This window comes from Homoserinimonas aerilata (genome assembly GCF_006716125.1).
GTDB lineage: Bacteria > Actinomycetota > Actinomycetes > Actinomycetales > Microbacteriaceae > Homoserinimonas > Homoserinimonas aerilata.
In genome coordinates, this window is sequence record NZ_VFOM01000004.1 from 57,672 (window position 1) to 114,361 (window position 56,690).

Genomic DNA, 56,690 nt, shown 5'->3' on the forward strand with positions numbered 1-56,690 from the left:
TGATGACCACCAGAATGCCCAGCCCAAGCAGCAGCCTGCGCCGCCAATACACCTGAGGCGACTGCGGGCCGACGGGATTCCTGAACGTCGACATGCGTTCAGGATAGCTAGAGAGACTTCAGCATCCGCGTATTGCCGAGCGTGTTCGGCTTAACTCGTGAAAGATCCAGGAACTCGGCGACACCCTCATCGGTCGACCGCAGCAACTCCTGGTAGATGACCGGATCGAACGGCTCCTCCGACATCGGCGCAAACCCGTGCCGCTCGAAGAACGGCACCTCGAAGGTGAGACAGAACAGACGGCTCAACCCCAGCCGACGACCCTCCACCTCGAGCGCCTCCAGAAGCGCATGCCCAACACCGCGACCCAACCAGTCGGATGCTGCGGCCAGCGTGCGCACCTCGCCCAGGTCCTCCCACATGACGTGAAGCGCACCGCAGCCGATCACGCGACCCTCAGCATCCGTCGCCACCAGGAACTCCTGGATGCTCTCAAAGAACACCACCAGATCCTTACCCAACAGGATGCGACGCTGCACGAGCGGCTCCACCAGCGCCTGGATGTGGCGCACATCACTGGTGCGGGCCGGGCGAACGGTGAACGACATCCAACCAGCCTATTGCGCGAGTGCGGCAGGATGCTGCGCGAAACCCGGGAGAGGCGGGGGCCGGGGTTTCGAGACGGCACCACTGCCTGAATCGCTACGCGATCTGTCCCATGCAATGCCGCTTCGCGCCATTGCCCCTCAACCCGCGGAGAGGGGGAGGCACTTCGTGGCCCTCAACCCGCGGGGGTCTCCAGGGACGACGAAGCCCGCCCCGGGGGTGCCGGGGCGGGCTTCGACAGGGTTGCGCTAGGAGGCGTCCGCGATGACCGCATCTGCGGCGGCTGTCGCAGCCTCGCCGGCCTCGAGGGCGTCACGACCCGGCTGGCGGCTCGTCGTGAACACGAACTCACCTTCGATGAAGTCCACGTGCACGTGGTCGCCACTGCCGAGCTCGCCCTGCAGGATGCGCTCGCTGAGGCGGTCCTCCACCTCGGACTGCATCGCCCTGCGCAGCGGGCGGGCGCCCAGCGACGGGTCGAAGCCGACCTTGATGAGCTGCTCCTTCGCGGGAACCGTCAGCTCGACGGTCATGTCGCGGTCGAGCATCCGCTCGCTCAGGCGCTTCGCGAACAGATCCACGATCTGCAGCAGCTCCTCCGGGTTCAGCTGCGGGAACACGATCGTCTCGTCGACGCGGTTGAGGAACTCCGGCTTGAAGTTCTTCTTCAGCTCCTCGACGACCTTCGACTTCATGCCCTGGTAGTCCTGCGCGGCGTCGCCCTCGATCGTGAAGCCGACCGGGCCACCCGTGATGTCCTTCGTGCCCAGGTTGGTGGTCATGATGATCACGGTGTTCTTGAAGTCGACGACGCGACCCTGGCCATCCGTCAGGCGCCCCTCCTCCAGAATCTGGAGCAGCGAGTTGAAGATGTCCGGGTGGGCCTTCTCGATCTCATCGAACAGCACCACGGAGAACGGCTTGCGGCGCACCTTCTCGGTGAGCTGGCCGCCCTCCTCGAAGCCGACGAACCCGGGAGGGGCACCGAACAGCCGCGAGACGGTGTGCTTCTCGCCGTACTCGCTCATGTCGAGCGAGATGAGCGCGTTCTCGTCATCGAACAGGAACTCGGCGAGCGCCTTCGCCAGCTCCGTCTTACCGACACCCGTCGGCCCGGCGAAGATGAACGAACCGGAGGGCCGCTTCGGGTCCTTCAGGCCGGCACGCGTGCGGCGGATCGTCTTGGCGAGAGCAGAGATGGCCTGCTCCTGACCGATGACTCGCTCGTGCAGGGCCTTCTCCATGAAGACGAGACGCGCGGTCTCCTCCTCGGTCAGCTTGAACACGGGGATGCCGGTCGCCGCAGCCAGAACCTCGGCGATGATTCCCTCGTCGACGACACCGGTGGAGCCGGCCTCGCCACTCTTCCACTGCTTCTCGAGGCGCAGCCGCTCACCGAGCAGCTTCTTCTCCTCGTCGCGCAGACTGGCGGCCTTCTCGAAGTCCTGCTCCTCGATGGCGCCCTCCTTGCGGCTGCGAACATCCGCAATCCGGTCATCGAACTCACGCAACTCGGGCGGCGACGACAGGATCGACAGGCGCAGGCGGGCGCCGGCCTCATCGATCAGGTCGATGGCCTTGTCAGGCAGGAAGCGATCCTGCACGTAGCGGTCGGCCAGGTTCGCGGCCGACACGAGCGCGCCATCCGTGATGGAGACCTTGTGGAACGACTCGTACTTGTCGCGCAGGCCCTTCAGGATGTTGATGGTGTGCGGCAGGTTCGGCTCCTCGACGCGCACCGGCTGGAAGCGACGCTCAAGGGCCGCATCCTTCTCGAAATGCTTGCGGTACTCGTCGAGCGTGGTCGCACCGATCGTCTGCAGCTCGCCGCGAGCAAGAAGCGGCTTCAGGATGCTCGCAGCATCGATCGCGCCCTCAGCGGCACCCGCACCCACCAGGGTGTGGATCTCGTCGATGAAGGTGATGATGTCGCCGCGCGTGCGGATCTCCTTGGTGACCTTCTTGAGGCGCTCCTCGAAGTCACCACGGTAACGGCTGCCGGCGATGAGGCTGCCGAGGTCGAGCGTGTACAGCTGCTTGTCCTTCAGCGTCTCAGGCACGTCGCCGCGCACGATCGCCTGTGCGAGACCCTCGACGACGGCCGTCTTGCCGACGCCCGGCTCACCGATCAGCACCGGGTTGTTCTTGGAACGGCGGGAGAGGATCTGCATGACCCGCTCCATCTCCTTCTCGCGCCCGATCACCGGGTCGAGCTTGCCGTCGCGGGCCGCCTGCGTGAGGTTGCGACCGAACTGGTCGAGAACCTGCGAACCACCCTGCGCGGCAGCCTGCTCGTTCGCGCCGACCGCGACCTGCTCCTTGCCCTGGTAGCCGGAGAGCAGCTGGATGACCTGCTGGCGCACCTTGTTCAGGTCTGCGCCCAGCTTCACCAGAACCTGCGCTGCGACACCCTCACCCTCGCGGATGAGGCCGAGCAGGATGTGCTCGGTGCCGATGTAGTTGTGGCCCAGCTGCAGCGCCTCGCGAAGCGACAGCTCGAGCACCTTCTTGGCACGCGGCGTGAACGGGATGTGGCCGGTCGGCTGCTGCTGACCCTGGCCGATGATGTCCTGCACCTGCTCGCGCACCGAATCGAGGGAGATGCCCAGCGACTCGAGCGCCTTCGCGGCGACACCCTCACCCTCATGGATCAGCCCGAGCAGGATGTGCTCTGTGCCGATGTAGTTGTGGTTGAGCATCTTGGCTTCTTCTTGCGCCAAGACAACGACCCGGCGGGCTCGGTCGGTAAATCTCTCAAACATCTATAGCTCCTCAGGCATCGGGCGGATGTGATGCCGATACAAAGAGAGTAACGAGCCGACCCCGAAGATACTGCCCCTGTTCGCCGTGGGCGTTAAGGGTTACATGCTGCCCTGTCGGTGGCGGCTGTGCTTTGTCGCGGCGGCTGTGGAATGTTCCGCCGCCATCGCGACACAACGCAGCCGTCAGCCCGGGTGGGTCGGCTACTCCGACTGCTCGGTCTGCTCCGGTGGCGTCCGCATGCACATGCCGGCCCCGCCGCCCTCGGGCAGCACCGTGCCCACATCGGCGAGCGCCGCCACGAGGGCGTGATCGTCCTTGCCTGCCTCGACAGCGCCGTTGCAGGCCCCTGTGAAGAAGCGGAACATCCGATGCCCTGTGGGGTCGTCTGCCGGGGGCGCGACCTGATACATGAACTCCAGGGGCGACACCGCAGCCGCGAGTGCCGCCGCGGCGACGACATCCGGCCAGTCGGATGCTCGGTACTCCCTCTGGCCGATCATCACGGAGATCCCCTCCGGGTCCCAGGGAGCCCGCGTGGCCCATCCCATCATGAAGCCCGAGGGGTACACGTAGTCGGCGGGCGGGTTCTCGGGGAATCGACTCGGATCTCTGATCGGCACGACCTGTCGGATGTCATCCAGCAGCGTGACCACCTCGGCCGGCGGCAGCCCTCGGGCCATGAAACCCGAGACCATCCACATGCTGGAGGCCGTCGAGTCGTCCGAAACAGCGAGGAGCCTGTCGTAATTGGTGACGAACGCCGTCAGGAGAGCATCCGCCGCATCGCCCGAATGCGTGAACTCGCGGCTGTAGCCGGGCTCCTCTGCGGCATCCGTGAGCGTGACCGAGAGCCCCACGCCGAGCGAATCACCGGCAGCGCGCCAGTAGCCGATCTCGTCGGCGAGCTGCTCGCCACCTATCCCGAAGGCGCGCTGGCTCAGCGTCGCGCCGTTCGCGTCGGTGATCATGAACAGCCGCATCAGCGGCTCCAGGTCCTCGCCCGCGAAGGTCTCGTTCGCCAGCTCTGCCGCCGCCAACAGCTGCGGCACGGTCGCGTCGTCGTCGGCGACGACCGTGATGTCAGCCTCGCCACCGTTCGGCCCTGCGCCCAGGAAACGCCAGTTCGCCTCCTCGACGCCGTCGAGCGTGCGAATCTCCTCGACGACCGCAGTCAGCGCATCCTTCTTCGCGAAATCCTCCTGCACGAAACCCCACACCCGCTCGCCATCGCCGATCAGCGAGCAGCCGCTCAGCGAGACCATGACGACCGCCGCGACCGCGAGCATCCGAATCGCCCTCATATCCCCCATGGGGCGAACGCTACCAGCCGCACCGGCGCCGCAGAAGAACAGGGGTGTGATGCGGATGCTCTTGCGCGGTTTATCGAGAGTCGTTATGTTAACGATTGTCGTTGTTATCGACAATCGATATCTTTGGAAGGACTGATCACATGGCTGTCGGACCCTGGGCCATCATAATCGTCGCCCTCCTTGCCCTGAGCGTCGCCTTGCTGGTTCTGCTCGTGCGAATCAGTCGCCGCGGAATCGCCGAGGGCACGCCAGCGGGCCGCGACTCCCTCATCCTGTTCGCCATCACCTACTGGGGTGCAATCGCCTACGCGGCGCTCATGACAATCGTCGGCGTCATCACCATCGTCACAGCACTGAGCGGCGACGTCACCCTCGACGTGCCCGTCTCCGAGTTCTGGCCCGAACTCGACCCACGCTTCACAGTGCTCGACCAACCAGATGCGACAATCGTGGGCGGCGGTTTCACCACCGCAACACTGACGCTTGCAGGGCTCGACCTGCCCACGAGGCTGCTGCTCGGTCTGCAAGCGGCACTGTCAAGCGGAATGTTCGTCACCATCTCCCTCGCAATCGCCCGCATCGCGAAGGCAGTCGAGGGCCGGCGACCCTTCACCTCCGTGCTCCCAAAGGCCACGACCGCCGCCGCGATCGCCGTCGGCATCGGCGGGTTCGGCGCACAAATCGCCGGAGGAATCGCCTCATCGATGGCCAGCGAGCAGGCCCTCGGCATCCACGGCTGGTCCGCCGAAGGCGTCACAGACGCCGAAAGCCTCGAACTGGGGCTCCCCGAGCCAACCCTGCTGGTTCAGTTCGACTTCTGGCCCCTCCTCCTCTTCATCGTGCTCTCAGCGCTGGCTGCCATCTTTGCCTACGCGGAGCGCCTCCAGCGCGACACCGAACGACTCGAACGCGACACCGAGGGGCTCGTGTGATGGCGGGGAAGGCCCACGAACTGCGGCAATGTGCGGGTTCCGGATGCGCGCACCCGCAATTCGCCGCAGTTCGCGGGGGATGTCAGGGGGAAAAGTCGTGAACGACGAGGAGACCGGCATCCACTGTCGGCTGGACGAACTGCTCGAGGAGCGCGGGATGACGCTCACCCGGCTGAGTGAAATCGTCGGCGTCTCCATCGTAAACCTGTCGGTACTGAAGAACGACCGGGCCCGCGCCATCCGCTTCTCCACCCTCGTCGCCATCTGCGACGCCCTCGACTGCGAGGTCGGCGAGCTGCTCGTGCGCGGATGACGGCAGCGGGCTATTGCCACGGCTGCAGTGGCGGCTGCGGTTTGTCGCGGCCCGGGTTGTGACGGCCCGGGTTGTGACGGCCCGGGTTGTGACGGCTGTGCTTTGTCGCGACGGCTGCGGAACGTTCTACAGCCGTCGCGACAAAGCACAGCCGTCACGAGCTTGAGTGGGGCGGATGCGAGCGGGCGGTGCGCGCGGGCAGTGGGGAGGCGAAGACGGGGGCGGGCAGCCTAGGGTGAGAGCGTGAGCAACCTTGAGACGGAGCCCGCAGAGCGGGTGTGTGAGAGCGAGCCCGACGGCGACGGCCAGATCGATGTGCTCGAGCCGCGCGACGTGCCGCTGGGCGGCATCCGTGCCATGAATGTGCGCCGCACGCTCCCGCAGCGCGAGCGGTCCCTCATCGGGGCGTGGTGCTTCGCCGACCACTACGGGCCCGACGACGTCGACGCGACCGGCGGAATGGTGGTGCCGCCGCATCCGCACACCGGCCTGCAGACGGTCAGCTGGCTGTTCGCCGGCGAGATCGAGCACCGCGACTCGACCGGCGCTCACGCCATGGTGCGCCCGGGCGAACTCAACCTGATGACCGCAGGCAGCGGCATCCAGCACTCCGAAGTGTCAACCCCAGAGACACGGATGCTGCACGGCGTTCAACTCTGGACTGCCCTGCCCGACGCCACCCGGCACACCGAGCCCATGTTCGAACGTTACGTACCGCCCGTCATCGAGCACCAGGGCGCCCGCGTGAGCGTATTCCTCGGCAGCATGCTCGGGCAGCACTCCACCGCGACAGCGTTCAGCCCGCTGCTCGGCGCGCAGATCGACCTACCCGCCAACACTGAGATCGTGCTGCCCGTCGACGCCCGCTTCGAGCACGGCGTGCTCGTCGACGACGGCGACGTGACCATGGATGATGTGGAGGTTCCCCGCAACCATCTCGGCTACCGTGCGCCCGGCGCGAGCGAACTGGCCCTCGCATCCGGTGACGCGCCCGCCCGCATCGTGCTGCTCGGCGGCGAACCGCTCGGCGAGCAGATCGTCATGTGGTGGAACTTCATCGGCCGCAGCCACGAGGAGATCGTCGCCTACCGGGATCAGTGGCAGCGCGACGTCATCGGCGGGACGGATGCAACGGGGCGCTTCGGCAGCACCCTCTACGACGGCGGTTCGCTGCCGGCACCCGAGATGCCGACCATCCGGCTCAAGCCCCGCGGCTGAGACGGCCGCGTCGCTCCGGTCGGTTGCCGAGTTGCCCACTTCCGCCCCTTTTTCGCGCGGAAATGGGGCCGAAGTGGGCAACTCGCGTAAGGAAGTCGAGCAGAGTGGGGCCGAAGTGGGCAACTCGCGTAAAAAGTCGAGCAGAGAGTGGGCTAGCGGCCGATCGGCGTGACGACGTAGAGCACCTCGGTGCCCGCGTCGACGGGCTTGAGCGTCACGACGACCGAGAACTCGCCAGAGAAGACACCATTGGCCGAGTCGGCCGTCTCCGCCGCAACATTCTCGACATTGCCGGCCGCAACGAGAGCCGCACGGATGCCCGCAAAAGTCGGCCCCACAGCATCCGGAGCGACAATCGACACCGACCAGGTCGTGCCACCGTTCGCCGACACCGAGCCACCGGCCGTCACCTCACCCGCAACGAGCGGAACGGATGCCGGAAAATCGGCAGGCACATCGGTGCCGGTCTCGACATCGACGCCCGTCGCATCCGACAGCGCATCACCGACGGCGCTGCCGATCTGATCCCGTGCGGCATCGAGGGGGTTGCCGGAGCATGCGGTCAGCGTCGGCACGATCACAAGAACCGTCGCAAACACGGCGGTCGCGAGCGCCCTACGGCGCGGCGCACCCGTCGCAGAGCGGCCCGTCACGGAGCGAGCCATCAGAGCGCGTCAGGCTTCGGCTGGCCGGCCTTCGCCCGCTCCTCCGCCTCGATCGACGCGTAGACGGTGCGCTCGGTGCGGTCGGCGCGCAGGATGGCGCGGATCACCAGCCAGAAGATCGCCCCGATCAGAATGGTCGGGGTGATCGAGAAGAGCGCGTTCGCCCAGAAGTCGTCAAGCACGGCACCAGTCTACGGTGCCGAAGCTCGACAGCGGCCGGGAGCGTCCTCGCCAGACGACTGCCCGGAACCACGGATGCTGCGGGCTCCGCTCAATTGCCGGTGAGCAGCCCGATCAGCCCCGTCGCCAAGAAGTACACGCCGATGCCGCCGGCGATGACCCACAGGCCGATGCGGGCCGGCGGAATACTCGGCTTGTCGGGCTTCTCCGCCTTGTTCGGCTTGCCTGAGTCGACCGGCTTGTCCGAGTTGATGGGCTCGTCTGGGGTGTCTGAGTTCTCGGCCATCACTTCACCAGGGGGAACAGGATCGTCTCGCGGATGCCGAGCCCCGTGATCGCCATCAGCAGGCGGTCGATGCCCATGCCCATGCCGCCCGACGGCGGCATGCCGTGCTCGAGCGCACGCAAAAACTCCTCATCCATGCGCATCGCCTCGTGGTCGCCACGGCCGGCGAGCTTCGCCTGCTCCACGAAACGCTCATGCTGGATGACCGGGTCGACGAGCTCCGAATAGCCGGTCGCCAGCTCAAACCCGCGGATGTACAGGTCCCACTTCTCGACGACACCCTCGATCGAGCGGTGGTCGCGCACGAGCGGCGAGGTGTCGACCGGAAAGTCCATGACGAACGTCGGCCGCGTGAGATCGACCTTCACGTAGTGTTCCCACAGCTCCTCCACAAGCTTGCCGTGGGTGGGGTGCTGCACCTCGATCTCGAGCGTCGCGGCGTGCGCGAGCAGCTCCTCGACCGGCGTCTGCGGGGTCACACTGAGACCGGATGCCGCATTCAGCGACTCATACATGGACACGCGGTCCCACTGGCCGCCGAGCTCGTATTCGGTGCCGTCAGCCCACGTGACCGTGTGGCTTCCGGCGACAGCGAGCGCGGCATCCTGAATCAGCTGCTGCGTCAGGTCGGCCATCTGGTTGTAGTCGCCGTACGCCTGGTACGCCTCGAGCATCGCGAACTCGGGGCTGTGCGTCGAATCGGCACCCTCGTTGCGGAAGTTGCGGTTGATCTCGAACACGCGCTCCAGCCCGCCCACGACCGCGCGCTTCAGGAACAGCTCCGGCGCGATGCGCAGGAACAACTCCGTGTCGAAAGCATTGCTGTGCGTGACAAACGGGCGAGCGGATGCGCCGCCATGCACCGTCTGCAGCATCGGCGTCTCAACCTCGAGATAGTCGTGACCAGCGAACGTAGACCGCAGCGACGCGTTCACCTTCGCGCGGGCGCGCACAACAAAGCGGGCCTGATCGCGCACGATCAGATCGAGGTAACGCTGACGCACCCGCGTCTCCTCGCTCAGCTCCGAATGCAGATTCGGCAGCGGCCGCAGCGTCTTCGCCGCAATACGCCACTCCTCGACCATGATGCTCAGCTCGCCGCGGCGGCTCGAAATGACCTCACCCGACACGAACAGGTGATCGCCGAGATCGACGACATCCTTCCACTCGGCGAGCGACTCCTCACCGACAGAAGCAAGCGACACCATCGCCTGGATGCGCGAACCATCGCCCGCCTGCAGCGACGCGAAACACAGCTTTCCCGTGTTGCGCAGGTGCACGATGCGGCCAGCCAGGCCCACCCTCTCGCCCGTCTGCGCATCCGGCTCCAGATCAGGGAACTTGGCCCGCACATCCGGAATCGACGCCGTGATCGGCAGCGACACCGGATACGCCCCAGCGCCCGAAGCGATCAGCTGCTCACGCTTCGCCAGACGCACCCGCGTCTGCTCGGCAGCCTCAGCGGCGGCAAGCTCCTCGGCGGCGGCATCCGGGACGGCAGGGGCGGAAGCAGGGGTCGTATCGGTCATGCGAAGTGTTCGTCTCCTAGGTCGCGTACAAGCCTACGGTGTGCGGGCGGGATGGGTAACGCGGGGGCCGGTCTCGAGACGGCACTCCGTGCCCCTCGACCAGCAGTAATTGCGGGAGCCGGTCTCGAGACGGCACTCCGTGCCCCTCGACCAGCGGTAATGTGCGCGGGCCGGTCTCGAGACGGCACTCCGTGCCCCTCGACCAGCGAGACGGGTCAGAGGTCTTCGAAGAGGGTGTGGGCGCGGGCTACCACCGTGAGGTGGCGGCGCTCGATCTCGGGGTAGGCCGCCTGCTCGGCCGGGTCGGGCTCGAAGCTCGCATCCGTGCGCACCATCGCGTCGATCGCCGCATCCCAGTCGGGGTGCAGGCCGGTGCCGACGGCCGCGCAGATGGCGGCTCCCATGCCGGCGGCATCCGTCAGCTCGGGCCGGCGAACGGGCACGCCGAAGACGGATGCGAGAACCCCCATGAACATGTCGGATGCGGCCCCGCCGCCGGTGACGATGAGCTCGTCGACGCCGCGCCCCCGTTCGGCCTCGAGCCGCCGCACGCTGTCGTGCATGGTGAACGCGATCGACTCCAGGATGGAGCGGAACAGCTGCGCCCGCCCCTGCGTGCCGTCGAATCCGAGGAACGCGCCCCGCCGGTGCGGCTCGTCGGCGGGCGCCAACCAGTCGAGCACGGTGACGAGCCCGCCGCTGCCGGGCGGCACTGCGGCCGCCTCCGCGCCGAGCAGTTGTTCGAGCGGCGCATCCGAGTCGGCGCCGCCGAAACCTGCGACGAGGTCGCGGAACCAGGCGACCGTCCACATGCCGCGGCGGATACCGTCGCTCTCCCACAGGTAGCCGTGCGGGGTGGACGCGAAGTTCTGCCAGCCGGTCGCGACCACCGGCCGGTGCCGAGCATCCGGAACCATCGCCGCAATGTAGGTACCGAGCGACAGCAGGGCGGTGCCGTCGCCGCGCAGCCCCGCGCCGAGAGCCTCGACGGCCTTGTCGTTCGAGGTGGCGATCACGGGGATTCCGGCGGGCAGTCCGGTCGCGGCGCTCGCCTGCTCGCTGACCAGCCCGAGCGTGTCGCCCGGCTGCACGAGCTCGAAGAGCATGTCGCGGGGCGTGCCGAAAGTCTCAGTCTCGGGCAGCCACTCCCAGCGGGCGGCGTCGATCGGCCACATGCCCTGATAGTTGCCGGCGGTGTCGCGGAACTCCCCCGTGAGTCGATGCGTGACGTAACCGGATGAGGTGGTCACGTACGCGGCATCCGGCACCTCCTGCTCGTAGGGGCGCGACAGCCGCTCGTCCATCCAGCTCATGATCGGCTGCGCGAGCGAGCCGTCGGCGCGCAGCACGGCGCGGCAGAACCGGATCGTGCACAGCCCCACCCCGGCGATCAGCGCGGGGTCACCGTCGAAGCGCGACAGTGCGAGCGAGGTGGCGGCCGCGATCGAATGCCAGATGTCGTCATCCGGATGCTCCCAGCGGCCAGGCGCGGAAGACACGTATGCCTTCAACGGCATGCGGGCTGCGGCGTGCACCCGCCCCGCACCGTCGACGATCGACACCTTCGTGCTCTGCGAGCCATTGTCGATCGCGACGACGTACGCCGCCTGCTGTTGCGCCATGATCCCCATCCTGCGGGGAAGCCTATTCTGCCGGGAAGATCGTGCCGTGGTTCATCACGCCCCGCGGGTCGAACGCCTCCTTGAGGCCGCGCAGCAGCGGGTAGGCGCTGCCGTGCTCCTCGAGCGTCCACGGTGTGCGGTACTTGCCGATGCCGTGGTGGTGCACCATCGAGCCGCCCAGGCGCAGCGCCTCCTCGACGACGATCGCGTTGATCGGCACGTGGTATTCGGTGATCTCGTCGCGCGGCTCGACCTTGATGTCGTAGTCGTAGACGAAGTAGAGGTTGGTGCCCGTCTGGTAGCTGTGCGAGGAGTGCGCGCCCAGCATGGTGAGGTCGGCCGCGCGCGGGAACTCGGTGCGCACCCGGGCGATCACCGACTCGAAGAGCTCCTTCACGCCCGACCAGTTGATCGACACCTCCGTCGTGTAACCGAGGTGGGCATCCGCCAGCATCTGTGCCTTCTCGGCGTCGATCTTGTCCTGACCCCAGTTGAGGTTGTCGAACCAGCGCTCGATGTGGGCCGGGTCGACCTTCTCGTGGGGCACGTCGGCGAGGATGCGCTCGATGCCGTCGGCCGTGGCATCCGCGACCCCCGCAGGGCCTTCGGCGACGAGCACGACGACGGCGCGACCCTTGGCGAAGTGCGCGAAGTGCTGCGCGGCGTCCTCCTCGGAGTAGGCGCGCGCGACGGAGGGCCGGTAGCCGTCCGCGATGATCTGGCGCAGCGCATCCGTGCCCGTCGGCAGGCTGTCGACAAGGTAACCGAGGAAGCGGTTGTTCTGCGGCTGGTACCTGAAGATCTTCACCGTGACCTCGGTGATGAAGCACAGCGCCCCCTCATTGCCGATGACGATGTGCCGGATGTCCGGGCCGGCGGCACGACGCGGCACGTTCTTGATGCGGCTGATCTGACCGCCCGGGAACACCGCCTCGAGGCCGACCACCATGTCTTCGATGCCGCCGTAGAGGGTCGAGAACTGGCCGATGGAGCGAGTGGCGACAAGGCCGCCCATCTGCGCGATCGGCTTCGACTGAGGCGAGTGGCCCGTCGTGAAGCCCTTCTCCCGCAGTGTGTCCTCGAGCACCTGCAGTGGCACACCACACTGCGCCGTGACCATCATGTTCTCGACGTCGATGTCGATGATCTCGTTCATGTGCGAGCCGTCGAGCACGATCGTGTCGTCGACGGTCGTCTCGAGGCCGCCCTCTGTGGCGGTGCGACCCGTGCGCGGCACCACGTTCACGAGGTTCTCGTTCGCGAAGGCGAGAACCGCGGCGACATCCGCCGTGGAGCGGGCATTCACGATCGCCGCCGGGATGGGCCCGTCGAAGATGCCGTGCACGGCCGTGTACTTCTTGAAGCGGTCGACGCTCGCCTCGCGCAGGTTCTGCTCGTCGGTGTCGACAACGGATGCGCCGAGCAGTTCGACCAGTCCTGAGATGATCTCGCTGCGGCTGAGGGAGGAGCGGGACGCTGACATGTTCTTCAACTCTTTCTTCGTGGGTCTTCTGCTCGAGGGGTGTGCGTCTCAGCGCACGAGGTAGCCGCCGTCGACCGTGAGCACGTGGCCGTTGACGTAGTCGGATGCCCGGCTCGCGAGAAACACGACGGCACCCATGAGGTCGGCGGGGTCACCCCAGCGGTCGGCGGGGATGTGGTCGAGCACCCTCTGGTTGGTCACCGGGTTCGAGCGGGTCTGCTCGGTGATCGCGGTCGCGAAATAGCCGGGCGCGATCGCGTTGACCTGGATGCCGTGCGAGCCGAGCTCGTCGGCGTAGGCCTTCGTGAAGCCGACGATGCCGTGCTTCGTCGCGGCGTAGGCGGGCGAGCCGAGCCCGCCCAGAAAGGAGAACAGCGACGCGATGTTGATGATCTTGCCGCTGCCGCGCTCGATCATGTGCGCTGCGGCCTCGTGCGCCAGCTCGAAGGCGGCGGTCAGGTTGACGGCGACCATCGGGTCCCACTCCCTGCGCCCGAATTCGGTGACGGATGCGAGCCTGCTGATTCCGGCGGAGTTCACGACCACGTCGACAGAGCCGAGGGTCTCGATGCAGCGCGCGATGACGGCCGCGGGCGTGCCCTCTTTGGTGAGGTCGGCATCCATCTGCTCGTAGCGGCGACCCTCTGCGGTGACGAGGCGCTGCGTCTCACCGCCGTCGTCGAACATCCCGGGCACGAAGACGTCGGCCCCGGCCTTCGCCAGTGCGAGCGTGAACGCCCTGCCGAGGCCGGTGTTGCCGCCCGTGACGATCGCGTTCCTGCCCCTGAGGGAGAAGAAGTCGAGGGAGAAGTCGGTGGTTTCCACGCTGATCCTTGTCTGGTGTTGGTGCGAGGCTCAGGCCGCGAACGGGTCTGCGATGCCGATGTAGCGGGTCTCGAGGTACTCGTCGATGCCCTCGAAGCCGCCCTCGCGGCCGAGGCCCGACTGCTTGACGCCGCCGAACGGTGCAGCCGGGTTGGAGACGAGGCCCGTGTTGAGGCCGAGCATTCCGGTGTCGAGGCGCTCGGCCAGGCGCAGGCCTCGGTTCAGGTCGCGAGTGTAGGCGAAGCAGACGAGTCCGTACTCGCTGGCGTTGGCCATCCGGATGGCCTCATCTTCATCGCGGAACCGCACGATGGGGGCCACCGGGCCGAAGATCTCCTCCGTGAGGATGTGCGCCGTCGGGGGCACATCGGTGAGCACGGTCGCCGGGTAGAAGTAGCCGGGGCCCGCTGCAGCCTCGCCGCCGAGCGCCACGACGGCACCCTCGGAGACGGCGCCGGCGACAAGCTCGGCGACCTTGGTGCGGGTGGCCTCGTCGACGAGCGGGCCGAGAGTCGTGCCCGGCTCGGTGCCCGCGCCCAGCTGGTATGAGCCCATGCGCTCGATCAGCTTCTCGCTGAACTCGTCGGCGACGGACTCGTGCACGAGAAAACGGTTCGCGGCGACGCACGCCTCTCCGCCGTTACGGAGCTTCGCGAGCAGCGCGCCCGAGACGGCCGCATCGATGTCGGCGTCATCGAAGACGAGGAACGGCGCATTGCCGCCCAGCTCCATCGACACACGAAGCACCTGCTCTGCGGATGCTGCGATGAGCCGCTTGCCGACCTCCGTCGAGCCCGTGAACGACAGCTTGCGCAGCCGCGCGTCCGCGATGAGCGGCCCCGTGACGGCGCCGGCGCGGGAGGTGGGGATGACGTTGACGACCCCGGCGGGAACGCCCGCATCCTCGAGCACCTGCGTGAACAGCAGCGCCGTGAGCGGGGTCAGCGCGGCCGGCTTGAGCACAGACGTGCAGCCCGCGGCGAGCGCCGGCGCGATCTTGCGCGTCGCCATCGCGAGCGGAAAGTTCCAGGGGGTGATGAACAGGCACGGCCCCACAGGGCGCCTCGCCACCAGCAGTCGGTTCGCCCCATCGGGGGCGGTCGCGTAGCGCCCGGAGACCCTCACGGCCTCCTCCGAGAACCAGCGCAGGAACTCCGCGCCGTAGGCGACCTCGGCCCGCGACTCGGCCAGCGGCTTGCCCATCTCCAGCGTCATCACGAGGGCGATCTGCTCGGTGCGCTCGACCGTGAGTTCGAAGGCTCGCCGCAGGATCTCGGCACGCGCCCGAGGCGCCGTTGCAGCCCATCCCTCCTGCGCGCGGTGTGCTGCCGCGAGCGCCGCCTCACCGTCTTCTGGGGTCGCATCCGCAACTCTGGCGATCACCTCACCGGTGGATGGGTCGACGACGTCGAATTCCTTACCCGAGGAGGCTGCCCGCCATTCGCCGTCGATGTAGAGGCGGGTGGGGGTGCCTGTGGGGAGATTGGTGCTTGTCATCGTGGTTCCCTCCTGGGTGCGGATGCGCGGTGTGATTCGCTGGGGTGGTGGGTCGTCAGACTGCCGCAGCGGTCATGGCGGGCTCAAGGCGGAGACTCGTGCCGAGGAGATCCTCGTAGAGCTTGAATGGCGTCATCTCGCCGGCACGGTCACCATAGGATGCCTTCGCCCGACGGTAGACCTGCTCGACGAGCGAGGAGAGCTCTGTTGGCACTCCGACCGAGCGGGCCAGGTCGACAGAGAGGCCCAGATCTTTGCAGGCGAGCGCGATGGCGAAGCCCTCGTCGTAGTCGCCATTCTCGAGAATGGAGAGCACGTCGCGCTCGATGAAGTTGCTGTTGGCGGGGCTCGCGATGAGGGAGTCACGCAGGACGCCCAGGTCGACCCCTGCGGCGGTTCCGACGGCAAGGACCTCGGCTGTGGCGACGAGGTGCGAGAACCAGAGCTGGTTGATCATGAGTTTGACCGCGTAGCCGGCACCGTGCCTGCCGACATGCAGGATGCGATCCGGGTCGCCCATGGCCTCGAACACGGGGCGGAGTCGGTCCACATCGTCGGCGTCGCCGCCGACGAAGATCTGCAGCATGCCGTTCGCAGCGCCGACCGACATGCCGCTGACGGGGGCGTCGAGGATGTGCAGCCCGCGGTGGGCTTCGTCGCCGCGAACACGGTCGGCGACATCGGGCACCGAGGTGGACATGTCGATCCAGGTGCCGCCGTCTGCGATGCCGGCAAGGATGCCGTCTGACCCGTGCACAACATCCGAGACATGCCGCGGTGTCGGCAGCATGGTGATCACCACATCGCTCCCGGTCGCCACCGCTGCTGCGGTGTCGGCCCAGGTGGCGCCTGCGGCCACGGCCTCGTCGGCGGACTCCCTGCGGATGTCCGTGACGACGAGTCTGTAGCCGGCCTTCTGGAGGTTGCGGACCATGCCGGAACCCATGCTGCCGAGGCCGATGAATCCGATCACCGGAAGCTCGGCACCCGGAAGCGATGTGGTGCTCATTGTTATGCGTTCTCTTTCGTGCTCGTGTAGAAGGGGTTCCACGGGTGCTCGCGGGCTGCGATCACCTCGGATGTTGCCGGCAGGTTGGCGGCGCCGTTGCCGAGGGCGGTGCGGGTCGCCTCCCGGTTGTTGCGGTAGACGGCGTCGGCGTCGTCGGCTCCCGGGTTCACCCAGACGGCGGCGATGACCACATGCGTGTCTGCCTGCTCTGCCGAGATGATTCCGTCGGCGAGGGCATCCGCGACTCCCGCCGCGACTCCGGCCTGCGCCGGACCCCAGATGTGGTTGCCGTGCTCGTCGCCAGCGGGTGCCGCCTTCGTGACGAACAACGTGAGCGGTTTCACGGGCAGCGAGGGGCGCAGCACGGCGACGAACGGCACATGCCCCTCACTGGGTGATGCGAGGGCTGTCGCCCAGGCGGTGCCCGCCGGCCCATCACGGTGCCCGAAGACGGTGTTGATGTGCGCGGCGTTCACCCCCTCGGAGATGAAGCTCTCACCGATCTGCATGGTTGTCACTAGATGAGTCCCTGATCTTCGAGCCACGCGATCGCGACATCTTCGGGGTCTTCGCCGTCGACGTCGACCTGCTGGTTGAGTGACTGCATGACCTCGGTGGTGAGGAGCGGCGACAGCTTCGCCATGACCGTTGCGATGGCCGGGTACTTGTCGAGAGTCGCCTGCTTGAGCGTGAAACCACCCTGGTAGCTGGGGAAGAAGTTCTCGTCGTCTTCCATCACCACGAGGTCGAGCGCGCTGATGCGGCCGTCGGTCTGGAACACCTCGCCGAAGTTGCAGTCATCGCCCTTCTGGGTGGCCGTGTAGATGACGCCCGTGTCGAGCATGGTCAAGCCCTTTGAGTCGTCGGCCGCAAACCCGTAGGCGGCCTTGAGCCCGGGCCATCCGTCGTCGCGTGTCGAGAATTCGCTCTCGATGCAGAAGGTCTGGTCGGCGGCGGGCAGCTTGGCCACATCGCTGAGCGTCTTCACGCCAAGCTTGTCGGCTTCACTCTTGCGGACGGCGAACGCGTAGGTGTTGTTGAACGGTGCCGCGTCGAGCCAGGCGATGTCTTTCTTCGCGTCGGCCTCCTTGACGGCATCGAACTGCTCCTGCACGCCCTTCACGGGTGCCGTGTTGCCGTTGTAGGTGACCCACGAGGTGCCCGTGTACTCCCAGTAGCCGAGGAACTGGTCGTTCTCGAGTGCCTGGCGCACGTTGGCGGAGCCGACGAGCTTAATGTTCGCCTCCACGTCGGCGCCGTTCGCGTTCAGAAGTTCCGCCGTCATGTAGGCGAGGATGTACTGCTCGGCGAAGTCCTTCGCGCCGATCTCACCTGTGAGACCGCTCAGTTCGCCGCTGCCGCCGTCGGATCCGCCGTCGGATCCGGTGGAGCATCCGGTGAGGATGAGGGCGCCGGCTGCGATGGCGGCGAATGTTCCGAGAACATGTTTCTTCATATCCGTTTACCTTTCAGGTGATTGTGATTGCAGGGGTGTTGGGGTCTTACATTCCTCGCGGCCGCACCCACTCCTCGACGAGGCCCGCAAGCCAGTCGATGAGCACGGCGATCGAGGCGACGAGCACGGCGCCCACCACGAGGACGGGGTACCGCTGAAGCTTCAGGCCGTTGATGATCATGTCGCCGAGGCCGCCCGCATTGATGAACGTGGCGACCGTGGCGACACCGACGGCGAAGACGAGGGCCGTGCGGAGGCCCGCCAGGATGACCGGCGAGGCCAGCGGCAGTTCGACGCGGCGCAGCACCTGGCCCGGGGTCATTCCCATGCCGCGTGCTGACTCTTTGACGTTCGCATCCACCTGCTCAAGGCCGGCCATGGTGTTGCGCAGAACCGGGAGGAAAGAGTAGGCGACAAGCGCGACGAGTGCCGTCGCGAAGCCCGTCTGCCACACGATGGCGAGCAGGATGACGACACCGATCGCCGGCGTCGCCTGACCGACATTCGCGATGCCGACAATGACGGCCGTGAACACTCGCGACTTCGAGCGGGTCACCGCGATACCGGCGGGGATGGCCAGGGCGGCCACCAGAAGGGACGCGGCGACGGTGAGCACCAGATGCTCGCGGATGCGCGCCACAATGTAGTCGGCGTTGAGCGTGCGCTGCTCGATCGAGTCGAGCTGAAGACTCGACACCCACGCCCACGTCGCCAACAGCACGACCACGACGATCACGAGCGGCATGAAGCGGCGGATGCGCGCCCAGGTTCGACGCGCCGGCCGAGTGTCAGTGACCGTCTTCACCACTGTGGTTGGCGATTCAACGACGGACATCATCCACGCTCCCGGATGCGCGGGGCGACTCCTCCGAGTGCCGCGGAGATGGCCGCATGGTTGATGGATCCGACGACGCGGCCGGCATCCGAAACGTCCACCCGCTCGGCCCCTGTGAGCACCAGAAGGTCGATCGCATCCCGAAGCGAGGCCGCGGCATCCACCGAGGCGGAGCCGTCGATCCCCGTCGGCTGGCCCAGTTTCGCGTCAACGACCGGGATGAGCGCCAACCGCTTCAGTGCGGCGCCCTGCCCGATGAACGACGACACATAGTCGTTGGCGGGGGCCGCCAGGATGTTCGCCGGGGTGTCGAACTGCTCGATGCGGCTGCGTTCGCTCAGCACCGCGATGCGATCGCCGAGCCGGATGGCCTCCTCGAAGTCGTGCGTGACGAAGATGATGGTTTTGCCGATCTCCGCCTGCAGCCGCAGGAACTCGGCCTGCAGTTTCTCGCGGGTGATCGGGTCGGTCGCGCCGAACGGCTCATCCATGAGCATCACGGGCGGATCAGCGGCGAGCGCGCGGGCCACACCGACGCGCTGCTGCTGACCGCCGGAGAGCTGGCGCGGGTAGCGCTTTGCGAACACGCCCGGGTCGAGTTGCACGGTTGTGAGCAGTTCCTCAACGCGCTCGGCCGTGCGCTGCTTCGACCAGCCCAGCAGCCGCGGCACGGTCGCGATGTTCTCCGCGATGGTGAGATGCGGAAACAACCCGATCTGCTGGATGACGTAGCCGATGTGACGACGAAGCTCATTGGGGTTGAGTGAGAGAACGTCGCGGCCGTCGATACGGATCGCCCCCGACGACGGCTCGATGATCCGGTTGATCATCTTCATGGTTGTCGTCTTGCCGCATCCGCTCGGCCCGACAAGCATGACAAGTTCGCCCGGCTCGATCGTCATAGAGAAACGCTCGACGGCGGGAACCGGCTGGCCGGGGTAAACCTTCGAGACCTCGTCCAGTTCGATGCCGACGGCGCCTTCGGATGCCGGCCGTGCGGAGAGACTGCCGGTTTCGGTGATTTCGGTCACTTCAACCCCTTCGAGATGGTGAGTCGTGCGATGAGCAGGAAGGCCGCGTCGAGGAGGAGAGCCAGAAGCAGTACCCCGACGGTGCCGGTGAGCGCGTAGTTGAGAGCGTTCTTGGAGCCCAGCGAGGAGAGCCCCTTGAAGATGTACTGGCCGAGCCCCGGGCCGGCCACGTAGGCGGCGATCGCTGCGATTCCGACCGTGAGCTGGGCAGCGACCCGGATGCCGGTGAGAATGACGGGCCACGCGATCGGCAGCTGCATGGTGAACAGAACCCGCAGCGGGCCCATGCCGACGCCGCGCGCCGATTCGAGAATGGGGAGTGGCACCTCGCGCAGGCCGACGACGGTGTTGCGCACTATCGGGAGCAGCGAGTAGAAGACCAGCGCGACAACTGAGGGCCCCCAGCCGAGACCCAGCAGCGGGCTCAGCAGGGCGAGCAGCGCGAGTGACGGGATGGTGAGCATCACGGCGGTTGCGGAGATCGACACCGAGCGGGCGACCGGCTTGTTCCAGACGAGCATTCCGATTCCGACGCCGATGATGAGGGCGATCGCGAGGGAGATGAGCACAACGAGCAGGTGCTCCCCGGCGAGTTCGAGGACATCGTCATAGCGGCGACCGAGGAACGTGACCAGACCTTCCCAGTCGAAGCCTGTCATCTGGTACCTCCTGTCTCGACTCTGAGTGTGCGCCGGGAACGACGACACTCTGAAGATAACCACGTAACGCCATTTTCACAACAGAGGTTGTCTATATGGCAACACATGGTTAGTGTTGCTCTCATGGCAGCAGCACCCAACGCCCCAGTGAGCCGCAAAAACTCATCCGGCCTCACCCGCGACGTCGAGATCCTCGAACTACTCGGCGACGCCGAAGCATTCCGCAACGGCGGACTCACCGTCACCCGCATCGCCGAAATCACCGGACGCGACAAAGCAGTTATCTCCCGCGCCCTCGCAACCCTCGCCGCATCCGACATCATCGAACGCGACGAAGACACCCTCAACTACCGCCTCGGCTCGCGGCTCTACGCCCTCGCCGCCCGAACATCGCAAGCCACCCTCGCCGCCCAATCACGCACCTCGCTGCGCCACATCGCCCAATCGACACGCGAAACCACCCACCTCTGCGTGCTCCGCGGCGGCAACGTCCTCACCCTCATCAGCGAACTCAGCTCCCACGAATTCCGCACCACCGGCTGGGAAGGCATCACCACCGCCGGCTGGCGCACCCCCTCCGGCCGCGTACTCATCAGCGACTGGGACGAAACATCCATCGCCCACTGGTACAACCAGCACGGGCGAGACAGAGCACTCCTCGGCCCACTCGACCCGGCGCTCGCCTCAGCCGGCTTCGCCGTGCTCGACAGCCCGCCCGCCGACAAAGCCGTCGTCACAGACCTGGCCAGCCTCATGGCCGAGATCGACCGCATCCGCACCCGCGGCTACGCCCTGCTCGACGAAGAACTCGAGATCGGCGTCGTCGGGGCATCCGCACCCGTCATCGACTTCACCGGGCGCATCGTCGCCGCCGTCAACGTGAGCGGACCCAAATCGCGCATCGGGCACCGGCTCGACGCGCTCGGCTCATTCGTCGCGCGGGCGGCGGCCGGGCTGTCGGCCTCCATCGGAGGGCCGGCGGTGCGCTGAGGGCGCGGCTTTCGCTGTCGAGTACGGCAAACGGATGCTCGGAGGCGGCCGGAACAGCCGAAAGGCGTACTCGACCCGCTGGGTAACTCTGGTGGCAGGTCTCGAGACGGCACTCCGTGCCCCTCGACCAGCGGTTACCCCGCTGGCTGAGGGGTTGCGCTCCAGCGCGACCGTCTCGAAGCCACGCCCACGAGGGCCGGTCTCGAGACGGCACTCCGTGCCCCTCGACCAGCGGTTAACCCTGCGGGTTGAGGAGGCCGCCCGCGGCCGTCTCGAAACCGGATCGTGCGAGCGTGAGGTCTCGAGACGGCACTTCGTGCCCCTCGACCAGCAGGGCGGTCAGCGGATGCGGGTGGCCCGGTTGTCGATGAGACGGGTTGCGCCGACGCGGGCCGCGATGATGGCGAGCGCCTCGCCCGCGAAGTCACCCGCGACGGGCTTGAACGTCGCCGGGTCGACGAGCTCCGCGTAGTCCAGCACGGCACCCGGCTCGGCCCGGGCCACCTCGTGGGCGGCTGCTCGCGCAGCATCCGCCCCCTGCGCCCCGGCATCTGCGGCTGCCGCGAGCGCGGTCGACAGCACGAGCGCCGCCCGCTTCTCTTCCGCGCTCAGGTAGCGGTTGCGGCTCGACAGCGCCAGCCCGCCCGGCTCGCGCACGATCGGTGCGGCGTCGATGCGCACCGGCAGGTTCAACTCGGCGACCATCCGCCGCACCAGGAACAGCTGTTGCGCGTCCTTCTGGCCGAAGACGGCGACATCCGGTTGCACGATGTTCAGCAGTTTTGCGACGACGGTGAGCATCCCGTCGAAGTGCCCCGGCCGCACGGCACCTTCGAACAGTGAGGCGACGGGGCCGGCGGTGATGCGCGTCTGCGAGGCTCCGCCCGGGTACATCTCTGCCGCATCCGGGGCGAAGACGAGCGACACCGGATGCTTCGCCAGCGCCGCGACGTCGGCATCCAGGGTGCGCGGGTAGCGGTCGAAGTCCTCCCCCTGCCCGAACTGCAGCGGGTTCACGAAGATCGACACGATGACCGTGTCGGCGAGTTCGGATGCGCGCTGCACGAGCGACACATGGCCGGCATGCAGCGCCCCCATGGTCGGCACGAGTGCGACGGTGCGCCCCTCGGCGCGCGCCCGCGCGACATGCGCCCGCACGCCGTCGATGGTGTGCTCGATGCTCGCGCTGCTCATGGTTCGTCCTCTCCGAGGGGCGGGGCGTCGAAGCTGCTCGCCGCGCCCGCCGTCAACGCGTTCTCCACCGCCGAGCGCACGAGCGGCGCCAGCACGCCCCCGGGCTCGTCCACGCCGATGCCGCGCAGCAGGCCGATCGCCTGCTCCACGATCGCCGAGGAGAAGCCTGCCGCGGTCGCGATCGCCTCCGCGTAGGCGGCCCTGTCACGCTCCTCCACGACGATGGGCTCCGCGCCCATCTCGACGACGAGCGCCTGCCCGATCGGCAGCACGGGGGCGGGGGCGGTGACGGCGCAGAATGCGTCGCGCAGCCGCACCAGGTCGACGCTCGTGCCGGTGAAAGCGAGAGCCGGGTGAATGGCCAGCGGGATCGCGCCCGCAGCGAGGGCCGGCTGCAGCACCGACACACCGAAGCCGGGCGCCGTGTGCATCACCAGCTGCCCGGGAACCCACGCCCCCGTCTCGGCGAGGCCCGCGACGAGGCCCGGCAGCTCAGCATCCGGCACCGCCAGGATGACCAGCTCGCTGCGCTCCACGATCGTCGCGACGTCGAGGATGGGCGCGCCCGGCAGCATCACCTCGGCACGGTCGCGGCTCTCCGGTGACAGCGCGGAGATGCCGACGAGCGCATGCCCGGCGCCGGCGAGTGCCGCGCCCAGAACGGGGCCGACCCGGCCTGCCCCGATGATGCCGATGCCCAGCCGGCCGCTTCGGGTTTCTGGTCGCCCCAGTTCGGGGCTGCCGAAACTCATGGCGCCTGCTCCGAAGAACCAGGCTCCGGATGCCCTGAAGCAGCATCCTGCGCATCAGCATCGCCCGCACCCCAGCGGTGGGAGTGGTCGCGCTGGGCTGCGGCGATCATCAGCGCGGCGGCGTCGCCGAAGAAGCGCACCGCGACATCCGCATCGACGGCTCCGAGCCTCGCCGTGATGGGACCGGCGACGGTGTGCAGTTGCAGGGTGACCAGGCGCAGCGCCCGCCGCAGCGGCCCCTGCTCGACGGCGAGGCTCTGCAGGCGCGGGGCCGGCACGACGACCAGTTGCCGCCAGACGGCGCCCTTGCGCAGCACGAAGGCGGCATCCGTGAGCGCGAATCCGTTGCGCCGCCACGAGAACCAGCGCAGCACTGCGGCACGGCGCGGCGAGTTCTCGAAGCCGTCACCGGGCTCGCCGCGACCGGCGAAGCCCGACGCCAGCAGCGCGGCGGCCTGCTCGTCGCGCAGCACATCGGGCAGCAGCAGCTGCAGCACGCGCAGCACGTCCCCGCGATCGCCGACGGGCAGGATGGTCGTGTTCGCCTCGCCGGCGGCGCCCTTGGCCGTCGACTGGCTGGCCCGGTTGACCCGAATCTGCCACCAGCCCGCCGGACGCCACAGCAGCGGCTGGCTGAGCTGAACCGAGTGGATGCGCCCGGGCGGCAGCGTCTCGTTGCTGGTCGAGAGCAGGCCGAAGCCCACGCGCACCCCGTCGGGCGTGGCCGCGATCGAGTACCGCAGCGACCTCGTGAACTTCGAGACGATGTACCCGCCGAGGCCCAGCATGACCGGGATCACGCCGATGAAGCCGAGGAGCTCGCCCGAGACGATCACCCCCACGATCACGCCGATGATCATGAGCAGCAGGATGATCGTGGTCTCGCTGAGCGCGATGGAGCCGGCCAGGCGACCCGCATTCAGTTTGACGACCGACTGCGGCGGTGCCGCATCCGGATCCAGCTCCGGCGCCAGAAGCTCGTGCACCCGACTCTCGATGAAGCCCTCCCCGGCGGGGACGGCCTGCGGGCTCGCGGCGGCCTGCGTGCCGGAGGCGAGACGCAGGATCTCGCGACGCAGCTCATCCGACGCCGAGGAGCCCAGATAGGCGAGCTGCACGTTCGCGTCAGCGCCCGCCTGGTTGATCTCCAGCCGGGCCGTTCCGAAGAGACGCGCGATGAACGGGCGCACGATGTTGATGCCCTGGATGCGGTCGAGTCGGGCCTTGCGGCTCGTGCGGAACAGGATGCCGGAGCGCACCTCCACCAGCTCGTCGGTGATGCGGAAGCTGTGCATGCGCCACGACACGTAGAACCCGATGATGAGCACAACCACGACGCCGAGCACCACGAGCAGCGCCCATCCGGTCAGGCCGGAGTCGATCACATAGTCGAGCGGGTCGCCCCCCTCGTTCCACTCCGGAACGAAGATCTGGATGAGCCGCTCACGCAGATTCGCGACCACGACACCCAGAATGGCGATCAGCGCGATGCCACCCTTCAGCAGTGGCGAGGCCGGGTGCATGCGATGCCATTCGCCGTCGGCGAGGCGTTTGGCGACGGCCGCCACGGGGGCACCAGGGGTGATCGGTGCACCAGGGGTAACGGGGGCACCAGGAATGCCCGGGGCAGGGGCGCCCGGATCGACCGGCACCCATCCCTCCTGCTCGGTCACAGGCCCGCCCGGCGGGTCTCTGCGAGCGCCACCAGCTCGTCGCGCAGCTGCTCGGCCTCCGCCTCCGGCAGGCCCGGGATGACGACAGCGGATGCCGCGGCGGCGGTCACGAACTTGAGCTCGCTGAGCCCGAATGCGCGCGACAGTGGCCCGCGGTTGATGTCGACCAGCTGCATCCGGCCGTACGGCACCGCCACGATGCGGTGGAACATGATGCCCTTGCGGAAGACGAGGTCGTCGCTGCGCAGCTCGTAACCGTACGCCCGCACCCGACGGAAGGTGAAGATCACGTCGAGCACGAAGATCACGGCCGCCGCGCCCAGCACCCACAGAGGCCAGTCATCCTTGAGTGCAACCGCGAGCAGGATCGCGCCGACCATGATGGCGCCCCAGAAGCTGAAACTCGCGATCAGCTCGGCGCCGATCAGCTTGCGCGAGACCCCACGCCACTGGATGCTCGGCGGATCGAGGTGCGAGGTCGAGGTCATGGTGTTACCGGCCTTCTTGCGTCATGACGGCGCGGGCACCGTCTCCTTGTCGTCATCGTCGTCGTCCGCGGGAGGAACACGGCACAGCTCCTCGGCGATGAGCCCCCCGGCGAGAAGGAGCACCGCCCCCACGGCCATTCCGATGGAGTACCCGATCGAGCCTAGTGCCGGCACCGACCGCGTGAGCAGGTACACGATGAAGCCGACACCGACACCGGCGAGGAGGCCGCCCGACAGTGCCGAGGCCTTCGCCAGCACGAGCACCCGCAGCGCGTAGAACGGGTCGACCCTGCTGCGCGCAGAACCCTTCACCGAGCGACGGATGGGCACCGCGAGCGCCACCACGATCCCGCCGATCGCGGCGAGCACGATCGCGAGCGTCACGGGCGGCACGACGCCGGGGCGACCCGCGGATGCGAGGGCCAACTGGGCGAACAGGCCCACCACGAAGCCGATCACCACCATCACGAGCAGCAGGGATGCCCGTGTGCGCTTCACGAGGCCGCCCCCTGTTTCGGGAGTTCGGCCGGCAGCAGCGGTGCGGCCGCGTAGGGCAGCACCTCGTCGGTGGCCGCCGCGCGCAGCTCGGCGACCGATCCTCGGCCGGTGAGCACCGCATCCGGCTGCAGGCGAAGCCACGGCTCGAGCACGAAGGCACGCTCGGCGGCGCGCGGATGCGGCAGCGTCAACCGCTCGGTCGCCATCGTCATGCCGTCGACGTCGATCAGGTCGAGGTCGAGCGTGCGGTCGCCCCAGTGCTCCTCGCGCGTGCGGCCGTGCTCGGCCTCGATGCCGTTCAGCGCGCCGAGCAGCTCGAGCGGCCCGAGCGCGCTGCGCACCACGACCACCGCGTTCAGATAGGCGGGCGCGTCACGGTCGACGCCCTGCGGCTTCAGGGCGGGAGACTCGACGATTGCGGATGCCGCCACAAGGGTCACGCCGTCGATCTCACCGATGCGACGCACGGCAGAGCGCAGCGTCGCCTCCCTCTCGCCCAGGTTGCTGCCCAGGGCGATCACGGCACCATGCGCGGCCGTCACTGGCGCAACCGGGTGATCGTCACCGACACGTCATCGAAGGGAACCTCGATCGGCGCCGACGGCTTGTGCAGGGTGACCCGGGTCGCCTGAACCGCCGCGAATGACAGCGCCACATCGGCCACGCGCTGCGCCACCGTCTCGATCAGGTCGACCGGCTCGGTCTCGACGGCCGCAACCGCAGCATTCGCCAGCTCGCCGTAGTGCACCGTCTGCGCCAGCTCATCGCTCGCGCCGGACACACCCAGGTCGAGCCACACCGTCACATCGATGACGAACTCCTGGCCGTCGCGGCGCTCCTCCGCGAAGACGCCGTGATGGCCCCTCGCGCGCAGCCCCGTGAGCGTTATGTGATCGCCGGAGCCGATGCGAACATCCGCCGTCACCGCGGAACCCTGAACGAGCTCCGCGCCCGGTGCGGCATCGGCGGGCGCTCCTCGCCTTCGACCGCATCCCACGCATCCAGAAGCTGACGGGTCGACGTCACATCGTGCACACGCACCGCCCAGGCGCCCGCCTCCGCGGCGAGCGCACTCGTCACGGCGGTCGCCCGGTCGCGGTCCTTCGCGCTCGCTCCCTCCGGCAGCAGCGGCGACAGGAAACGCTTGCGCGAGGTGCCGACGAGCACCCTGAAACCGAGCGAACCGAACTCGCGCAGATGGGTGAGCACCTGCCAGGAGTGCTCGCTGCGCTTGGCGAAACCGAGGCCCGGGTCGACGATGATGCGCTCCGGGGCGACACCCGTGACGATCAGCTCGGCGATGCGCTGCTCCAGCTCACCGCGCACCTCGGCGACGACGTCACCGTACACCGCCTGGCCGTCCATTCCTGAGCTCGGGCCGCGCCAGTGCATGGCGACGAAGTCGACGTCGAGGCCCGCGACGGTCGTGGCCATGGCCGGGTCGGCGAGCCCACCCGAGACATCATTGACGATCTCGACGCCCAGCTCGGCCGTCGCAGCAGCCGTCGCAGCATTCATGGTGTCGACAGAGATGCGGATGCCCTGGTCGCGCAGTTCACGGATCACCGGCAGGATGCGCCGCTGCTCCTCCTCGACGGTCACACGCTGCGCGCCCGGCCTGGTCGTCTCCCCGCCGACGTCAATCACGTCTGCACCCGCGTCGACCATCTCCACGGCGTGCGCCACAGCGGCCTCCGTGCGGGCGAAATCCCCGCCGTCGCTGAAAGAATCGGGGGTCACGTTGAGGACCCCCATGATGAGCGGACGAACAGTCATCCCCTGCTCCCATCTACTGGATCATGGGCGGCAACGCCGCCGCCCGCTGGTGAGGAGCCGATGAGCGACAGCACGGCTGCGCGCTGTGCAGGGTCATCGAGCTCACCCCTGCTGGCCACCGTCAGCGTCGAACTGTGAACCTGCCGCACGCCGCGCGAGACGACGCATCCGTGGCTCGCATCGAGAACGACGAGCACGCCGCGCGGGTCGAGACCCTCCTGCAGCGCGTCGGCGATCTCCTCGCCGAGCCGCTCCTGCAGCTGCGGCCGCGAGGCGAGCGTGTCGACGACTCGGGGCAGCCGGCCCAGCCCGACGACGCGGGTACGAGGAACGTAGGCCACATGCGCGACGCCGAGGAACGGCAACAGGTGATGCTCACAGATGGAACGGAACTCGATGCCGCGCAGCAGCACCAGCTCGCCCAGCTCATCCGGCTCCAACTCGACCGAATCGGCGAGATGCGAGACGGGGTCAACGCTGAGGCCGGAGAAGAACTCGGAGTACGCCTCCGCGACCCGCGCCGGGGTCGAGGCGAGCCCGGGCCGGGCGGTGTCTTCACCTATCGCGGCAAGCAGTTCAAGCACGGCCGCCTCGATCCGGGGTCGATCGACGCCGGATCGCGCAGGCGAGCCATCGACACCGGTGCCGCTCGCGCCAGCCATCGCGTCGCCCTACGCCGTCGCTATGCCCGGCGACTTGCGCGGGGCGCGCTTGGGCTTGGTCGGCTCAGACTCGACACCGCCGTCGACCACACCCTGATCGATGGGCGCCTTCTGCGGCACCTCCACGGGAGGCAGCTGCGAGACGGGGCGCTTGTCGCTCGACAGCCACTGGGGGCGCGGCGTCAGCTTGACGATATCGGTGAAGATCTCGGCGATCTGGTTGTGGTCGAGAGTCTCCTTCTCGAGCAGCTCCGTCGCCAGACGATCCAGGATGTCGCGGTTCTCCGTCAGGACCGACCAGGCCTCGTCGTGGGCGGCCTCGATCAGGTCACGCACCTCGCGGTCGACCTGCTCCGAGAGCTTCTCCGAATAGTCACGGCTGCTGCCCATGTCGCGGCCATAGAACTCGCCCGAACTGGAGCTCAGCTTCACCGAACCGACCGAGGCGCTCATGCCGTAGTCGGTGACCATCTTGCGCGCCGTCGCCGTCGCCTTCTCGATGTCGTTCGAGGCGCCCGTCGTCGGATCGTGGAACACGATCTCCTCCGCAACGCGGCCACCCATGGCGTAGGCGAGCTGATCGAGCAGCTCGTTGCGGCTCACCGAATAGCGGTCCTCAAGGGGCAGCACCATCGTGTAGCCGAGAGCGCGACCGCGCGGCAGGATCGTGATCTTCGTCACCGGGTCGGTGTTGTTCATGGCCGCAGCCACAAGCGCGTGCCCGCCCTCGTGATAGGCGGTGATCAGCTTCTCCTTGTCGCGCATCACACGCGTGCGGCGCTGCGGGCCGGCCATGACGCGGTCGACCGCCTCATCCAGCGCCCTGTTGTCGATGAGCTGCGCGTGCGAGCGCGCCGTGAGCAGCGCCGCCTCGTTGAGCACATTCGCGAGATCGGCACCCGTGAAGCCGGGAGTCTTGCGGGCCAGAACCTCGAGGTCGACGCCCTCGGCGAGCGGCTTGCCCTGCGAGTGCACCTGGAGGATCTTCTCGCGGCCCTTCAGATCGGGGGCGTCGACGCCGATCTGGCGGTCGAAACGGCCCGGACGCAGCAGGGCGGGGTCGAGGATGTCGGGGCGGTTCGTCGCCGCGATGAGGATGACATTCGTCTTGACGTCGAAGCCGTCCATCTCCACGAGCAGCTGGTTGAGCGTCTGCTCGCGCTCGTCGTGACCGCCGCCCATGCCGGAACCGCGGTGGCGACCGACCGCGTCGATCTCGTCGACGAAGATGATGGCCGGGGCGTTCTCCTTGGCCTCCTTGAAGAGATCGCGCACGCGGCTCGCGCCGACGCCGACGAACATCTCGACGAAGTCAGAACCCGAGATCGAGTAGAAGGGCACATTGGCCTCGCCCGCGACAGCCCGCGCCAGAAGCGTCTTGCCCGTTCCGGGAGGGCCATAGAGCAGCACGCCCTTCGGGATGCGCGCACCGACGGCCTGGAAGCGCGCCGGATCGGTCAGGAACTCCTTGATCTCGTGCAGCTCCTCGATCGCCTCATCGGCGCCGGCGACATCATCGAAGGAGACCTTCGGCGTCTCCTTCGTCATCAGCTTCGCCTTGTTCTTGCCGAACTGCATGACGCGACTGCCGCCGCCCTGCATGCTCGACAGCAGGAACCAGAAGATGAGACCGATGATGATGAACGGGATGACGAGCCCCAGCATCGAAGTCCAGAAGTTGCCGTTGTCGACCTCGTCGTCGAAGGTCTTCAGCTTCGAGTCGTTCACCGCCGTCACGACCTCTGAGCCGCGCGGGGCCGAGTAGTAGAACTGGACCTGCTTGCCGAGATCCTTCTCGTCGGCCTTCAGCACCAGGTCGACGCGCTGCTGCCCGTCGATGATGGTGGCCGAGTCGACCTTGTCCTGCGAGAGGAGCTGCAGGCCCTGCTGGGTGCTGATCTCACGGAACCCGGAGCCACCCAACAGGCTGAAGCCCACCGAGACGATGATGATCGCGACAACGATGTAGATCAGCGGGCCGCGGAGGAACTTCTTGAAATCCATAGTTCTGCAAGGGTACCGTGCGGCCCCTGAGCGCGGCCCCCGTGTTTGCTGGGGGCGTAACCGCCCCTCACCGGCTGCTGCGACTACTCACAGCCGCCGCCAGATCGGCCAACGCCAGGTCACCGTGCACCGCGCCGCCGGCCATCACCCCCGCAGCGGCTGCAGCCGTGATCATGGCCATCGAATCACTCGAGTTTCCTGCCGCCCAGACGCCGGGCACGGCAGTGGCCCCGCGTGGATCGGTGGGGATGTGTTCGCCGAACGGTGTCAGCATCCGCTCTCCCCCCAATGCCTCATACAACTCGGTGCGCGCGACAAACCGTGGCGCCACAACGACGGCGTCAACCTCGAAGGAGCCGCCGCCCTCCACCTCGACCGCGCGCACCTGCGTGCCATCGACGACCAGGCGTTCGACCCGAGGCGCCACCACGCGCACCCCCAACGCCGCGAACTGCTCCCGCTGCTCCGCCGTCGGCTCGGGCGCGTCATGGATGAAGAAGGTGACATCGTCGCTGAGCTGACGGAACAGCATCACCTGGTGGAGCGCGTTCTCGTTGCGACCCAGCACGGCGATGCGCTGATCGCGCACCTCCCAGCCGTGGCAGAACGGACAGTGCAGAACGCTGTGACCCCACGCAGCGGCAACGCCGGGCACATCGGGCAGATCATCGACGAGCCCCGTCGCCAGCACGATGCGGCGAGCGGCGACACGGACGGCACCACCGTCGACCTCGGCGGTGAAGTCGTCGAGGGCTCCGGATGCCCCGGTCACGGATCCGCTCACAATGCGCACCCCGTAACCCTCCGCCTCTGCACGGCCCCGCGCGAGCAGCTCGAGCGGCGGAACCCCCTCCTGCCCGAGCAGATTGTGCGCGCCGGCGGCCGGGGCATTGCGTGGCTCTCCGGCATCCACAAGAACAACGTTCCGCCGGGAACGGCCTAGCGCAATGGCGGCCGCCAGCCCGGCCGCGCCGCCTCCGATGACAACAACATCGGCCTGCATCTTGGTGGTCATCGCTGTGCTCCGTTCGTGTCTGGGTTGTCGGCGGTCGCCGGCCCCGGTTGTTTGTCGATGTTCGGGCGGACGGCGACCCAGACCGCTCGGCCCGAGGTGAAACTGAGCCGTGACGTGCCGTCAGCCAGTGCGGCGAGCACTTCCTGGATCGCGGCGAGATCGTGGCTGCCGAGATCGTCGGCGAGCATGTCGCGGCTGCGGGTCAACTGCAGTTCGAGGTATCGCGCGCCGGCGCTCGTGTCGGCGGATGCCCTGAATACGGTCTCGAGGCGGTCGACCGGCGCGAAGCCTGCCGCTGTGAGGTCCGCCGTCCAGTCGGCGGTGACGGGGTATCCGCGGGCCGCGAGCGCCTCGACGATACGGGGGCCGAGGTCGGCGCTGTCGGTTCCCATGTCGGCAGGGTCATAGCTTGCAGAGATCGCGAACTCGGTGACGACGAGCACACCGCCGGGGCGCAGCACGTCGAACACCTGGGCCAGCACCTGCGCCGGCTCTGTCACGTGGTGCAGCGAGAGCGCAGCCCACGCGAGGTCGACCCCTTCGGGGAGCACAGCCGGCCAGTCGCCGTCGAGGTCGACCAGGTGCGACTCGACGCGGTCGGCGACCGCAGCCTCCTGCGCCGAGGTGCGAAGGTGATCGAGCATGCCGGGCGAGACGTCGAGCGCATGGATGAGGGCGCCGGCAAAGCGGCGTGCGAGTGCGATCGTTCCGGTTCCCGTTCCTGCGCCCAGATCGACGACGATTCTCGGCACAGGCGAGAGCACAGGCGAGAGCGCAGCGGATGCGGCGTCGAGCGCCGTGGCCAAGCCTGGCGCGCCGAGCGCAGCGTCGAGGTCGAGCAGCTCGGCGAGACCGCTGTCGCCCTCCGGGGCGGGTCCGTGGCCGGCTCTCTCATGATGCGAGCCCGGCGCGGATGTGTGCGTATGCGTCATGAGGACGACGCTACCCCGATGATGCGCTGGTGGCATACAGTATTGCGTATGACGCAAGAATTGATTGACGAGGTGGTTCGCCAGCGCATCCGGAGTCTGCGTATAGCCCGCGGCTGGACCCTCGACACGCTCGCTGCCCGCTGCTTCCTCTCGGCCTCCACACTGAGCCGCATCGAGACCGGACACCGGCGCATCGCCCTCGACCAGCTCGTACCGATCGCCCAAGCACTGGGCACGACACTCGACCAACTCGTCGAACCAGAAGGAGACGACGACGTCGTCATCCGCCCCGAACCCGAGACGAGCCCCGGCTCGACCATGTGGCTTCTGTCACGCGAACGCGACCGACGAGGCGTCACGATCGCCAAGATGCGCATCACCCCCGACCGCGCCACCAACAAACCACAGGTGCACCCCGGCTACGAATGGTTCACCGTGCTCAGCGGAACAGTGCGGCTACAGCTGGGCGAACGCACAATCCTGGTGCGCGAAGGGCAGGCCGCCGAGTTCTCTACGATGACACCCCACGCAATCGAGGCGCACGAAGGGCCCGTCGAGCTGCTGACGATCTTCGACCACGACGGCGAGCGCGCACACCTGCCGGGTCACCATCACTCGCGCTGAGCGAGCGACAGGTCAGACCCTGCGCTACGCGTAGACGTGGGGGGCGAGGATGCCGATATCGCGCAGATTGCGGTACTTCTCGGCATAGTCGAGGCCGTAGCCGACGACGAACTCGTTCGGGATCTCGAACCCCACGTAGCGCACATCGACGTCGACCTTGGCGGCCTCCGGCTTGCGCAGCAGCGCGCAGATCTCGACCGAGTGGGCGCCGCGGCTCTCCAGGTTGGCGCGCAGCCACGACAGCGTCAGCCCTGAGTCGATGATGTCTTCGACGATGAGAACCTTGCGCCCCGTCAGGTCACTGTCGAGGTCCTTCAGGATGCGCACGACACCGGATGATTTGGTGCCAGACCCGTAGGACGACACCGCCATCCAATCCATGTCGATGGGCAGCTTCAGTTCGCGCGCCAGATCGGCCATGACCATGACGGCACCCTTGAGCACACCCACGAGCAGCACCTTCTCGCCCGCATAGTCGGCCTCGATGCGGCGCGACAGCTCAGCGATCTTGTCGAGGATCTGCTTCTCGGTGAGCAGCACGCTCGTGAGGTCGCCGGAGATTTCGCTCGATTCCATGTGTTTCCCTACTCTGCTGCTGGGGCTGCCGTCGGCGCGTGCGCCGGGACATCCGCCGGCACATCCGCCGCCGAGAAGACGATCAGTCGACCCTGTCGTTCAACCCTAACGCCCGGCAGCTGCAGCGGGCCCTGCCCATGCCAGTCGGTGACCAGCCTCGCCACCTCGAGGGTGTGCAGTCGGCTCAGCGACAGGCCGAACTCCGAGGAGACGGCGAGACGGATGAGACGCTGCCGCAGGGCGGGCGGGTTCGCCTCGAGCGCGCCCACCGGCAGCGAGAGCCCCGCCTCTGCGGGCTCGGCGAGCTCCTCGATCTGCTCCTGCGCGAAATGGTCGAGCGCCTCCGTGTCCTCACGCAGCTGCTCTGCGGTTCGGGCGAGTGCCTCCGCGACGCCGGGGCCGAGCTCCCGTTCGAGCAGCGGAAGCACGCCGCGGCGCACGCGCACCCGCGTGAACGACTCGTCATCATTGTGCGGGTCGCGCCAGGCGGTGAGGTCGGCATCGACGCAGGCCTGCACGGTGGTCTCGCGCCGGATGCCCAGAAGCGGTCGCAAGAACACGATCGCGCCGTGAGTTGCCTCCAAGTGCGCTTCGTTGGCTGCAGGAGCAGCACTTTGAGGCAACTCACGCACCGTCACCGGAGCCATGCCGGCGAGGCTCGTGGGGCCGCTGCCGCGGGCGAGACCCAGCAGCACCGTCTCGGCCTGGTCGTCGAGCGTGTGACCGAGCAGGATCGCCGCGGCCCCCGCATCCGTCGCCGCCGCTCCGAGAGCGCGGTAGCGGGCATCGCGAGCCGCCGCCTCGGGGCCGCCGGTGTCGCCGACCGTGACGCGCGTCACAATGACGGGGTGCAGGCCGAGCTCGCGCGCCTGTCGTGCGGCCTCAGCCGCGACATCCGCAGACGCCTCCTGCAACGCATGATCGACGATGACGACGCCCGCCCGGATGCCCGCCCGCGGCGCCTCGAACGCGGTCGCCGCAGCGAGCGCAAGCGAATCGGGGCCGCCACTCAGCGCGACAAGAACGAGCGGGCCGGATGCTTCGGCCCCGTCGCGAGCGGCCGCATCCGGGAACGCACCCGCCAGACCTTCGCGCACCGCACGGCGCACATCCGCAATGGCAGGAGAGAGTCGGGGGCGTCGAGGCTGCATCCAGTAACGTTATTGCAGCCGACGACAACCAAGGAGCACCCAGCATGGCCGCGTACGACGCCGTAATCGAAATCCCCAAGGGCAGCCGCAACAAGTACGAGATCGACCACGAGACAGGCCGCGTCTACCTCGACCGCGTGCTCTTCACCGGTTTCGTCTACCCGACCGACTACGGCTTCTTCGAGAACACGCTCGGCCTCGACGGCGACCCCGTCGACGTGCTCGTGCTGCTCGACTACCCGCTGTTCCCGGGCGTCGGCCTGTCGGTTCGCCCCGTCGGCGTCTTCAACATGACGGATGACGGCGGCAGCGACGCGAAGGTCATCGCCGTGCAGGCGAAGGACCCGCGCTGGGCGCACATCCAAGACATCGACGACGTCCCCGAGTACACGCGCAAAGAGATCGAGCACTTCTTCGAGCACTACAAGGACCTCGAGCCCGGCAAGTGGGTCAAGACCGAAGGCTGGGGCAACGCCGCAGAGGCCGAGCAGATCATCATCGACGGCATCGCGAAGCTCAAGGCCGAAGGCCACTAGGGGTGGCTCGCGGGTGAGCGGCGCAGATCTCGACGAGCTGCGGCGGTTGCGCCGCGCGCGCGACCAGATGGACCGCGACTACGCGCATCCGCTCGACGTGCCCGCCCTGGCGCGCACCGCCCTCATGTCGACCGCGCACTTCAGCCGCCGATTCCGCGAGGCCTACGGTGAGACGCCGTACTCGCACCTGATGACCCGACGCATCGAGCGGGCGCAGGCGCTTCTGCGGCGCGGCGAACTGAGCATCACCGAGGTCTGCTTCGCCGTCGGCTGTACAAGTCTCGGCTCCTTCAGCTCGCGCTTCACCGAGATCGTCGGCTGCACGCCGAGCGCCTATCGCGCCCGCGACCACGACGACAGCCAGACGGTTCCGGGATGCATGGCGATGATGCTGGGGCGAGTGCGCCGCGAGCGAGCACAGCCGAGCTGAACCATCCGATCGAGCAGGATCGGAGAAGCGACTGTCGCGGGTGCGTCCTAGCATCGTGCACATGACAATCTCACTCAGCGCCGTGCACGTCTTCACCGACGACCCCGACGCCTCCCTCGCCTTCTACCGCGACGCCCTCGGTCTCGAGCTGCGCAACGAGGTCGCCAACGACGGATTCCGCTGGCTCACCCTGTCGACGGCCGAGCAGCCGGAGGTCGAGATCGTGCTCTCGCAGCCGCACGCCGGTCGCTCCCAAGAAGACGGCGACGCCCTCGCGGCGATGCTTGCGAAGGGCGAGCTTCCGGGCCTGCTGTTCCGCGCATCCGACCTCGACGCCGCCTTCGAGAAGGTCCAGGCCTCCGGCAACGCCGAGATCCTGCAGGAGCCGACAGACCAGTTCTGGGGCGTCCGCGATGCCGCGTTCCGCGACCCGGCCGGCAACATGGTGCGCATCAGCCAGGCCTGAGTTTGCAGGCTGATGCCGTGGCAGTCATCCGGATACGCCCGGATGCGCCGCCTGCTGAATGCCGCTGCCCGCTAGATGCCGACGCCGCGGGCGCGGAGGAACGGCACCGGGTCGACCGTGGAGCCGCCGACGCGCACCTCGAAGTGCAGGTGGCATCCGGTCGAGACGCCCGTCGAGCCGACCTTCGCGATCTGCTGGCCCGCGCCCACCTGCTGGCCGACGTGCACAAGCACTCCGCCGTCGACGATGTGCGCGTAGGAGGTCTGGGTGCCGTCGCCGTGGCGCACCGAGATGTAGTTGCCGTAGCCGCCCGTCTTGGCGGCGAAGATCACGGTGCCCGAGTTGGCCGCGAAGATCGGCGCATAGCATCCGGGAGCCAGATCGACACCGGCGTGCAGAGTGCTCGCGCCGCTCGTCGGCGGAACCCGCCAGCCATAGCTGCTCGAGATGTACCCGCCCGAGGGCCGCACCCACCCTGAGGGGGCCGCCACACCTCCACCACCGCCACCACCATTGCCTGCTGCAGCCGCTGCTTCCGCAGCAGCCTTGGCGGCTGCTGCCGCCGCGGCGGCCGCCGCAGCCGCCTCAGCAGCCTTGCGGATCTCCTCACCCTTGGTGAACTCCGCCTCCGTGGCGATGCGGTTCTCGACGAGGCTCGCCAGCTGCGCCTGCAGCCTCGCCTGATTCGCAGCCTGCTCCTGCTCGGCCGCGGCAGCAGCATCCGCCGCCGCCTGCGCCTCGATCATGGCTTTCTCGGCCGCCGCCGCGAGCTCCTCGAGCGCCACCTTCTGCGCATCCGCCAGATCGGTCAACGACTGGGCCGCGTTCTGATCCTGCTTGGCCTTCGCGATGATGCCGGTCGAATGCTGACTGACCTTGGATGCGATGCCCAGTTGCGAGAGGAGCTGATCGCTCGACGAGTCAAAGAAGATGGTGGCGGTGAGGTCGCCCCCGCTGACACGCTGCGTGCGCGCCGCGATCTGGCCTGCCTGCCGCATGGACTCAACGGCGACGGCCTGCGCCTCATCGGCCTGCTGCTGCAGCTGCTGCTGCTTGTACGACGCCTCGTCGAAGGCCTGCTGGGCGGCGAGGAACTCGTCACCCTTCTCGATCGCCTTCGCGTTCGCCTCAACGACCGCAGCCTGAAGCTGAGTCAAGAGCGCCTCGATGCGTGTGACCTCGCGGGCCTTGTTGCTCTCGCTCGAGCGGGCGTTCTGCACGTCCTGCCAGCTCGGGTAGTCGGCGGCACTCGCCGAAGCACCGGCCTGGGTCACGACAAGCCCGACCGCCAGAAGTGCGGCCGCCGCAAGCATGGCGACGGCGCGGCGCGGCGCGGCGAGCGAGCGCATGGTGGCCTGCGTCATAGATCCCCGAATCTGAGTCTGATCACTCCAGTGCGACCCAGTTCTTCACTCAAGTAACACTGTTAACATCCGTCACACTAGCAATCAATGGGCGCTCTGGGTAGTCCTCGCGAGGATTGCGGATGCCATTCCCCACTCTCGGACGCGGCGGCGCCCGCGTCAGATCCGCCCGCGAGAGCGACTCGGGCACGGCAAACGGATGCTCGGGGCACGCAAGAGCGGCCGAAAGGCGTACCCGAGACCCCAGAACGCTAGATGCTGACGCCCTGGCCGCGCAGGAACCCGACAGGGTCGATCGGGCTGCCACCCTGGCGCACCTCGAAGTGCAGATGGCAGCCGGTGGAGGTTCCGGTGGTGCCGACGCGGGCGATGTTCTGGCCGGGGCCGACACCCTGGCCGACATGCACGAGAATGCCGCCGTCGACGATGTGCCCGTACGCGGTGGAGGTTCCATCGCCGTTGTTGACGAGGATGTAGTTGCCGTAGCCGCCGTTGCGGCCGGCGTAGACGACGGTGCCGCCGTGTGCCGCGAAGATGGGCGCGCCGCATCCGGGGGCCAGATCGACGCCCGCGTGCAGCGTGCTCGCGCCGCGCTTCGGCGGGACGCGCCAGCCGAATCCGCTCGAGATGTGCCCGCCGGAGGGCCGCGCCCACCCGGTGGCGCTGATCTCACCCGCACCCAGGTTCGCCCCGGCGCCCCACATCGCGCGGATGCCCTCGACGTACTCGTCCTCCGCGGCGATGCGGTTCTCGACGAGGCTCGCCAGCTGCGCCTTCAGCCTGGCCTGGTTCGCCGCCTGCTCCTCGAGAGCCGCCGTGGCAGCATCCGCCGCCGCCTGCGCCTCGATCATGGCCTGCTGCGCCGCAAGCGCGAGCTCCTCGAGAGCCGCCTTCGCCAGATTGGCCTGGTCGGTGAGGGACTGCGCGTTGTTCTGGTCCTGCTTGGCCTTCGTGAAGATTCCGGATGACTGCTGGCTGACCTTCGAGGCCATGCCCAGCTGGGTGAGCAAATCACCCGCGGAGGAGTCGCTGAAGAACAGCGTCGCAGTGAGGTCGGAACCGCCCGCCCGCTGCGTGCGGGCGGCGATCTGGCCGGCCTGCCTCATGGACTCATCGGCGGCGATGCTCGCCTCGTCGGCCTGCTCCTGCAGCTTCTGCGCCTTGAGGGCGGCCTCGTCGTACACCTGCTGGGCGGCGAAGTAGAGCTCACCCTTCTGCTCGGACACCGCCTGGGTGGCCTTCACGTTGGCCTCGAGCTGCACCAGCAGCGCCTCGAGCCGGGTGATCTCCGCCTCCTTGGCGGACTCGCTGGCGCGCGCGTTGAGCACATCGCCCCAGCTCGGGTAGTCGGCCGCGACCGCCGCCGGCGCACCGGGCTGGCCGACGACAGCGCCCGTCACGAGCACGGCCACCGCGGAGGCGAGCGCGACCCAGCGACGCAGCCGCGTGCTGCGGACCATCGGAGGAATGCCCGCAGCCTTCGCCGAGCCGTGCGTCATCTGTTCCCCGAATCCGGCGACACCCTTGGTGCCGCCCGCGCCTTGTAGCAGCCACATCAGAAGCGCCCAGACGGCATCACAGCGGATGCCGTCGGCACTCCTTGAAACGACGTTAGACCCGGGCGGCGGCGCATGGCAGCTCCCTCCCGGCGCGCCCCCGAAAATGAGCCGGATGCTCGGTTTGGTAAATCGCCCACGCATCCGTATGCTTATCTGTCGGTAGCTAAGAAGGTTGTTTTACTTCGAGGCCCCATCGTTTAGTGGCCTAGGACACCGCCCTTTCACGGCGGCAGCACGGGTTCGAATCCCGTTGGGGTCACAAAACAAACAAGTTTAATAGCTAGGCCCTGTAGCGCAGTTGGTTAGCGCGCCGCCCTGTCACGGCGGAGGTCGCCGGTTCAAGTCCGGTCAGGGTCGCAAGGCACGGTCTACTCTCGCCAGTGGCCGTGCCTTATTTACTCGGTGCCGGCACTGTCGAAGACCCGCGTAAGGCTCTGTAGCTCAGTTGGTAGAGCGTTCGACTGAAAATCGAAAGGTCACCGGATCGACGCCGGTCGGAGCCACTGGAACCCTCACCTAGCTTCTACATGGTGGGGGTTTCTTGCATTCGCCGTCGCGGGGTCGCGAGACTGCACGAAACGTACGTTTCAGCGCCGAAAACGAGCGATTTGCGTACTCTCGGGGGCTCAGCGCGCCGCCAGATGCAGCGGGAAGACGTGCTCGCTCGTGAGCGGCGCGATGGGCACGTCGAAACTCTGCGCGGCCGGGTCGAACCACCTCGCCTCGGCGATCTCCGCGGCGACCGTGACCGACGCATCCGTCACCAGGGTGAACACCTCGCAGTCGACCGACCAGCCCGGCTCGTTCGCCGCCGGAGCCTCGAACCTGCCCAGGTAGCCGAAGTCGGCCGGGTCGAGCGTCAACGTCAGCTCCTCGGCCAGCTCGCGCACGATGCACTGCAGCGCCGACTCGCCCGGCTCGATCTTTCCGCCCGGCTGCATGAACGCATCCGTGCCCCTCTTGCGCACCAGCAGCGCACGGCCCGCACTGTCGAGCACAAGGGCCGCGGCAAGCGTGAATACCCTCGGATGCACGACAGTCTCGGTCACGCGACAACGCTACCCGAGGGCGGGCGCCGCAGCGGGGGCGAGGGCCTCCACGCGCAGGCTCTGCACGCGCGGTGGCAGCTCAGGGGTCAGCTGGATGTGCACGCGCAGTCGGCCGACGGTGCCGGGTACGAACCAGCTCAGCTGCGAGGGCGCCGCGGATGAGGCATCCGTCGTCTCGCCATCGACCAGACCGCCGACCTTGTCGATCGCCGCCGCAAGGGCCGCGCGACGCTGCGCGAACGGCATGTCGAGCCCCACATTCGGCGTGAACAGCCGCTGCGCATCAGCGTCGTTCCAGGAGCGCAGCAACGCCGTCACGGCCCGCTGCGCGTCGCGCACCTCAGGCCACACGGCGAGCTCCTTCGGCTCCGGAAGCGAGCCCAGCAGCCCATCGAACGCGGCCGTCGTCGTCACCGGCACACGCGAGAACGTCGCATTCTCAAACGCGACAACGCCCACACCGCGCGCCGCCGACCAGCGCATGTGCGCCGAGAATCCGGGGTAGCCGCCCGAATGGGAGACCACCGGGCCGAACTTTGCGTAGTGATCCACGAACAGGCCGAAACCGTAACCGGCAGGATGCCCGACGTTGTGCGGCATGTCCGGCGGGATCAGGCGATGCGGCTGCTGCAACTCGCGACGCGACGCCCGGCTGAGCGGCGAACCCGGCTCGTCGGCACCATCCGCGTCGAAAGCGGATGCGAGCCAGCCGGCCCAGCGCGCCAGATCCGTGACCGTACTGAACAGGCCGCCGATCGGCGAGAACACGCCCGGGCCCGTCATGGGCAGATACTCCCAGCGCCCATCGATCACGCGCGCGCCCGCCGCCACCCGGTGCTCCTCGAAATGCTCACGCTCGAACGCGGTGCCCGTCAGCCCCAGCGGGCCGAGAAAACGCTCGCGCACCACCTCGCGGAAGCCGCGGCCCGTCACCGCCTCCACCACCTGCCCGACCAGCGCGTAGCCGAGATTCGAATACGCGAAACGGGTGCCAGGCACGCTGTCGAAACTCACGCCCGCGCGCAGCAGCGCCGCGAACTCCTCGCCCGACATCGCCTCCTGCCGGTCCGCCCACGGGTCATCCGTGGGGAACCCCGCCGACATGGTCAACAGCATCCGCACCGTCGGAACAGGCGAATCTGCCGACGGCAGCGTCACCCCTGCGAGCTCCGGAACGAAACGCGTCACCGGGTCATCGAGACCCAACAGGCCCTCATCGCGCAGGGCCAGCACCGTCGCCGCCGCGAAACTCTTCGTACAGGAGGCGATGCGGTACGCCGTGTCGGCATCCGGAATCGCGCCACCCTCCAGCCGGCCCGCCGCACCCGTGTGCACGAGACCCGAGCGGTCGAACACGCCCCACACGGCGCTCGGCGCGGCACCCCCGGCCTGCTGATCGCGGAAGACCCCATCAACGGTCTCGAGTGCTTCTGCGCTGACTGTCTCGCTCGGGATGCCCATGCATCCATTGTGGCGCGGTCAGCGGGTTTCGAGACGCTCCTCAACCAGCAGGGATCGTGCTCGAGTACGCCAAACGGATGCTCCGGGGCCGCAAGAACGACCGAAAGGCGTACCCGAGAGACAGCGTGCAGGGTGTGGGGGTGCCGAGTTTCTCGTTGGTGAGGTTTCGAGACGCTCCTTCGTCGCTCCTCAACCAGCAGGAAGGGCTGCGCGTCGGTGAGGTTTCGAGACGGCCTCGTCCCTCGGCCTCCTCAACCAGCAGGAGGGGGTTGGGTCAGAGCCGGGCGGCCGCGAAGGTGTCGCAGGCGCCCGTGCCCTGCTCGTAGCCGGCCGTGAACCAGCGCTGGCGCTGCTCGCTCGAACCGTGGCTCCACGTGTGCGGGTTCACCTCGGCGCCCGAAGCCTCCTGGATGCGGTCGTCACCGATCACGGACGCCGCGTTCAGGGCATCCGCCACCTGCGCGGCCGTGATCGGCTGCAGGAACGGCGTGCCGTTCTCGTCGACCGTCTCTGTCGCCCCGCCCGCCCAGGCGCCCGCGTAGCAGTCCGCCTGCAGTTCGAGTCGCACCGAGTCGGAGTCGGCGCCCACCTCGCCCTGCGTGACCTGCCCCATGATTCCGGTGATGTTCTGGATGTGGTGCCCCCACTCGTGCGCGACCACATACATCTGGGAGAGGCTGCCGCCGCTGGCGCCGAACTGTGTGCGCAGCGCGTCGTAGAACGCGGTGTCGAGGTAGACGGTTGAGTCGCCGGGGCAGTAGAACGGGCCGACCGCGCTTGTGGCGTTGCCGCACGCCGTCGAGACGCTGCCCTCGAAGAGCACAAGGGGCGGCATCGTGTACTTGTCGCCGAGTTCTCCCTCCCAGAAGTCGTCGAGTGACTGGGCGGTGAAGTCGACGCGGCACTGCACGTTCTCGTTCGCGTCGGCGCCCGTGTCGCAGTTCTCGACCGCCGAGTCGGGTCCGGATGCGACACCGCCGCCCGAGACGAGGCCGGTCAGGTCGACACCCAGAAGCTGGGAGATGAGCACGATCGCGATGACGCCGATGCCTCCGCCGCCGAGGGCGATTCCGGTGTTGCGCCCCCGCTTGCTGGCGCGCGGGCCCCCGCTGCGCGCCCCTTCGTTGAATGTCATGGCAGAAACGGTAGCCGAAGGATGCGCCTCCTGTGCGCCGTGACGCCTCTTTTCGTTCTGGAAGGTGAACGACGTGCAGCCGCGGAATGACCAGTCAGGGCTTAATCAGCGACCGATATCAGATTCTCGATTCATTTGCATGAATTTTACGGCGTGTCGCGACATATACCCCCGAAAGGGGGGTATCGGGATGGGTGAACTGAGCCTACCTTGAGTGCCATACCCCCTTCCGGGGGTCGAAAGCCCGAAAAGCGACTTCATATTCGCTCCAAACCCTGCGCCGTCCGACGCCCCGATCGTCGGCAGCCAGGGTTCTTGGTGTTGGCCGCCAGGTTCGACGCCGCCCCGATTCATGCCCGCTTACCCAGCATTCACAGATCATTGTGCCGTCAACTGATATATCACTATATCGGTTGGCATCCCGACCCCGGCCGTTGCCCCATCCGCGCCCACCCAGGCGCTACAGCATCAATGGCACCACCTGTAATCCCGAAATACAGGAAACCCGATGACCACCCCCGAACCGCACGTTCCGTCGTTCCCCACCGCAACCTTCGCCAGCCCGGCAGAACAGCTCCGCGCACAGCATCTCGCCCCACAGTCGACCGCCCCGCGACTGCGGCTCGTCGAGCCGAACCTGCCGTCGACGCATCCGACGCCCACCCAGGCCGCACCCGGATCCGGCACCGCCTGGACCCGCAAGTACCGCGACCGGCTGCGCCTCAGCGACAGCATCGTCGTGATCGCCGCCGTCGCCGCATCCGCCATCGTGAGCGCGCCCTCACTCGCTGCCGAGGCATCCGCCATCGCAGGACACTGGGCCATCGCGGCGCTCGTCGCAGCACTCTGGCTCGTGTCGCTCGCAGCCCTCCACACCCGCGACACCCGCGTGCTCAGCGTCGGCATCGCCGAATACAAGCGCGTCGTGAGCGCCTGCACCATGACCTTCGGCCTACTCGCGATCGCCTTCGTCATCGTTCAGGTCGACTCGGTGCGCTGGTACTTCGTGATCGCCCTCCCGATCGGCGTCGTCGCGCTCGTGCTCGGCCGGTGGATCTGGCGGCGCTGGCTGCTCTGGCAGGGGCGGCGGGGCAACGCGCTCTCGCGGGTCATCGTCGTCGGGCAGCGCGCCGACGTCGAGTACGTGGTCGCGCAGATCGCGAAGAACAGCGGCGCCGCCTACACCGTCGTCGGCGCCGTCATCGACTCCGACGGATCCGGCATCCGGCACGGCCTCCCCGACAGCCTTCCCGTCTGCTATTCGCTCGACACGGTCGCCAGCACAGCCGAGCGGCTGGGGGCGGATGCGGTGGTCGTCGCCGGCCCGCCGGTCGGGCAGGGCGACTTCATCCGTACGCTCGCGTGGGACCTCGAGGGAACCGCGACGGCCCTCATCCTCGCGACCAATCTTGCGAACATCGCAGGCCCGCGCATCCACCTGCGCCCCATCGAGGGGCTGCCACTCATCCACGTGGAGATCCCACAGTTCGAAGGCGGCAAGCATGTGCTCAAGCGGGCGTTCGACATCGTCGCCGCCGGCGCCGCCCTGCTGCTGCTGTCACCCGTCTTCGCCGCGCTCGCCCTCATCGTTCGTCTCGACAGCCCGGGCCCCGCGCTGTTCCGGCAGGAGCGGGTCGGCCGCGACGGCAACACCTTCACGATCATGAAGTTCCGCTCCATGGTCACGACGGCGACCGCCGATCTCGCCGGGCTGCTCGACAGCAACAACGGCGCAGGCCTGCTCTTCAAGATGAAGAACGACCCGCGCGTCACCCGCGCCGGCCGATACCTGCGCAAATACTCGCTCGACGAACTGCCACAGCTCTGGAACATCTTCATCGGTGACATGAGCCTCGTCGGGCCCCGGCCACCACTCGCGACCGAGGTCGCCGACTATGAGACGCATGTTCACCGGCGCCTGTACATCCGACCGGGCCTCACCGGCATGTGGCAGGTGAACGGGCGCTCCGACCTCGGCTGGGAGGAGAGCGTGCAGCTCGACCTCTACTACGTCGAGAACTGGTCGCTCATCGGCGACATCGTCATCCTGTGGCGCACCGCGCGCGTCGTACTCAAGCCGGTCGGAGCATACTGATGCAAGCCACCCAGCAGACCCCGATCGGCCTGAGCCGCCCCTGGCGCGTGGCCACCGCGATCGTCTCGCCGCTCGTTCTCACGGCCGCCCTGCTCACCGCCGGCGCGGCGCCCCTCGCCCTCGCCGACCCATGCAGCCCCGACGGCAACGCGATCAGCTGCGAGAACAGCAAGCCGGGCACGCCCGCCTCCGTGTGGGACATCGGCGGCGACGGTGACGACTCCATCCAGGGCTTCGCCACCGACATCAGCGTGAACGCGGGCAAGACGATCGATTTCAAGATCGACACGGATGCCTCGGCCTACACGATCGAGATCTACCGCACCGGCTGGTACGGCGGCGACGGTGCGAGGCTCATCGACAGCATCCTTCCCTCCGCCTCACTGCCGCAGATGCAGCCGGAGTGCATCACCGAGCTCGCCACCGAGTTCTACGACTGCGGCACCTGGGGCGTCTCCGCGTCGTGGGCGGTGCCCGCGGATGCCGTCTCCGGCGTGTACATCGCCCTGCTCGATCGCGGAGACACGCACGGCCAGAGCCACATCATCTTCGTGGTGCGCGACGACGCCAGCACGTCTGACGTGCTGTTCCAGACATCCGACCCCACCTGGCACGCCTACAACTCCTACGGCGGATCGGACTTCTACCAGGGCGGCGCCAACAACCGCGCCTACAAGATCAGCTACAACAGGCCGTTCAACACGCGTGAGGGCGTCACCCGTCGCGACTTCTACTTCAGCAGCGAATACGCCCAGGTGCGGTTCATGGAACGCAACGGCTACGACGTGACCTATGCGAGCGGCGTCGACACCGACCGCTACGGGGCACACCTGCTCAACCACCGCGTGTTCCTCTCCGTCGGTCACGACGAGTACTGGTCGGCGGCGCAGCGCGCCAACATCGAGGCGGCACGGGATGCGGGGGTCAACCTTCAATTCCTCACCGGCAACGAGGGCTACTGGCACACCCGCTACGAGCCCGCCGCATCACAGGATGCCACCTCGTACCGCACGCTCGTCTCCTACAAGGAGACCTGGAGCAACGCCAAGATCGACCCCTCGCCGGAATGGACCGGCACCTGGCGCGACCCGCGCTTCGCCTCGCCGCAGCAGGGCGCAGGCATGCCCGAGAACGCCCTCACCGGCACCATCTACATGGTCAACCACGACGACCTGCCCGTCACCGTCAGCGCGACGGAGGGCAAGAACCGTCTCTGGCGGAGCACCGGGCTGAGCTCGCTCTCGCCCGGAACCCAGGCCGAGCTCGCCCCGCACACCGTCGGCTACGAATCCAACGAAGACCTCGACAACGGCTTCCGACCGGAGGGCCTCATCAGGCTCTCCACCACGATCGGCGACGTGCCCGAATACCTTATGGACTTCGGCAACACCGTCGCCTCCGGCAGCACCACCCACCACCTCACCCTGTACCGAGCGGCGAGCGGCGCCCTCGTGTTCTCGACCGGAAGCGTGCAGTGGGCGTGGGGCCTCGACGCGACCCACGACGGCGACGGCGCACCCGCCGACGCACGGATGCAACAGGCCCAGGTGAACCTGCTGGCCGACATGGGCGCGCAGCCCGCCACCCTCATGGCCGGCCTCGCCGCAGCATCCGCAAGCACCGATTCCACGCCGCCGACGGTGACGGTGACCTCGCCGACGGCAGGCACCACCGTGCCCAACGGTGGCCTCGTGACCGTCACCGGCACGGCATCCGATGTCGGCGGCGTCGTCGCGGGCGTCGAATACTCGACCGACGGCGGCACCCGCTGGCACCCCGCGAACGGCACGACCGACTGGAGCTTCAGCTACAACCAGCGCGGCATGGGCCAGCAGCAGATCGCCGTGCGCGCGATCGACGACAGCGCCAATCACCCGGCCGCCGGCACGACGGTCGCGGTCGACGTGACCGGGCCGTACAGCGTCTTCGGTGAGCAGCTGCCCGCGGTCATCGACTCGGGTGACGGCTCTGCGGTCGAACTGGGCCTGCACTTCAGCCCCGACATCAACGGCTTCGTCTCGGGCGTGCGCTTCTACAAGTCCGCTGCCAACCAGGGCGCGCACAACGGCTCACTGTGGGATGCGGCGGGCAACCGCCTCGCCACGGTCGCCTTCTCGAGCGAGTCGACGAGCGGATGGCAGACGGCCTTCTTCTCGAGCGCCGTCCCGGTGACCGCGGGCGAAGACTACGTCGTCTCGTACACGGCACCCCGCGGCCACTACTCTGTCGAGGGCTTCCACTGGCCCTACAAGGCACGCTCGAGCGCGCCGCTCACCGTGAAGAGCGGATTCGGGCATCCGGCGCCGGGGGTCTACGGCACTCCGGGGGCCTTCCCCGCCGAGACCTTCGACTTCAGCAACTACTTCGTCGACGCCGTGTTCGACACCGTCAACACCACGCCGCTCGCCGCATTCGGCCAGTGGCCGGGGCAGGGCGCCACCGAGGTGCCGCTCGGCACGACCGTCAGCGCACGCTTCTCGAACGACGTCGACCCGGCATCCGTCACCCTCCAGCTCAGCGGCCCGGCCGGCGCCATCGCGGGCGCGGTCTCGTACGAGTCGACGACGCGCACGGCCCGCTTCACCCCGGCCGCCGCACTGCCCGCCGAGACGAGTCTCACGGCGACCGTCGGCGCGACGAGCGCAGAGGGCGGCCCGCTCGTCGCCGGAAGCACCTGGTCGTTCACGACCGCGGCGAGCACTGAGGCCGTCGTCTGCCCGTGCACACTGTTCGCCGACGGCATCGTGCCCGCCATCCTCGCCGTCGACGACAGCGGGCCGGTCACGCTCGGGGTTCGCTTCACCGCCCGCACCGACGGAGCCGTCACAGCCATCCGCTTCTACAAGTCGGCCGCGAACACCGGAACCCACACGGGGCAGCTGTGGAGCGCATCCGGCGATCTGCTCGCGACCGCGACCTTCGTCAACGAGACGGCCACCGGATGGCAGACCGTGTACTTCAGCCAGCCCGTCGCAGTGCAGGCCGGCAGCGAATACATGGCGTCATATCGCACCAACACGGGCGCGTACTCGGCCACGCTCGACGCCTTCGCCGGCCCCGGGTTCGTGCGCGGTCCGCTCGGCGTCGGCAACGCCGCGGGCGCATTCACCTACGGCACCGGATTCCCGTCGAACGCATCGACCACGAACTACTTCGTCGATCTGATCTTCAGCACGGATGCCCAGGCACCGGCGGCCGTGACGGTCACGGCGAGCACACCGGCAGCAGGGGCCACGGATGCGCCCACGGGCACGACCGTGACGGCCACGCTGTCGAGTGCGGCAGTCGCGACGGCGCCAGTGCTCTCGCTGGCCGGCCCCGCGGGAGCGGTCGCCGGCAGCAGCGCCTGGGACCCGGCGTCGGCGAAGATCGTCTTCACCCCGGCCGCCGCGCTCCAGCCGACGACGCAGTACGCGGCGACGGCGAGCATCGGCGGGGTGACGCTGCCCGGCGGCGTGTGGTCGTTCACGACGGGCGCCGCGCCCGCGAGCGGAGAGTTCTCGCTGCTCACGGGCGTGCTGCCCCAGGGCACGGCGCTCGACGACACCTCCTCCGTCGAACTGGGCATGGCCTTCACGGTGACGCAGCCCGGCTCGGTCACGGCCATCCGCTTCTACAAGGGCGACGGCAGCGGCGGAACCCACACGGGAACCCTGTGGTCGCCCGTCGGCACCGCTCTCGCGACCGTCACCTTCACGGCAGAGACGGCGAACGGATGGCAGGAGGCCGCGCTCTCGACCCCGGTCGCGCTGACCCCCGGCGAGCGCTACATCGTCTCGTATCTCGCACCGCAGGGCCGCTACGCGTACACGTCGGCCTACTTCGCGACGCCACGGCTGGTCGGGGCCATCGTCGCCGAGAGTCCGCAGAACGGCCTGTACCTGTACGGCTCGGGCGGCCTGCCCGTGCACAGCTGGAACTCGTCGAACTACTTCGTCGACGTCGTGTTCCGCACGGCCGATCTGCCGGCGCTTCCGCCGGTGACACCGCCCACCGATCCCCCCGTGGAGCCGCCGGTCGATCCCCCGGTTGATCCGCCCGTGGAGCCGCCGGTTGATCCTCCCGTTGACCCACCAGTGGATCCGCCGGTAGACCCACCCGTTGACCCGCCCGTCGACCCGCCGGTCGATCCACCAGTGGACCCGCCGGTCGACCCACCCGTTGACCCGCCAGCCGTCACCGAGTTCAGCATGTTCGCCTCTGACGCCGTGCCCGCGCACGACGCCTGGGACGACCCCGTGCCCGTTCAGGTGGGAACCCGCTTCGGCACCTCCGTCGTGGGCACCGCCACCGGCATCCGCTTCTACAAGGGAGCCACCAACACGGGCACCCACACCGGCTACCTGTGGACGGCGGCAGGCGAGAAGCTCGCCGAGATCGTCTTTACCGGCGAGACGGCGAGCGGATGGCAGACCGCCCAGCTCGTCACGCCCGTCACCCTGGTGCCGGGCACCGAATACCGCGTCACCCTGCACAGCACGAGCGGCAACTACGCGATCGATCTGGGCGGGCTCGCCGCACCGATCGCATCCGGGCCCCTCACCGCCCTCGGCGGCGCCTGGGTCTACTCGCAGGAGTTCCCGATCGGCGAGGCGACACACAACTACTGGGTGGACATCGTGTTCGCCCCGGCCGTGTGAGACAGAACAGCATCATGACCGAGACAGACACGGGGGAGAGAGCATGACACACGCACTGCGCATCGCCGTCATCGGCGCCGGCTACTGGGGGCCCAACCTGGCCCGCAACTTCAGGGCCGCACCCGACTGGGAGCTCGCCACCATCTGCGACCTCGACGCCGACCGCGCCCGCCAGGTCTCGGATCAGGTGGGCGGCGTCGCCGTGACCACAAGCCTGAGGGAGGTGCTGGCCGACCCCACCATCGACGCCGTCGCCATCGCCACCCCCGCCAGAACCCACCACGACATCGCCGTGGCCGCGCTGCGGGCCGGCAAGCATGTCGTCGTGGAGAAGCCACTCGCCGACACGAGGGCGCGGGGTTCGGCCATGGTCGACGAGGCGGCCGCGCGCGGGCTCGTACTCATGACCGATCACACCTACTGCTACACGCCCGCCGTGCTCAAGATCCGAGAGCTCATCGAGGAGGACGCCCTCGGCGACATCCTCTTCATCGACTCGGTGCGCATCAACCTGGGGCTCATCCAACCCGACGTCGACGTGTTCTGGGATCTCGCGCCGCACGACCTCTCCATCATCGACTTCATCGTTCCCGGTGGGCTCGCCCCCGCGACCGTCTCCGCGCAGGGGGCCGACCCGCTGCGCTCCGGCAAATCCTGCATCGGCTACCTCAGCATCCCGCTCGCCGGCGGGGCCATCGCCCACGTTCACGTCAACTGGCTGAGCCCCACCAAGATCAGGCAGATGGTCATCGGCGGCAGCCGCCGCACGCTCGTCTGGGATGACCTCAACCCGCAGCAGCGCCTCAGCATCTACGACCGCGGAGTCGACATCACCCAGGTCTCGGCCGCGACCCGCGCTGAGCGCACCGAGGCGACGGTGGCGTACCGGCTCGGCGACACCTGGTCGCCCGCCCTCCCCGAGCGGGAGGCGCTGTCATCGATGGCCGCCGAGTTCGCCGCCGCGATCACGGGCGAGCGCCCCGCGCGCACCGACGGCCTCTCAGGCCTGCGCGTGCTCTCCGTTCTCGAGGCGGCAAGCCGCAGCCTCACCACCGGCTCGGCCGCGAAGGTCGAGCGGGACGCGCTCATCGACATCGACACATCCGAACTCTCAGAACCCGAACTGGAGGCAATCGCATGACCGAGTTGACAGGAGCCCGCGTGCTCGTCACGGGAGGGGCCGGCACGATCGGCTCCGCCGTCGTCGACCAGCTGCTCGAGGCGGGCGTCGCCCACATCGACGTGCTCGACAATCTGGTACGCGGCAGGCGCTCCAATCTGGCGGATGCTCTTGCAACAGGCCGCGTAGAACTGGTCGAGGGAGACATCCGTGATCGCGATCTTGTGCACGATGTGACCCGGGGCAAGGATCTGGTCTTCCACCAGGCGGCGATCAGGATCACCCAGTGCGCGGAGGAGCCGCGGCTCGCCCTCGAGGTTCTCGTCGACGGCACCTTCAGCGTCTACGAGGCCGCCGCGGAGGCGAAGGTCGACAAGGTGGTGTCGGCATCCAGTGCCTCCGTCTATGGCATGGCCGAGGAGTTCCCGACGACGGAACGGCACCATCACCACAACAACGACACCTTCTACGGCGCCGCCAAGTCTTTCAACGAGGGCATGCTGCGCAGCTTCCGCGCCATGCACGGCCTCGACCATGTTCTGCTGCGCTACTTCAATGTGTACGGGCCCCGCATGGACGTGCACGGCCTCTACACCGAGGTGCTCGTGCGGTGGATGGAGCGCATCGCCGACGGGCTGCCGCCGCTGATCTTCGGCGACGGCCGGCAGACGATGGACTTCGTCTTCACCCGCGACATCGCGCGCGCCAATCTGCTCGCCGCCGGCAGCGACATCCGGGAGGGCGTCTTCAATGTGGCCAGCGGCCAGGAGACGAGCCTGCTCGAACTCGCCGAGGCGCTGCTGCTGGCCATGGGCTCGGAGCTGAGCGTCGAGTTCGGCCCCGAACGCGCCGTCAACGGGGTCGTGCGTCGGCTCGCCGACACGACCGCCGCGCGACACGACCTGGGCTTCGTCGCCGAGGTCGGCCTCGAGGAGGGCCTCGCCGAGCTGGTCGAATGGTGGGCTCCTCTGCGCGAGGAGATCGCCGCAGGCCGGGCGGTGCCGGTGTCATGAACGAGACGCAGGGGGCCGGGCGCATCAATGTGATGAAGCCGTGGATGGGGGAGGAAGAACTGCGAGCAGTCGCAGAAGTGATCGAGTCGGGGTGGGTTGCGCAGGGTCCTCGCGTGGCCCGCTTCGAAGCAGCATTCGCCGCCGCAGTCGAGGCAGACCATGCGGTCGCCACGTCGAGCTGCACGACCGCGCTGCATCTCGCCCTAGTCGTCGCCGGGATCGGGCCCGGCGACGGCGTAATCGTGCCGTCATTCTCATTCATAGCGACGGCCAACGCAGCAGGCTATGTCGGCGCACGGCCCCTGTTCGCCGACGTCGACCCCGTCACAGGAAACGTGACAGCCGAGACGATCGAGGCGGCCCTCACCCCCGACACGAGGGCTGTCATCGTCGTCGACCAGGGCGGGGTGCCGGTCGACCTCGACCCGATCCGGATGCTGTGCGACCCCCTCGGGATCGTCGTCATCGAGGATGCGGCGTGCGGTGCGGGGTCAACGTATCGCGGGCATCCGGTCGGCTCAGGTGCTGTGCTCACGGCGTGGTCGTTCCATCCACGCAAGCTGCTCACGACGGGCGAGGGCGGGATGCTCACGACCTCGGATGCCGCGTGGGCGGAGCGGGCGCGCCGGTTGCGCGAGCACGCGATGAGCGTCTCGGCGAAGGACCGCCAGGCGAGCATTCTCGCCCCGGCCGAGGAGTATCTGGAGATCGGTTTCAACTTTCGCATGACCGACCTGCAGGCGGCGATCGGGCTCGTGCAGCTCGACCGCCTGCCGGAGGTCGTGCGGCGGCGGCGCGAGCTGGCCGCCGAATATTCCGCGCGGCTCGGTGATGTGCCCGGGCTGCGCGTGGTCTCTGACCCCGACTGGGGCACGAGCAACTTCCAGTCGTTCTGGGTCGAGGCGCTGCCCGAGTGCGCGACCGACCGCGACGGGTTGCTCGAGGCCCTGGCCGGGGCCGGAGTCTCGGCCAGGCGCGGCATCATGGCCGCCCACCGGCAGCCCGCCTACCGCGGGCGCGAGACGGGGGGCGCCGCGCTTGAGGCGACGGAGCGGCTCACCGACAACACGCTCATCCTTCCGCTGTTCCACCAGATGACCGAGGCGGAGCAGCGCCGCGTCATCGAGGCGCTCGCGGGTGCCACCATCCGGCAGGAGGGTGCGGCGTGAGCGAGCTGTTGCTGCTGGGGGCGAGCGGTCTGGCGCGTGAGGCGCTGGCCGTGCTCAGGAAGCAGGGCGAGCACACCGTGCTCGGCTGCCTCGATGATGACCCGACGACCTGGGATCGCGAATACGATCGGATGCTCGTGTTCGGCGGCATCGAGCAGGTCGAGCGCTTTCCGGGTGCGAAGCTGCTGGTCTGCGTCGGCAAGGGCAGCCACAGGGCGACGCTGTCGCAGCGCCTCATCGCGCTCGGCCGCGACGACCACGATTATGCGACCGTCATCGACGAGAGTGTGTCGATCCCGGCGGGCTGTCTCGTGGGCGCGGGCAGCATCCTGCTCGCCGGTTCTGTTCTCACCACCAACGTGACAATCGGCCGCCATGTGGTCGTCATGCCCCATGTCACGCTCACGCATGACGCCTTTGTCGAGTCGTTCGCCACGCTCTGCGCCGGCGTCACCCTGGGCGGCAATGTGCTCGTCGGCGAGCGCTCCTATCTGGGCATGAACTCGAGCGTGCGCGAGGGGCTGCGGGTGGGGCGCGACGCGGTGCTGGGCATGGGCGCGGTGCTGCTCGATGAGTTGCCGCCCGGGCAGACGTGGGCCGGCGTGCCCGCGCGGCAGATTCTGAGGGCCGCGTCATGAGGGTTCCCTTTGTCGATCTCGTCTCCCAGCAGGCCGAGATCGCTGCCGAGGTTCTGCCGCTGTGGCAGCAGATCTTCGAGACGGCGGGGTTCATCGGCGGTGATCATGTCGAGTCCTTCGAGCGCGATTTCGCCTCCTTCACGGGTGTGCGGCACTGCGTCGGGGTCGCGAACGGCACGGATGCGCTCGAGTTGGCGTTGCGGGCGGTCGGGGTCGAGCCCGCCGGCGAGGTGATCATTCCGGTGAACACGTTCATCGCGACGGCGGAGGCCGCGTCGCGGATCGGCGCGGTTCCCGTCTTCGTCGACGTCGACCCGCAGCAGTTGCTCATCGACCCTGACGCGGTCGCCGCGGCCGTGACCTCGCGAACGCAGGCGATCATCCCCGTGCACCTGTACGGCCAGGTCGCGCCTGTCGGCCGGCTGCTGCCGATCGCCGCTCGCCACGGCCTTCCGATCGTCGAGGACAATGCGCAGGCGCAGGGGGCGTCGGATGCCTCGGGTCGGGCAGGCGGATTGGGCACGATCGCCGCGACAAGCTTCTATCCGGGCAAGAATCTGGGGGCCGCGGGTGACGCGGGCGCGGTGACGACGGATGACGCGGGGCTGGCGCAGATCGTGCGCGAGCTCGGCGCCCACGGCAGCGCCGTCAAATACGTGCACAAGCGCATCGGCGTGAACTCGCGGCTGGATGCCATCCAGGCCGTCGTGCTGTCGGCCAAACTGAAGCGCTTGGAGGGTTGGAATGCGCTGCGGCGCGCGGCCGCCGACCGCTACCGCGAGCTCCTCGCCGACCGTGACGATGTGCGGGCGCCCCTGTCGCGGCCGGGCTCGCTCGACGTCTGGCACCTCTACGTCGTGCAGGTGGAGGAGCGCGAGCGGATGCTCACAGCGCTCGGCGCCGCGGGCGTCGGTGCCGGCATCCACTATCCGACCCCGCTGCATCTGACGGAGGCCTACGCGGGTCTCGGCCATCGGCGCGGCGAGTTCCCGGTCGCGGAGGCTGCGGCCGGGCGTCTGCTCTCGCTGCCGATGTTCCCGCATCTCTCGGCTGAGCAGCAGGAGTATGCGGTCGATTCGATTCCGAAGGGGGCAGCGAATGTCGAGTTCTACGACGAGCAGATCGAGGTCGCGTGAGCTGTCAGGTGCCGACAAAGGCCAGCCGCCCATCGTGTCGGTCGTCATCCCCTGCTACAACTACGGACGGTTCCTGGCGAGCTGCGTTCGCAGCGTCGTCTCTCAGGAGGGCGTGCGCACGCGGGTACTCGTGATCGATGACGCCTCGAGCGATGATTCGACGACGATCGCGGCGGGGCTTGCTGACGAGCATCCGCAGGTCGAGGTTCTCGTCCACGAGGTGAACAGGGGGCACATCGCCACCTACAACGAGGGGCTGCTCGAGTGGGCGTCGGGCGACTACGTCACCCTGCTGTCGGCCGATGACGAGCTGCCCGCGGGGTCGCTCGCGCGCTCGGTGCGCCTGATGGAGGCGAACCCCGGAGTGGGCATGGTCTACGGCGGCATCGAGGAGATCAGCGACATCTCCGCGCCTGCGTCGGGCTCGAATCGGCGCGCGCGGGCGACCGTTCACTCCGGCCGAACGTGGCTGCGCAGGCGCTGCCGCGAGGCCGTGAACGTCGTGCCGACTCCCGGCACGGTGCTGCGGCTCGGGGTCCAGCAGGGCGTCGGCGGCTACGACCCGCTCCTCACGCACGCCGGCGACTTCGACATGTGGCTGCGGGTCGCCCTCGTCTCCGACATCGGCTACATCGGTGGCCCGCCACAGGGCCGCTACCGCATCCACGACTCGAGCATGAGCCACGAGGTGTACACGGAGCCCCTCGCCGACGTGCGGCAGCGCAAGCTCGTCTTCGACAGCCTCTTCGCGGGCCACGCCGACGCACTCACGCGCGCCGGGATCGACGCCGAGCCCACCTACGCGCGCCTTGCGGGGCATCCGCTCTGGTGGGCCTGCCGAGCGCACGAGAAGGGGCAGCCGGATGCGACGGCCATCGAGGAGTGGCTGGCCTTCGCCCGCGAGACGCACCCCGCCGTCGAATCGCTCCGGCCGTATCGGGCGCTGCGCCGGCGGCAGCGACTGGGTGCGGCGTTCTGCCACCGCACGCAGCTGTTCGTGGGCACGGCGATCGTGCGTCGCCTCGCCAACTCGTGGTGGTGGTTCCGGTGGAAGAGATTCGGGGGCTGAGACGATGACATCGACCACGCCTCTCGTGGCACCCGCGCGAGCGGTTCGCCATCTGAGCTCCCGGCTCGCGAAGGCGGTCTCCATCGTGCGCCGCGACGGCCCGCGCGCGTTCGCGCAGCGCTTGGCACGCCTCGCCTACATCCGGCTGGGCGCGGCGACCCTCGCCGAGCCACTGCTCGACGACGACGTCGCCGACTCCACCCAGCTCGAGCTCGCCGTACCGACGGTTCGACCCGCGCGCGGCGAGGCGCTGACGATCGGCTGGATCATGACGCCGCCGAGCGCCGGCTCCGGAGGGCACACGACGCTGTTCCGGATGGTCAGGGCCGCCGAGGAGGCCGGCCACCGTTGCGTGCTGTTCCTGTATGACCGCTATGCCGGCGACATCCGGGCTCAGGAGCGGGTCATCCGCGAATGGTGGCCCGATCTGCGTGCCGAGGTTCGCAACGCCGTCGACGGCATCGATGGTGTCGACGCGTGTGTCGCCTCGTCGTGGGAGAGCGCCCATGTGCTGGCCCGCCGCGGTTTCTCGCCCATGCGGCGGCTCTATTTCATCCAGGACTACGAACCGTTCTTCTATGCGCGCGGCGCCATGTATGCATTGGCGGAGGACTCGTACCGTTTCGGCTTCCGCTGCATCGCGCTGGGTGAGATGATCGCCGGGCTGCTGCGCAGCGAGATCGGCGTCGAGCCCGATGTGACCGAATTCGGATGCGACACCACGGTGTACCGGCTGCTGCCGGAGCGCGAACGCTCCGGCGTCGTCTTCTTCGCGCGCCCCGATTTTCCGCGCCGCGGGTACTGGCTGGCGCGCCTCGCCCTGCAGCGGTTTCACGAGCTGCACCCGGAGCAGGAGATCCACTTCTACGGCTCACGGATCGCGGGCCTGCCGTTCCCGACGACGCAGCACGGCAGGCTCAGCGCCGAGCAGCTCAACACGCTCTACAACTCCTGCATCGCCGGGCTCGTGCTGTCATTCACGAACGTGTCGCTCGTGCCGGAGGAGATGCTCGCGGCGGGGGCGATCCCCGTCATGAACGACGAGGCGCACGCGAAGCTCGTGCTGCAGAACGAGCACGCCGTGTGGGCCGCGCCGACCCCCTCCCGACTCGCGACGGCGCTCAGCGAGGTCGTCACGAGGCCCCGCATCTCGGAGACGGCGCGCGCCGCATCCGAGTCCGTGCGCGGGGTCGGATGGGCTCGGGCGCAGGCCGACATCGTGCGGATCATCGAGGACGAGGTGTACGGGCTCTGAC

54 protein-coding genes and 3 tRNA genes (1 of these 57 only partly in view) are annotated in these 56,690 nt (G+C 68.2%); 20 read left to right on the plus strand and 37 right to left on the minus strand.

Translation table 11 applies throughout. The annotated features are described in order from the left end of the window. The 4 genes from FB562_RS12555 to FB562_RS12570 all read right to left on the minus strand — a co-directional run. A protein-coding gene (locus tag FB562_RS12555; RefSeq protein WP_141881649.1) for a hypothetical protein crosses the window boundary here: on the minus strand, positions 1-94 show its beginning. The gene continues 536 nt to the left of window position 1, outside the view; 94 of the gene's 630 nt are visible here — the first part of the coding sequence; its start codon is at positions 92-94; the stop codon falls past the left edge of the window. A gap of 13 nt (positions 95-107) precedes the next feature. After that, entirely contained in the window at positions 108-608 is a 501-nt protein-coding gene (locus FB562_RS12560; RefSeq protein WP_141881650.1) for an amino-acid N-acetyltransferase, read from the minus strand. Between the two features lie 246 nt (positions 609-854). Beyond that, positions 855-3,368 carry an ATP-dependent Clp protease ATP-binding subunit gene (locus FB562_RS12565; protein ID WP_141881651.1) on the minus strand — a complete coding sequence of 838 codons (2,514 nt, stop codon included), beginning with the start codon at positions 3,366-3,368 and terminating at the stop codon, positions 855-857. A 201-nt stretch (positions 3,369-3,569) separates the two neighbouring features. Continuing rightward, positions 3,570-4,679, minus strand: coding sequence for a hypothetical protein (locus FB562_RS12570; RefSeq protein WP_141881652.1), 1,110 nt, complete (start codon positions 4,677-4,679; stop codon positions 3,570-3,572). 140 nt (positions 4,680-4,819) lie between these two features. On the opposite strand from FB562_RS12570, the gene FB562_RS12575 reads away from it, so the two are divergent. The 3 genes from FB562_RS12575 (at position 4,820) to FB562_RS12585 (ending at position 7,142) form a co-directional block, all read left to right on the plus strand. Then, a complete protein-coding gene (locus tag FB562_RS12575) occupies positions 4,820-5,611 on the plus strand; it encodes a hypothetical protein (protein WP_141881653.1) in 792 nt (263 codons plus the stop codon). A 97-nt stretch (positions 5,612-5,708) separates the two neighbouring features. Continuing rightward, a complete protein-coding gene (locus FB562_RS12580; protein ID WP_425459833.1) occupies positions 5,709-5,924 on the plus strand; it encodes a helix-turn-helix domain-containing protein in 216 nt (71 codons plus the stop codon). Between the two features lie 243 nt (positions 5,925-6,167). Further along, a complete protein-coding gene (locus tag FB562_RS12585) occupies positions 6,168-7,142 on the plus strand; it encodes a pirin family protein (protein ID WP_141881655.1) in 975 nt (324 codons plus the stop codon). Positions 7,143-7,294: 152 nt separating this feature from the next. Here FB562_RS12585 and FB562_RS12590 read toward each other — a convergent pair whose 3' ends face one another. The 14 genes from FB562_RS12590 to FB562_RS12655 all read right to left on the minus strand — a co-directional run bounded on the left by FB562_RS12590 (position 7,295) and on the right by FB562_RS12655 (position 20,219). Then, on the minus strand, positions 7,295-7,807 hold the full coding sequence (locus tag FB562_RS12590; RefSeq protein WP_141881656.1) for a hypothetical protein: 513 nt from the start codon (positions 7,805-7,807) through the stop codon (positions 7,295-7,297). After that, complete coding sequence (locus FB562_RS12595; protein WP_141881657.1) at positions 7,807-7,989, minus strand: hypothetical protein; 183 nt, start codon at positions 7,987-7,989, stop codon at positions 7,807-7,809. Before FB562_RS12595 ends, FB562_RS12590 begins: the two co-directional genes overlap by 1 nt. A gap of 89 nt (positions 7,990-8,078) precedes the next feature. After that, positions 8,079-8,273: a hypothetical protein gene (locus FB562_RS12600; RefSeq protein WP_141881658.1), complete on the minus strand. Its 195-nt coding sequence runs from the start codon at positions 8,271-8,273 to the stop codon at positions 8,079-8,081. After that, entirely contained in the window at positions 8,273-9,802 is a 1,530-nt protein-coding gene (gene lysS, locus FB562_RS12605; protein ID WP_141881659.1) for a lysine--tRNA ligase, read from the minus strand. The genes FB562_RS12600 and lysS overlap by 1 nt, the downstream gene beginning before the upstream one ends. 215 nt (positions 9,803-10,017) lie before the next feature. After that, positions 10,018-11,424: an FGGY-family carbohydrate kinase gene (locus FB562_RS12610; RefSeq protein ID WP_141881660.1), complete on the minus strand. Its 1,407-nt coding sequence runs from the start codon at positions 11,422-11,424 to the stop codon at positions 10,018-10,020. Between the two features lie 22 nt (positions 11,425-11,446). Beyond that, positions 11,447-12,907, minus strand: coding sequence for an FAD-binding oxidoreductase (locus tag FB562_RS12615; protein WP_141881661.1), 1,461 nt, complete (start codon positions 12,905-12,907; stop codon positions 11,447-11,449). Between the two features lie 48 nt (positions 12,908-12,955). Continuing rightward, positions 12,956-13,732, minus strand: coding sequence for an SDR family oxidoreductase (locus tag FB562_RS12620; protein ID WP_141881662.1), 777 nt, complete (start codon positions 13,730-13,732; stop codon positions 12,956-12,958). 30 nt (positions 13,733-13,762) lie between these two features. After that, positions 13,763-15,229, minus strand: a complete 1,467-nt coding sequence (locus tag FB562_RS12625; RefSeq protein WP_141881663.1) for an NAD-dependent succinate-semialdehyde dehydrogenase — start codon at positions 15,227-15,229, stop codon at positions 13,763-13,765. Between the two features lie 55 nt (positions 15,230-15,284). Then, positions 15,285-16,238 carry an NAD(P)-dependent oxidoreductase gene (locus FB562_RS12630; RefSeq protein ID WP_141881664.1) on the minus strand — a complete coding sequence of 318 codons (954 nt, stop codon included), beginning with the start codon at positions 16,236-16,238 and terminating at the stop codon, positions 15,285-15,287. Positions 16,239-16,240: 2 nt separating this feature from the next. Beyond that, entirely contained in the window at positions 16,241-16,747 is a 507-nt protein-coding gene (fae, locus tag FB562_RS12635; protein WP_141881716.1) for a formaldehyde-activating enzyme, read from the minus strand. 8 nt (positions 16,748-16,755) lie between these two features. Continuing rightward, a complete protein-coding gene (locus FB562_RS12640) occupies positions 16,756-17,694 on the minus strand; it encodes a glycine betaine ABC transporter substrate-binding protein (RefSeq protein ID WP_141881665.1) in 939 nt (312 codons plus the stop codon). A gap of 46 nt (positions 17,695-17,740) precedes the next feature. Continuing rightward, positions 17,741-18,499 (minus strand): ABC transporter permease, encoded by a 759-nt coding sequence (locus FB562_RS12645; RefSeq protein ID WP_246081494.1) that lies wholly within the window; start codon positions 18,497-18,499, stop codon positions 17,741-17,743. Between the two features lie 29 nt (positions 18,500-18,528). Beyond that, positions 18,529-19,551 carry an ABC transporter ATP-binding protein gene (locus FB562_RS12650; RefSeq protein WP_425459835.1) on the minus strand — a complete coding sequence of 341 codons (1,023 nt, stop codon included), beginning with the start codon at positions 19,549-19,551 and terminating at the stop codon, positions 18,529-18,531. A 5-nt stretch (positions 19,552-19,556) separates the two neighbouring features. Continuing rightward, positions 19,557-20,219 carry an ABC transporter permease gene (locus FB562_RS12655; protein WP_141881667.1) on the minus strand — a complete coding sequence of 221 codons (663 nt, stop codon included), beginning with the start codon at positions 20,217-20,219 and terminating at the stop codon, positions 19,557-19,559. Positions 20,220-20,342: 123 nt separating this feature from the next. Between FB562_RS12655 and FB562_RS12660 the strand changes: the two genes are divergently transcribed. Next, complete coding sequence (locus tag FB562_RS12660; RefSeq protein ID WP_141881668.1) at positions 20,343-21,209, plus strand: IclR family transcriptional regulator; 867 nt, start codon at positions 20,343-20,345, stop codon at positions 21,207-21,209. Between the two features lie 339 nt (positions 21,210-21,548). Here the strand turns inward: FB562_RS12660 and panC are convergent, their stop codons facing one another. The 12 genes from panC to FB562_RS12725 all read right to left on the minus strand — a co-directional run bounded on the left by panC (position 21,549) and on the right by FB562_RS12725 (position 32,203). Continuing rightward, positions 21,549-22,403 (minus strand): pantoate--beta-alanine ligase, encoded by an 855-nt coding sequence (gene panC / locus FB562_RS12665; protein ID WP_141881669.1) that lies wholly within the window; start codon positions 22,401-22,403, stop codon positions 21,549-21,551. Next, positions 22,400-23,155 carry a Rossmann-like and DUF2520 domain-containing protein gene (locus FB562_RS12670; RefSeq protein ID WP_141881670.1) on the minus strand — a complete coding sequence of 252 codons (756 nt, stop codon included), beginning with the start codon at positions 23,153-23,155 and terminating at the stop codon, positions 22,400-22,402. Before FB562_RS12670 ends, panC begins: the two co-directional genes overlap by 4 nt. Next, positions 23,152-24,807, minus strand: coding sequence for a PH domain-containing protein (locus FB562_RS12675; RefSeq protein ID WP_221625423.1), 1,656 nt, complete (start codon positions 24,805-24,807; stop codon positions 23,152-23,154). Before FB562_RS12675 ends, FB562_RS12670 begins: the two co-directional genes overlap by 4 nt. Before the next feature lie 17 nt (positions 24,808-24,824). Continuing rightward, positions 24,825-25,316, minus strand: coding sequence for a PH domain-containing protein (locus FB562_RS12685; protein ID WP_141881673.1), 492 nt, complete (start codon positions 25,314-25,316; stop codon positions 24,825-24,827). A 21-nt stretch (positions 25,317-25,337) separates the two neighbouring features. Then, positions 25,338-25,814 carry a DUF3180 domain-containing protein gene (locus tag FB562_RS12690; protein WP_141881674.1) on the minus strand — a complete coding sequence of 159 codons (477 nt, stop codon included), beginning with the start codon at positions 25,812-25,814 and terminating at the stop codon, positions 25,338-25,340. Next, positions 25,811-26,356, minus strand: coding sequence for a 2-amino-4-hydroxy-6-hydroxymethyldihydropteridine diphosphokinase (folK, locus tag FB562_RS12695; protein WP_141881675.1), 546 nt, complete (start codon positions 26,354-26,356; stop codon positions 25,811-25,813). The genes FB562_RS12690 and folK overlap by 4 nt, the downstream gene beginning before the upstream one ends. Further along, positions 26,353-26,739 carry a dihydroneopterin aldolase gene (folB, locus tag FB562_RS12700; RefSeq protein WP_246081496.1) on the minus strand — a complete coding sequence of 129 codons (387 nt, stop codon included), beginning with the start codon at positions 26,737-26,739 and terminating at the stop codon, positions 26,353-26,355. Before folB ends, folK begins: the two co-directional genes overlap by 4 nt. Continuing rightward, complete coding sequence (folP, locus tag FB562_RS12705) at positions 26,736-27,590, minus strand: dihydropteroate synthase (protein ID WP_141881676.1); 855 nt, start codon at positions 27,588-27,590, stop codon at positions 26,736-26,738. The genes folB and folP overlap by 4 nt, the downstream gene beginning before the upstream one ends. Further along, positions 27,587-28,252, minus strand: coding sequence for a GTP cyclohydrolase I (gene folE / locus FB562_RS12710; RefSeq protein WP_141881677.1), 666 nt, complete (start codon positions 28,250-28,252; stop codon positions 27,587-27,589). The genes folP and folE overlap by 4 nt, the downstream gene beginning before the upstream one ends. Positions 28,253-28,261: 9 nt before the next feature. Further along, a complete protein-coding gene (gene ftsH / locus FB562_RS12715; protein ID WP_141881678.1) occupies positions 28,262-30,256 on the minus strand; it encodes an ATP-dependent zinc metalloprotease FtsH in 1,995 nt (664 codons plus the stop codon). Between the two features lie 67 nt (positions 30,257-30,323). After that, a complete protein-coding gene (locus tag FB562_RS12720) occupies positions 30,324-31,271 on the minus strand; it encodes an NAD(P)/FAD-dependent oxidoreductase (RefSeq protein ID WP_141881679.1) in 948 nt (315 codons plus the stop codon). Beyond that, entirely contained in the window at positions 31,268-32,203 is a 936-nt protein-coding gene (locus FB562_RS12725) for a class I SAM-dependent methyltransferase (RefSeq protein WP_185740579.1), read from the minus strand. Before FB562_RS12725 ends, FB562_RS12720 begins: the two co-directional genes overlap by 4 nt. Before the next feature lie 48 nt (positions 32,204-32,251). Between FB562_RS12725 and FB562_RS12730 the strand changes: the two genes are divergently transcribed. After that, the gene (locus tag FB562_RS12730; protein ID WP_141881681.1) at positions 32,252-32,827 is read left to right on the plus strand and encodes a helix-turn-helix domain-containing protein; all 576 of its coding nucleotides are present in this window, start codon (positions 32,252-32,254) and stop codon (positions 32,825-32,827) included. A 24-nt stretch (positions 32,828-32,851) separates the two neighbouring features. Here the strand turns inward: FB562_RS12730 and hpt are convergent, their stop codons facing one another. Both hpt and tilS read right to left on the minus strand, forming a co-directional pair. Then, a complete protein-coding gene (gene hpt / locus FB562_RS12735; protein ID WP_141881682.1) occupies positions 32,852-33,403 on the minus strand; it encodes a hypoxanthine phosphoribosyltransferase in 552 nt (183 codons plus the stop codon). 8 nt (positions 33,404-33,411) lie between these two features. Further along, positions 33,412-34,554, minus strand: a complete 1,143-nt coding sequence (tilS, locus tag FB562_RS12740) for a tRNA lysidine(34) synthetase TilS (RefSeq protein ID WP_141881683.1) — start codon at positions 34,552-34,554, stop codon at positions 33,412-33,414. Between the two features lie 44 nt (positions 34,555-34,598). On the opposite strand from tilS, the gene FB562_RS12745 reads away from it, so the two are divergent. From FB562_RS12745 to FB562_RS12755, 3 genes are all read left to right on the plus strand, one after another. Beyond that, positions 34,599-35,090 (plus strand): inorganic diphosphatase, encoded by a 492-nt coding sequence (locus tag FB562_RS12745; RefSeq protein ID WP_141881684.1) that lies wholly within the window; start codon positions 34,599-34,601, stop codon positions 35,088-35,090. 13 nt (positions 35,091-35,103) lie between these two features. Further along, positions 35,104-35,520, plus strand: a complete 417-nt coding sequence (locus tag FB562_RS12750; RefSeq protein WP_425459834.1) for a helix-turn-helix domain-containing protein — start codon at positions 35,104-35,106, stop codon at positions 35,518-35,520. A gap of 61 nt (positions 35,521-35,581) precedes the next feature. Next, entirely contained in the window at positions 35,582-35,986 is a 405-nt protein-coding gene (locus tag FB562_RS12755) for a VOC family protein (RefSeq protein ID WP_141881685.1), read from the plus strand. Between the two features lie 71 nt (positions 35,987-36,057). Here the strand turns inward: FB562_RS12755 and FB562_RS12760 are convergent, their stop codons facing one another. Both FB562_RS12760 and FB562_RS12765 read right to left on the minus strand, forming a co-directional pair. Then, positions 36,058-37,350 carry a M23 family metallopeptidase gene (locus FB562_RS12760; RefSeq protein WP_141881686.1) on the minus strand — a complete coding sequence of 431 codons (1,293 nt, stop codon included), beginning with the start codon at positions 37,348-37,350 and terminating at the stop codon, positions 36,058-36,060. A gap of 251 nt (positions 37,351-37,601) precedes the next feature. Further along, entirely contained in the window at positions 37,602-38,906 is a 1,305-nt protein-coding gene (locus FB562_RS12765) for a M23 family metallopeptidase (RefSeq protein WP_141881687.1), read from the minus strand. A gap of 189 nt (positions 38,907-39,095) precedes the next feature. Between FB562_RS12765 and FB562_RS12770 the strand changes: the two genes are divergently transcribed. The 3 genes from FB562_RS12770 (at position 39,096) to FB562_RS12780 (ending at position 39,412) form a co-directional block, all read left to right on the plus strand. Further along, positions 39,096-39,168 (plus strand) — tRNA-Glu (locus FB562_RS12770). A 24-nt stretch (positions 39,169-39,192) separates the two neighbouring features. Then, positions 39,193-39,266, plus strand: a tRNA-Asp gene (locus FB562_RS12775). 73 nt (positions 39,267-39,339) lie between these two features. Then, positions 39,340-39,412 (plus strand) — tRNA-Phe (locus FB562_RS12780). 123 nt (positions 39,413-39,535) lie between these two features. On the opposite strand, the gene FB562_RS12785 is transcribed toward FB562_RS12780, so the two are convergent. From FB562_RS12785 to ypfJ, 3 genes are all read right to left on the minus strand, one after another. Continuing rightward, positions 39,536-39,958: an NUDIX hydrolase gene (locus tag FB562_RS12785; RefSeq protein ID WP_141881688.1), complete on the minus strand. Its 423-nt coding sequence runs from the start codon at positions 39,956-39,958 to the stop codon at positions 39,536-39,538. 9 nt (positions 39,959-39,967) lie between these two features. Further along, the gene (locus tag FB562_RS12790) at positions 39,968-41,419 is read right to left on the minus strand and encodes a serine hydrolase domain-containing protein (RefSeq protein WP_141881689.1); all 1,452 of its coding nucleotides are present in this window, start codon (positions 41,417-41,419) and stop codon (positions 39,968-39,970) included. Positions 41,420-41,693: 274 nt separating this feature from the next. Then, positions 41,694-42,554: a KPN_02809 family neutral zinc metallopeptidase gene (gene ypfJ, locus FB562_RS12795; protein ID WP_141881690.1), complete on the minus strand. Its 861-nt coding sequence runs from the start codon at positions 42,552-42,554 to the stop codon at positions 41,694-41,696. Between the two features lie 508 nt (positions 42,555-43,062). Here ypfJ and FB562_RS12800 point away from each other — a divergent pair. Genes FB562_RS12800 through FB562_RS12850 form a run of 9 tightly spaced genes read left to right on the plus strand, consistent with a single transcriptional unit; the run spans position 43,063 to position 56,689 of the window. Continuing rightward, positions 43,063-44,649 (plus strand): sugar transferase, encoded by a 1,587-nt coding sequence (locus tag FB562_RS12800; protein WP_141881691.1) that lies wholly within the window; start codon positions 43,063-43,065, stop codon positions 44,647-44,649. Next, positions 44,649-49,289 carry a DUF4082 domain-containing protein gene (locus FB562_RS12805; protein WP_185740580.1) on the plus strand — a complete coding sequence of 1,547 codons (4,641 nt, stop codon included), beginning with the start codon at positions 44,649-44,651 and terminating at the stop codon, positions 49,287-49,289. The genes FB562_RS12800 and FB562_RS12805 overlap by 1 nt, the downstream gene beginning before the upstream one ends. 43 nt (positions 49,290-49,332) lie before the next feature. Next, a complete protein-coding gene (locus FB562_RS12820) occupies positions 49,333-50,430 on the plus strand; it encodes a Gfo/Idh/MocA family protein (protein ID WP_141881692.1) in 1,098 nt (365 codons plus the stop codon). Beyond that, the gene (locus tag FB562_RS12825; RefSeq protein ID WP_141881693.1) at positions 50,427-51,422 is read left to right on the plus strand and encodes an NAD-dependent epimerase/dehydratase family protein; all 996 of its coding nucleotides are present in this window, start codon (positions 50,427-50,429) and stop codon (positions 51,420-51,422) included. Before FB562_RS12820 ends, FB562_RS12825 begins: the two co-directional genes overlap by 4 nt. Then, positions 51,419-52,591 (plus strand): DegT/DnrJ/EryC1/StrS family aminotransferase, encoded by a 1,173-nt coding sequence (locus FB562_RS12830; RefSeq protein WP_246081497.1) that lies wholly within the window; start codon positions 51,419-51,421, stop codon positions 52,589-52,591. Before FB562_RS12825 ends, FB562_RS12830 begins: the two co-directional genes overlap by 4 nt. Then, complete coding sequence (locus FB562_RS12835; protein ID WP_141881694.1) at positions 52,588-53,229, plus strand: NeuD/PglB/VioB family sugar acetyltransferase; 642 nt, start codon at positions 52,588-52,590, stop codon at positions 53,227-53,229. Before FB562_RS12830 ends, FB562_RS12835 begins: the two co-directional genes overlap by 4 nt. Beyond that, positions 53,226-54,365, plus strand: coding sequence for a DegT/DnrJ/EryC1/StrS family aminotransferase (locus FB562_RS12840; protein ID WP_141881695.1), 1,140 nt, complete (start codon positions 53,226-53,228; stop codon positions 54,363-54,365). The genes FB562_RS12835 and FB562_RS12840 overlap by 4 nt, the downstream gene beginning before the upstream one ends. Beyond that, positions 54,328-55,434, plus strand: coding sequence for a glycosyltransferase family 2 protein (locus FB562_RS12845; protein ID WP_141881696.1), 1,107 nt, complete (start codon positions 54,328-54,330; stop codon positions 55,432-55,434). The genes FB562_RS12840 and FB562_RS12845 overlap by 38 nt, the downstream gene beginning before the upstream one ends. 4 nt (positions 55,435-55,438) lie before the next feature. Then, positions 55,439-56,689 (plus strand): rhamnosyltransferase WsaF family glycosyltransferase, encoded by a 1,251-nt coding sequence (locus FB562_RS12850; RefSeq protein ID WP_221625424.1) that lies wholly within the window; start codon positions 55,439-55,441, stop codon positions 56,687-56,689. Position 56,690: the final 1 nt, after the last annotated feature.

Bases quoted from the DNA above. Each gene is read 5' to 3' on its own strand.
- FB562_RS12755 (WP_141881685.1), top strand. From the start codon at position 35,582: ATGACAATCTCACTCAGCGCCGTGCACGTCTTCACCGACGACCCCGAC.
- ypfJ (WP_141881690.1), bottom strand. From the start codon at position 42,554: ATGACATTCAACGAAGGGGCGCGCAGCGGGGGCCCGCGCGCCAGCAAG.
- FB562_RS12720 (WP_141881679.1), bottom strand. From the start codon at position 31,271: ATGACCACCAAGATGCAGGCCGATGTTGTTGTCATCGGAGGCGGCGCG.
- FB562_RS12805 (WP_185740580.1), top strand. From the start codon at position 44,649: ATGCAAGCCACCCAGCAGACCCCGATCGGCCTGAGCCGCCCCTGGCGC.
- lysS (WP_141881659.1), bottom strand. From the start codon at position 9,802: ATGACCGATACGACCCCTGCTTCCGCCCCTGCCGTCCCGGATGCCGCC.
- FB562_RS12725 (WP_185740579.1), bottom strand. From the start codon at position 32,203: ATGACGCATACGCACACATCCGCGCCGGGCTCGCATCATGAGAGAGCC.
- FB562_RS12610 (WP_141881660.1), bottom strand. From the start codon at position 11,424: ATGGCGCAACAGCAGGCGGCGTACGTCGTCGCGATCGACAATGGCTCG.
- FB562_RS12660 (WP_141881668.1), top strand. From the start codon at position 20,343: ATGGCAGCAGCACCCAACGCCCCAGTGAGCCGCAAAAACTCATCCGGC.
- FB562_RS12600 (WP_141881658.1), bottom strand. From the start codon at position 8,273: ATGGCCGAGAACTCAGACACCCCAGACGAGCCCATCAACTCGGACAAG.
- FB562_RS12570 (WP_141881652.1), bottom strand. From the start codon at position 4,679: ATGGGGGATATGAGGGCGATTCGGATGCTCGCGGTCGCGGCGGTCGTC.
- FB562_RS12825 (WP_141881693.1), top strand. From the start codon at position 50,427: ATGACCGAGTTGACAGGAGCCCGCGTGCTCGTCACGGGAGGGGCCGGC.
- FB562_RS12560 (WP_141881650.1), bottom strand. From the start codon at position 608: ATGTCGTTCACCGTTCGCCCGGCCCGCACCAGTGATGTGCGCCACATC.
- FB562_RS12830 (WP_246081497.1), top strand. From the start codon at position 51,419: ATGAACGAGACGCAGGGGGCCGGGCGCATCAATGTGATGAAGCCGTGG.
- FB562_RS12630 (WP_141881664.1), bottom strand. From the start codon at position 16,238: ATGAGCACCACATCGCTTCCGGGTGCCGAGCTTCCGGTGATCGGATTC.
- FB562_RS12730 (WP_141881681.1), top strand. From the start codon at position 32,252: ATGACGCAAGAATTGATTGACGAGGTGGTTCGCCAGCGCATCCGGAGT.
- FB562_RS12745 (WP_141881684.1), top strand. From the start codon at position 34,599: ATGGCCGCGTACGACGCCGTAATCGAAATCCCCAAGGGCAGCCGCAAC.
- FB562_RS12640 (WP_141881665.1), bottom strand. From the start codon at position 17,694: ATGAAGAAACATGTTCTCGGAACATTCGCCGCCATCGCAGCCGGCGCC.
- tilS (WP_141881683.1), bottom strand. From the start codon at position 34,554: ATGCAGCCTCGACGCCCCCGACTCTCTCCTGCCATTGCGGATGTGCGC.
- FB562_RS12820 (WP_141881692.1), top strand. From the start codon at position 49,333: ATGACACACGCACTGCGCATCGCCGTCATCGGCGCCGGCTACTGGGGG.
- folE (WP_141881677.1), bottom strand. From the start codon at position 28,252: ATGGCTGGCGCGAGCGGCACCGGTGTCGATGGCTCGCCTGCGCGATCC.
- ftsH (WP_141881678.1), bottom strand. From the start codon at position 30,256: ATGGATTTCAAGAAGTTCCTCCGCGGCCCGCTGATCTACATCGTTGTC.
- FB562_RS12670 (WP_141881670.1), bottom strand. From the start codon at position 23,155: ATGAGTTTCGGCAGCCCCGAACTGGGGCGACCAGAAACCCGAAGCGGC.
- FB562_RS12685 (WP_141881673.1), bottom strand. From the start codon at position 25,316: ATGACCTCGACCTCGCACCTCGATCCGCCGAGCATCCAGTGGCGTGGG.
- FB562_RS12655 (WP_141881667.1), bottom strand. From the start codon at position 20,219: ATGACAGGCTTCGACTGGGAAGGTCTGGTCACGTTCCTCGGTCGCCGC.
- folP (WP_141881676.1), bottom strand. From the start codon at position 27,590: ATGACTGTTCGTCCGCTCATCATGGGGGTCCTCAACGTGACCCCCGAT.
- FB562_RS12800 (WP_141881691.1), top strand. From the start codon at position 43,063: ATGACCACCCCCGAACCGCACGTTCCGTCGTTCCCCACCGCAACCTTC.
- panC (WP_141881669.1), bottom strand. From the start codon at position 22,403: ATGAGCAGCGCGAGCATCGAGCACACCATCGACGGCGTGCGGGCGCAT.
- hpt (WP_141881682.1), bottom strand. From the start codon at position 33,403: ATGGAATCGAGCGAAATCTCCGGCGACCTCACGAGCGTGCTGCTCACC.
- FB562_RS12590 (WP_141881656.1), bottom strand. From the start codon at position 7,807: ATGGCTCGCTCCGTGACGGGCCGCTCTGCGACGGGTGCGCCGCGCCGT.
- FB562_RS12765 (WP_141881687.1), bottom strand. From the start codon at position 38,906: ATGTGGCTGCTACAAGGCGCGGGCGGCACCAAGGGTGTCGCCGGATTC.
- FB562_RS12840 (WP_141881695.1), top strand. From the start codon at position 53,226: ATGAGGGTTCCCTTTGTCGATCTCGTCTCCCAGCAGGCCGAGATCGCT.
- FB562_RS12790 (WP_141881689.1), bottom strand. From the start codon at position 41,419: ATGGGCATCCCGAGCGAGACAGTCAGCGCAGAAGCACTCGAGACCGTT.
- FB562_RS12850 (WP_221625424.1), top strand. From the start codon at position 55,439: ATGACATCGACCACGCCTCTCGTGGCACCCGCGCGAGCGGTTCGCCAT.
- FB562_RS12845 (WP_141881696.1), top strand. From the start codon at position 54,328: ATGTCGAGTTCTACGACGAGCAGATCGAGGTCGCGTGAGCTGTCAGGT.
- FB562_RS12565 (WP_141881651.1), bottom strand. From the start codon at position 3,368: ATGTTTGAGAGATTTACCGACCGAGCCCGCCGGGTCGTTGTCTTGGCG.
- FB562_RS12760 (WP_141881686.1), bottom strand. From the start codon at position 37,350: ATGACGCAGGCCACCATGCGCTCGCTCGCCGCGCCGCGCCGCGCCGTC.
- FB562_RS12615 (WP_141881661.1), bottom strand. From the start codon at position 12,907: ATGTCAGCGTCCCGCTCCTCCCTCAGCCGCAGCGAGATCATCTCAGGA.
- FB562_RS12575 (WP_141881653.1), top strand. From the start codon at position 4,820: ATGGCTGTCGGACCCTGGGCCATCATAATCGTCGCCCTCCTTGCCCTG.
- fae (WP_141881716.1), bottom strand. From the start codon at position 16,747: ATGCAGATCGGTGAGAGCTTCATCTCCGAGGGGGTGAACGCCGCGCAC.
- FB562_RS12625 (WP_141881663.1), bottom strand. From the start codon at position 15,229: ATGACAAGCACCAATCTCCCCACAGGCACCCCCACCCGCCTCTACATC.